Source organism: Mitsuokella apri (genome assembly GCF_051886055.1).
In the GTDB taxonomy this organism is placed as follows: Bacteria; Bacillota; Negativicutes; order Selenomonadales; family Selenomonadaceae; genus Mitsuokella.
Genome location: NZ_JBJEXT010000070.1, coordinates 159,154 through 216,824, shown reverse-complemented (window position 1 = coordinate 216,824; position 57,671 = coordinate 159,154). Strand labels below are relative to the sequence as shown.

Sequence of the window (57,671 nt, the reverse complement as noted above, 5' to 3'; positions counted from 1 at the left end):
GCGTACAGCGAATTTCTGCTTGAATATGAACAAATCAATGCACTGAAAGGGGCCGGGCATATGCCCGGCACGCATATCCTGCGTACGATGGGGGCTGCTGTCATGCCGCTGTCGGAGACAAAGGATGACAGCATAGGCGGGCTCGCACGCCGCGTGGCGACGGCAGCTGTCTTCGGGGCGCGCGGCAGCGCCGGCATCGTGCTCGCGCAGATGTTCCGCGGCCTTGGTAAAGGGCTTTCGGGCAAGTACAATGCCACTTCGTCGGAGTTTGGCAAGGCCTTCCAGTATGGCATTCTCTATGCGCAGCGCGCTGTGCCGGAGGAGCCGGAGCAGCCAATCATCATGGTGGCCAAGGCCGTGGCAAAGGGCGCTTATCACGCTGTGCGTGCCAACCTGCCGATTTCGGAAATCCTGCAGGCAGCCATTGAAGCGGGCAAACAGGCACTGGCAAAGATGGACCATGAAGATGCGGGCGCGCGCATCATGTTCACGTTCCTTTCTGGCTGCCTCAAGGGCCTTGACGGCAACTTTGTTTCGCCGAGCGTCAGCCTCTCACTGGGACTGGAGGCAGGCCAGCCGGGCATGCCGGATCCGCGAGAAGACCTCGTGCGCCCATACTGTGTGCGCTTTACGATTCTCAACACGCGTGTCGACGTGCCGGAGTTCGAGCGCCACCTGCGCGAATACTCGAGTTTTGCACTCGTCGAGCGCCATGAAAAGGGTGTTGAGGTCCATCTGCATACCGACCATGTCGGCAAGGTCATAGAGCAGGCCATCGGCTGGGGGCCCATCAAGAATCTGCACATCACGAATATGAGCGAGAGCCATGTCCTGAATGCGCATGGCGCCCTGATGCGCGTGGCCCTGCTGGCCGTGGCCGAGAACAAGGTGCAGGCACGTGAGCTGCAGGATGCCGGCGTACATATCATTGTCAATGGCGGGGAAGATAATTGTCCTTCTGTCGGTGAGCTCGTCAATGCAGCCCACAGTGACCTCGCTTCGTCATACGTTATGATTTCGTGGAGCCGCGATTTCCGCCTGGCCTTCCGTCAGGCAAAACGCCTGCTCGGCAGCCGCGTAGAGCTCGTCCTCTGTCAGGACAAGATGCAGCAGGCCAAGGCCATCAAGGCGTTTGACCCGGAGAAAGATGCTGCCGAGAACAGCGAGGCCATGCAGCAGGCTGCCGGTCTGCTCAATGGCTGAGCAGCTCGCCTGCACGCGGGCGTAAATTTTGGCTGAGATATAGAAAAAACTCTGACACAAAATAGATGTGCCAGAGTTTTTTTATGCTGCCATCCTCACTGCCGTCAGATATGGGCGGCAAGAAAGGCTTCAAAGTCCGCTTCTTTCATCGGTTTGCCGTAGAGATAGCCCTGTCCCTGGTCGCAGCCGCAGCGGAGCAGGATTTCTTCCTGCTCCGGTGTTTCGATGCCTTCGCAGATGATGGTCATGCCGAGGTCGTGGCCCAGTTTGCAGGTATGGGCAAGAACCGTCTGCATGCGCGGGGCGTCTTCGGCTGCGAGCAGCAGCGAGCGGTCGATCTTGATGACGCGGAAAGGCATGGCATTGAGCAGGGTGAGATTCGAGTAGCCACTGCCAAAATCATCGATATCAAGACAGAAGCCCATTTCCTGCAAACGCCGGCCGACATTCAGTGCCTGCTGCTGCATTTTTGGTTCCTGAAGAGAAAACGCCGTTTCGGTGAGTTCCAATTCGATATCTTTAGCAGAATAATAGGTGACGAGGCGCTGCATATAAGTGAGATAATTCTTTTCCTGCAAATGGAGGCGCGACTGATTGACGGAGACCGGCACGACGGGCAGACCTGCCAGTCGGCGTTTTTTCTGCCAGGTCATGACCTGACCGAGCATGAAAAAATCGAGCTGTGTGATGAAGCCGTTTCGCTCGAAGAGCGGGATGAACTGTCCGGGCGGCAGAAAGCCGAGTTCCCGGCTCTGCCAGCGCACGAGAGCTTCGGCACCGACACAGCGGCGCGTTTTGAGGTCGTATTTGGGCTGATACCAGACCTTAAATTCTTTATTGGCCATGGCCTTCTGCTGCAGGCCTTCAATGCGGTTCAGTAGTTCGGTTTTCTGCTGGATTTCGGCATTGTAGAAGCAGATGGGCTGTGCCTCATGTAAGGCAAAGTCTGCCTGATTCATCGCTTTAGCCATGGAAACGTTGTGGGAAGAAAGACTGCAGATGCCAATCTTGAAGTCGACGTGGACGACCATATGGCCAACATTGATATATTCATTCTGATGCAGAAGATAACGCAGCGCCTGTTCCAGTTCTTCCTGATTTTGGAAATGCCGAAGGTCAGCGAGAAAGAATAACTTGCCGACACTGGTATGGACAGCGGGGAATTTTGCCCAGGCAGCCTGCTGCAGATTGTCCGTAAAGCGCTGCAGCAGATGAAAGATCACTTCGGCTCCATAGGTGTTGACGAGAATATCCGGCCGGCTGATGCCGAATTTGATGATGGCAAAGTCCCGATTCTCCGGCTGCGCGGCGAGATACCGGCCTGCCTTACGTTCAAACCAGCCGCGGTTATGAAGCCCTGTATAATGGTCCGTATCGAGCATCTTCTGCAGCTCGTCTGTATGCTGGCGGCGCATTTTCATCTGACGCCAGAAGAGCAGCAGAAGAATGAGCAGCAGCAGCGAAAGTCCCGTGACGAAATACTGCGGATAGGCGAAGAAAAGCGACTTAAAGCTGCGCTGGGCTTCGGTTTTGGGATTGTAAAAGGAAGACTGGTCCAGCAGGGCATCGCGGCCGATGAAGCCAATCTCCTTATCGAGGATCGGCAGGAGCTCCGGCTCCATCTGATTGGAAACGCCAATGGCGATGTCGCGGGAAAAAGCGATGCTGCCGTCTGTTTTCAAGTCAGGGAAATTCCCCTGCCAGATGTTGTACTGAGCCGTTTCCAGACGCAGAAACGTCATATCAGCCTGTTTTGTCTGCACGGCCTGAAGGCAGCTCTCCACGCTGTCATGCAGGCGCAGTTGTTTTTCACTGTAGCGCTGGCGCAGAAAACGTTCCGCGATATGCGGGCAAAAGCAGGCGATGCGGGGATTATCAGGAATGCCCTCGCGGCGGGTTACGGCTGTATAGTAAGAAGTCAGATACGATGTGGTGAGATCCAGGCCATGCGCTGCGGCCCAGCTGATATCACCGTCTGTATTCAGAAGAATTTGGGCTTTGCCGGAGTTTAAGTCTTCGTAAGCCTTTTCGTAATTGGTCTCGATGATAAGGCTGAGCTTGATGCCGAGGTCCTGTTCGATACGGTCTGTGAGCCTGCGCATCGTGCCCTGCAGCTCTCCGTGTTCATCGACATAGGCAAAAGGCCGTTCGTCCGCAATGACTGCTGCCGAAATGACGGGATGCATTTTTAAAAAGGAGGCTTCCTGCGGTGCAAGCTGCAGTTTGTGGGAACTTTGCTGGCCGTAATACAGGCGGTAAAGGTAACTGACAAAATACGGCCGGTTGCCAATGAGCTGTTCATTGGCCAGTTCCAGTTCATTCATCAGCGCGGTGTTATCCCTGCGTACAGCGAAATAGAGCGGTTCGACCCAAAAAGGAGAAGAACTGATACGGGAATCCTGTTCCTGTTTGATGCGCCCCATCATCAGATGGGAAAACAGCATTGTCTGCTGACGTTCCGGCGTCTTGATGATGCCGGCCACAACATCAATTTCACCGGAAGCCAGCCGTGCCTGATTTTCCTGCCAGCTGCCGGGAATAAAAATGACCTGACGGCCGGCATAGCTGCCCAGTGCCTGCATGAAGTCCGTGTCCATGCCGTAGAAATTCCCGTACTCATCTTCGGTGATGTCCGTGCCGAGTTCGTGGACGCCGACGCGCAGCAGCGGCCTGGCTGCTGCCTGTGAGCAAAGAAGCAGGCTGCAGACTAGAAAGAGCAGCAGGATGAGCCGCCCGTATAACTTCCCCAAAATATTTTTGACCCCTTTCTGACGAAATAATTTGTCAGATTATCGCTTGTGCTAAAACATACTGATATTATAGCATAGGGGCTTTTCAAAAGACAATGCAGGCATGCATGAATATAAGCATAAAATGCATAAATGAATTTTAAAGGACGCCGGGCTTGATATGGATGGTTTCACCGGCTTTGACCGTGACCATCTGCACAAGGCAGCTGCGCGGCCCGACGTTGAAGAGCTCGAAGGAATCCCAGTCGGGGAGTTTTTTCATGAGCTGCTGCTTGTCGTCGAGCTCCGTGAGGTTTTGGGCGGAATCGCGGCCGTAACTGTCGAGGATGACGAGGAAATACGTGCCTTCGGGGATATTCTGAAAAGCATATTCCCCCGTTTTTTTGTCTGTCTCCGTATGGTACACGGGGGCATCCTTTGGTACCGTATTATGGCGGTACCAGTCTTTTATTTCCTGTTCACTCAGTTTATCATAGGTGAAATCCCTGCCAATCAGCCAGACGTCGGCCTCTTTATCGTGAAATTTCCGCTTGGGGGCGGCGAGGTCCCAGCTGATGCCGCCGGCAGAGGCATCGGGATTTGAGGCAATCTTCATGCCGCGCTCGGAGCCATGCGTGTAGACTGCTCCCGTGATGCTGCCTTCTGCTGCAGCGGCACTGACAGATGGTGCAGGAGTGATGCCTGTAAGGCTCAGGCAAAGAGCTGCCGTTAAAGAGAGTAAGATTTTTTTCATGATGATTCTCCTCGTAAGGTTTTCATTTTCCTTTATTTTACAGCAGGCAGGGGCGATATGCCAATCTTTTCCTTGTTGCCGGATGCTGTTTGAAGTATGATAAAAGCAAAGGCAGATTTTTGTGTTCTGGAAAAGGGATGTTTTTATGCAGGAAGATTTGATGAGCTGCCTGACGCGTTTATTTGGCAGCGAGGCAGATATCGTGGCAGAAGAGCCGGTCTCGGGCGGAGATATTAATGAAGCCTATCATCTGGTATTACGTAGCGGACAGGACCTTTTCATGAAATGCCATAAAAATGTGGCCGATGATTTTTTTGCCGTGGAAGCAGATGGTCTCAAAGCGATGAAAGAAGCCGGGGCAAGGACGCCGGAGGTCCTCGCCTATGGCAAAAATCCCGACGGCAAATCCTTTTTGCTGCTGACCTATGTGCGTCCGTCGCGCCCACGGCGTGATTACTGGGAAAATCTCGGCCATATGCTCGCGGCCATGCATCAGGCCGATACGACGTCTTTGACAAAGGGCAGGCGCTTTGGCTTTTACGAGAACAATTACAGCGGTTCCATCCGCCAGAAGAATCAGGTCAATGACAGCTGGGTGGATTTTTTCCGCACGCAGCGCCTTTTGCCGCGGCTGCAGCTGACAAAATCCTACTTTACGCCTGACGACCGCCGGCGGGCAAGACACCTTCTCGACCATCTTGAGGATTATTTTGTGGAGCCGGAGTACCCGTCTCTTCTTCATGGCGACCTTTGGTGCGGCAATGTCATGCTGGGCAGCGACGGCGAGGCTGTGCTCATCGACCCCGCCGTCTGCGTCGGCAACCGTGAGTTCGACATCGCGCTCACGCGGCTTTTTGGCGGCTTCGAGCCGGAATTCTACGATGCCTACAACGAAGCGGCACCTCTTGAAGCCGGCTTTGGTGAGCGCCTGGACCTTTACAATCTGTATCATCTCCTAAATCATCTTCATCTTTTCGGCCGCGCCTATCTCGGTGCCGTTACGCGCATCATCCGTCATTATGCGGGATGACCCTGAGTTTTGAAAAGTGTTTGACGGGCAGTCTGCCGCTTTTGGCGGCAGATTTTTTTCGGGAATCTTTTGCAGGCGGACGCATATCATAGAAAGTCTGCGCGCGGCTATGATATAATGGTCATAACGAAATTGTATTCATTTTACCTGTAATAAAGAAAAATATTATAAATATTTATATATGATATAAGGAGACTATATGACAAATCCTGTCCTGCGTCCGCGCGACATCAGCGGCATCAAAGAAAAACGCGACCCTGTTTACCAGATTTCAACCCTGCAGTCCCTGATTCTCGGCAATTATTATGGCTGCCTTTACATCGAAGACTTCTTGAAACACGGGGATACGGGCATCGGGACCTTTCATGCCGTAGCCGGTGAGCTCATCGTCATTGACGGCCACTGCTACCGCATTCTGGCAGACGGTTCGGTCATTGAGGCACAGCCCCTTGACACGACGTCGTTTGCCAGCATTGCGTATCTTGAGGAGGGCCATACGATAAAATTTGGCGAGATGGCGTCAATTGCGGATTTGCGCGCAGCACTTGATGACAGCATTGACCTTTTAGGACCGAACAGTATGTACGTTGTGCGCATTGATGGGCGTTTCAACCGCGTGGCAGCGCGCACAGAACTTTATCAGCATGAACCGTACAAGCCGTTTGCCAAGGTGCTTGAGACGGATGAACGGCGCTTTGCCTTTGAAAATGTCGATGGTTCGCTCGTTTGTTTCTATTTCCCAAAATTCATGGATGGTGTCAATACGCCGGGCTGGCATTTCCATTTTATCAACGATGCGCGCACATTTGGCGGCCATGTCTTTGACGTCGATATGGTACACGGCACGGCTACGCTCAATAAGACGGACCGCTTTATCCTCGATTTGCCGAGCAATCAGGCTTTTCAGCACGCGGACCTTGAGAATGCTTCCAAAGAAGAGATTCGTCAGGTCGAGCAGGGGGGAGCAGATTAATTTCGTATGGAAAATTAATTTTGCCTGTATATGTTTTTTGAGCATGAGTGTGATAAAATAAAGATATGAAATAAAGCGAAATGTTCTAGACGAAAAACGTCTTATGAGGAAACAATTGCATGCAAAAAAATTATCAGCCGGTTAATTTGCCAAATGAATTTCCGGGGGGCTTCTACGTCTGCACGCTCAGCAGGCCGCGCAGGCTTCTTTTTGCCAATGCAGAAGTCCTGCGTCTTTTTGACTGCCATGATTTTGGTGAACTGACTGTCCACATCCAGAATAATGTGGAAAACATGCTGATGCCGGAAGACATCAAACAGGTTCATAGTCAGATCGAGCGGCAGCTCTCTGCGAAGGGCACACGTTTTGAGCATATCTGTGCCCGCATTGTCACGCATACGGGCAGGCCCCGCTATGTGGATATTTCCGGCTGCGTGGTTCATTCCCTTGAGGAAGGGGACCTTCTCTACTGCCTGATGCTCGAAACGGGCAACAGGGCGTCGGACTATCAGATCGATAAGGATATCCGCGAGTACGTTATTGAAAATATCGATACGGCTTTAAGCCGCGGCTGGATTCATCTTTACTATCAACCGGTCGTCCGCACACTGACGGGGGACCTTTGCGGCTTTGAGGTGCTGTCACGCTGGATCGACCCGAAAATCGGCTTTCTGTCACCCGGCATGTTTATTCCGGCACTGGAACAGACACGTCAGATTCACAAGCTCGATACTTATATATTGAAGGAAACCTGCCGGACGATACGGTCGCGTATGGATAAAGGACTGCCTACGGTGCCGGTCTCGTTCAATCTTTCGCGCGTTGACTTCATGCTGCTCGATGTCTTTGACATGATTGAGAGCACGATGACGGAATTCCGCCTGCCGCGCGATCTCTTACATATCGAAGTTACGGAAAGCGTCGTGGCAGAGGATCCCGGCCATATCCGTGCGACGATGGACCGTCTGCGCGATGAGGGCTATGAAGTCTGGATTGATGATTTTGGCAGCGGGTATTCTTCGCTGAATCTCCTGAAGGATGTCAACTGCGACCTCATCAAGCTCGATATGGGCTTTTTGCGCACGTTTACCGAAAAATCGCGCCAAATCATCGCTTCGACCATCAGCATGGCGAAGAAACTCGGCATTAAGACGCTCATGGAAGGTGTGGAGACCTCCGAGCAGGCCGATTTTCTGGCCTCGATTGGCTGCGGCAGACTGCAGGGCTATTTCTTTGGCAAGCCGCAGCCGCTTGAGGGAGCTTTTTCTCATATGAAAGCGGCTGGAGCAGGGATCGAGACAAGACTCTGGCATCATTATTACGATATGGCGGCCAGCGCGATTCACGAGACGGATGAGCCACTGACTCTGCTGGAATTTGCAGGAGGCAAGTTCCATTTCCTTTACACGAATGCAGGTTACCGGGAACAGGTAAAAAGCATCCATTATACTGTTCGGGATATCGAAGCAAGCTTCAATGACAATGTAAATGCTCCGCTGTACCGGGATATCCGCAGTCTCGTTCATGCCACAGAAGAAAGCGGCAGGCGCGAGACGTACTTCTGTACGATTGCCAACAATTATATCCGCACTGTCATGCATGTTGTTGCACATACGGACGGCCATACTCTGTTCTGTATGAGTTCCTGGAATATCACGCAGGACAGCAGTCATATGGAAAATCAGAAGTTCGATGACAATCTGCGTTATCTTTATATGATGTTTGACAGCATTTACATCGTCGACTTTGACGCGGATACGGTGAATCAGATTCGCGAGAAGTCTGCATTTAATCTGCTGGAACAGGGATGCGAAAATGGTATTCGGAAGATGACAGAAGCATACGGCAGGGCCCTCGTTTATGAAGATGACCTTGAGGCATACCAGCGTTATGTCGCGCCGGAAACCATTCTTCAGCGCCTGCATGACAGCCCCGATGGCATCCTGAACTGCTGCCTGCGCCTGAAAGACCGGCACGGCAGCTACAATTGGATGGGGTGTTCGATTCTGCTGATTCCGGAGGCGGGGAGCAGGAAGGTGGCCTATACTGCGCGCTCGTTTGATGACCGGGCAGATAATATCGCCTTTATGGTACAGTCCATGGTTAAAAGCGATGCAGCGCAGAAGGGGACGCATCTGTCTCTCGCACCGGGACAGTTAAACGATGCCTATAAGGCCATGCTTTGGGACAGTCAGCAGCGAAATTCGGAGTTCTGTTATTTCTGGAAGGATACAAAGCGCCGTTTCCTCGGCGTCTCGCATTCGTTCCTGCGGTATTATGGCTTTGATTCTGCGCAGGACGTACTCGGCAGGACGGATGAAGATATGGGCTGGCACGTTGACGATGGGCCTTACCGCGATGCCGAGCTCGAGGTCCTGCAGAAGGGCAGAGTGATTCAAAATCAGCCGGGGCAGTGCATCATTCGAGGTGTCCTGCATCACATTACCTGCTATAAATGGCCGCTTTACAATCAGGGCAGGATTGTCGGGCTCATGGGCGTGTTCTTCGATGCCGATAAGATGAGAAAACGCATTCGGGATATTTCGGAAACGTCTTATGACGACCCCGTGACGGGCCTTATGAATGCGCGCGGCTGGGCCGATGCGATGTTCAGCTATGATGAGCAGCGGACCCTGCAGAAACGCCAGTACAGCGTGCTGCTCATTGAAAATGCCTCCTATGATTCGGTGGTCAGTGCCTATGGCATGGATATCGCGCGGCAGCTCCTGCAGCGCGAAGCCGATGAAATCCGGAAGGTGGCTGGCCGCAGGGCGACAATTGCGCGCACGGGCCAGGCAACATTTGCCCTGCTGGCCTACGATAAGGATGAAGATGAAGCGAGAAAACGTGCTTCTGATGTTCTGCGGGCACTCAATGCCATTCATGAGATTGCCGGCAATCCAGTGACACTGGTCTTCCGGTATGCGATTGCGCATTCAAGGGAAAAGGGTGTCTCGACCGAAAACATCTATCATATTGCACAGGACCGCCTGCATCAGCAGCAAAAGACGGAACGCCGTCAAAAGCGCCGCCGGAGGAATTGAGCTTCTGCGTACACACATGACTTGCACATTCCGCGCCTGTCTGCTACAATAAACTTGTTGTGCGGTTGTAGCTCAGTTGGATAGAGCGTCCGCCTCCTAAGCGGCAGGTCGTGAGTTCGACTCTCACCAATCGCACCATTCTTAGGAATTGAAAGGCTTTGTCAGACTTCGTAGTTTTTGGCAAAGCTTTTTTGTTTGGAAATTCTGCTGTAACAGTCGGTTTGTAACAATCGTTACAGAATGACGGCCTATATCCTGCTATGATATAGACAATGAATCAAGAAAAACTTATGTGTTCTATGTTATATAAAAGGAGAGCTTACGATGGAAAATAAGATGTTTTGCTTCCAGTGCCAGGAAACAGCAGGCTGCAAGGGCTGCACGCAGGTCGGTGTCTGCGGCAAGAAGCCGGAAGTCGCTGCCATGCAGGACCTTCTGATCTATGTGACGAAAGGTCTTGCCGCTGTCACGACGCGCCTGCGCGCTGAGGGCAAGAAAGTATCGGCAGATGTCAACCATCTCGTAACGAAGAACCTCTTCATCACGATTACGAATGCGAACTTTGACCGCGAGGCCATCATCGAAGCCATCGAGAAGACGCTGCAGGTCAAGTCGGAAATGCTCGCAGGTCTCACGAGCCGCGAAAATCTGCCGGAAGCAGCTCTCTACAACGACGGCCGCGATGGTTTTGACGAGAAGGCCAAGAAAGTCGGCGTCCTCGCTACGGAGAATGAAGACATCCGCAGCCTGCGCGAGCTCATCACGTACGGCCTCAAGGGCCTCGCTGCTTATGTCAAGCACGCCAATGTCCTGAAGCAGGAAAACGAAGCCATCGATGCGTTCCTGCAGTCGGCGCTTGCACGCCTGCTCGATGACAGCCAGACGGGCGAGCAGCTCACGGCCCTTGCTCTGGAGACGGGCAAGTTCGGCGTTGACGGCATGGCTCTGCTCGACAAGGCCAACACGACGGCCTATGGCAATCCGGAAGTCACGACGGTTGACCTCGGTGTCCGCAAGAACCCGGGCATCCTGATTTCCGGTCATGACCTCCGCGACCTCGAGATGCTTCTCGAGCAGACGGAAGGCACGGGCGTCGATGTTTACACGCACGGCGAGATGCTGCCAGCTCATTACTATCCGAAGTTCAAGCATTACAAGAACTTCGCTGGCAACTACGGCAATGCATGGTGGAAGCAGAAGGAAGAGTTCGAGGCTTTCAACGGTCCGGTCATCCTGACGACGAACTGCCTCGTACCGCCGAAAGATTCTTATAAGAGCCGCGTCTTCACGACGGGTGCCGTTGGTTTCCCGGGCTGCCCGCATATCGAAGCAAAGGCAGACGGCACGAAGGATTTCAGTGCTGTCATCGAGATGGCTAAGAAATGCGCTGCTCCGACGGAACTCGAAAAAGGCCAGATTGTCGGTGGTTTCGCTCATGCACAGGTCATGGCTGTAGCCGATAAGGTCATTGAGGCTGTCAAGGCCGGTGCCATCAAGAAGTTTGTCGTCATGGCAGGCTGCGACGGCCGCATGAAGAGCCGTGAATACTACACGGAATTTGCCAAGGCTCTGCCGAAGGACACGATCATCCTGACGGCTGGCTGCGCAAAATACAAATACATCAAACTCCAGCAGGAACTCGGCGATATCGGCGGCATTCCGCGCGTCCTCGATGCCGGCCAGTGCAACGACTCCTACAGCCTTGCCCTGATTGCCCTCGCACTCAAGGATGCCTTCGGCCTTGACGATGTCAACAAACTGCCGATTGTCTACAACATTGCCTGGTACGAGCAGAAGGCTGTCATCGTCCTCCTGGCTCTGCTGCACCTCGGTGTCAAGAACATCCATCTTGGACCGACGCTGCCGGCTTTCCTTTCCCCGAATGTCGCGAAAGTTCTCGTCGAGAATTTCGGCATCGGCGGCATCACGACGGTGGAAAGCGACATCAAGACGATGATCGGCTGATTGACGTTTGTTCCTTACTTCTCTCAAATCCATACATATCTCATAACACCATACACCTGCAAAAAGCTGCTGCGTTTATCGCAGCGGCTTTTTCTGTTGCCTGTTTCACAGAACCGGGGATAATTTTCATGAATGATAAAATACATCATAATGTTGCTTCTGCAACGTCATAGCAGCTCCTTTATTGCTATAATACAGATAAATGAAATGATTTCTACAATTCGGAGGAAGATTATGGGAATCTACGATCTGGATTTACAGGAATTGCCGCTTTTTGACGGGCTCAAGGCGGAAGAGGTCGACCAGTTCATCCAGGCCACAGACGCTAAAGTCAAGCGTTATGGCAGGGAGACACGGATCCTCAAGACGTATGAAAAAAATGATAAAATCGGCATCATTGCAGAAGGCACGGCGCTGGTCATCGCGGAAGACCGTTTGGGCAATGAGAGCGTCGGACACCGTTTGGAGCGCGGCGCCATTTTTGGCAGCACGACGGCCATCCTGCCCGGATACAGCAATCCGACAGCCGTCGATACGGTCACGGATGTCCTCGTGCTCTGGGTCCCCTATATGAATCTGATTGTCGCAGGACCAAAGCTCGGCCGCATTCATGGCATTGTCATGCGTAACCTGCTCATTGCCTTCTGCCGCAAAAATGTCCTGATGATGCAGAAGCTCGAACTGCTCTCGCAGAAAACCCTGCGGGAGCGCTTGATTCTTTATCTGCTGCAGAAACGCGGCTGCCAGCAGTCGGACTGCGTAAAAGTGCCGGGCCGCGTGCAGCTTGCCAAGGAACTCGAGTGCAACCGCAGCGCCCTGACGCGCGAAATCGGCCTGATGAAAGATGAGGGCCTTTTGAGCTGCGGTCCCGACTGGATGCGGCTTGATGAAGAAAAACTTCGGGAAGCGAGGTGAGCTTATGCTGAAACTGGTCTTCTCACATGTGACAAAGCAGTTTGCCGGCAAAAAAGTCATCGCGCAATTGGATGCTGAGGTGCAGGGCGGCTGTATTACCGCTGTCACAGGCACAAATGGCAGCGGCAAATCGACGCTCCTCAAAATGGCGGCCAAACTTCTTTTGCCCGATGCCGGCAAAGTCATTGCCAAGGATGGGGAACAGGAACTTTGCAAAGAGGTCTACCGCCGCCGCCTTGCCCTGGTCACGCCGGATTTTCACGTTTATCCCAAGCTCACGGCCCGAGAAAATCTTGACTTTTTTCTGGGGCTTCGGCGCAAAAAGCCGCTGTCGGATGAGGAATACCGCAGCCTGCTGGCAAGAGTGGGTCTGTCTGAGACCGTCATCGCGGAGAAATACGCGGAGCATTTCTCCACCGGCATGAAAAAAAGGCTTCATCTGGCCATCCTGCTTGGCTCAGGGGCCGATATCTGGCTGCTCGATGAACCGGGGGCCAATCTCGACGCTGAGGGAAGGACAATGGTGCGCAGGGAAGCGCGCCTGGCGGCTGACGCAGGCAAACTGGTGCTCTGGGCAACAAACGATCCGGAAGAGGAGGCACAGGCCGATGCATGCATCGCTTTATCAGGAAATTAAAACGGTTTTTCGGAAGGAATTCCGTCTCTGCCTGCGTTCGAGGTCATCATGGCTCGTCGTCATGATGTTTGCTTTGACGACGCTGGCCTGTGTCAGCCTGCTTCTGCAGGGCGACAGGCTTTCGCCGCGTCTTCTGGCTGCGCTGCTCTGGGTCATCCTGTTCTTTTCGCTGCTTGCCGGTGCCGGCCGCGGCTTTGCCGATGAAGAGCAGTCGGGGACGCTTTTGGCCCTGCAGATTTACGGCAGCTCACAGGCCGTGCTCTTTGGCAAGGGCATATTCATGGCACTTTTGCTGTTCGTTTTGGGACTGCTCATTCTGCCTGCTTACCTCATCCTCATGGACTGCGATGTCTATTCGCCGTTTCTTCTCATCCTGACACTGCTGGCCGGTACTTATGGCATGGCCATAGCCGGTACGCTGCTCTCGGCCCTGATGACCGGAGCTAAGGTGCAGAATGGCCTTTTATCCATCCTGATGCTGCCCATTATGCTGCCGGTTCTTCTGCCGGCCATCGTGCTGACGTCAGGATGTTTTTCAGGGAGTTTGACAAGTCTTTCATATCTTTGGGGCATGCTTCTGTACGATGCCATCTTGACGGTGGCTGCATCGCTGCTGTTTGATTTCCTCTGGTATGAAGACTGAATCCGGAGAATGAATCCATCGAGATGGAACGAATAGGATATATATAAGAAGGGAGTTGAGAGGATGAAGGGATATGAGAAGGGGCTCTGGCTGTTTATTTTGCTGCTGACAGCGGGAACAGTCTATGCTGTATTTTTCGTCGTACCGCCGGCCATGGGGCTTGGCAAACTCGTACGCATCGCCTTTTTCCACATTCCTGTGGCCTGGATTTCGGTGCTGGCCTTTTTCGTCAGTGCGGTCTACGCAATCGGGTATTTGAGGCAGCCAAGCCCGCACCGCGATCTCGTCAGTGCGGCATCGGCAAAACTCGGACTCATCTTTGTCATACTGGCAACGGTCAGCGGCGCTTTTTTCTCGAAACTGACTTGGGGGGCATATTGGAACTGGGATCCGAGGCAGACGACGATTTTCGTGCTGCTGCTCATCTACGCAGCGTATCTGACGCTGCGCGCAGCTGTTCCCGAAGAAAAAAGGCGGGCGCGCGTTTCGGCAATTTATGCTCTGTTTTCCTTTTTGACCGTGCCTTTTCTCGTATTCATCATTCCCAGATTTTATTTTTCCCTGCATCCATCGCCTGTCATCAATGGCAGCGGTTCTCTTGATATGGATCCCATCATGTTCAAGGTCCTGATGGTTTCCCTTCTCGATATGACGCTTATCTACATCGCTGCGCTGCGTCAATGCGTGAAAGCCAAAGAGGTGCATCATGAAACGTAAAATTTTTCTCATCGTACTGCTGCTGGCCTTTGTCGGCTACGCCGGCTGGAGCTTTGCCGATTCGGTCACGCCGTACGTCGGCATCAAAGAAGCTAAGGCCGCGACTTCGTCAAATGTGCAGGTCAAGGGGCTGCTCGACAAAAATGCCCCGGCACCGCATATGGAGGGCAATGATTTTGTCTTTACCCTGCAGGATGAGGAGACGGGGGAGACTTTGCCTGTTCGTTATCACGGCACGAAGCCGGACCAGTTTGACGAAGCTTATCACATTGTGGCCATCGGCAAAATGCAGGACGGTATTTTCACGTCGGATAAACTGCTCATCAAATGTCCATCGAAGTATGAACAGCAGAAATAGGAACAATATGGGATGTATATGAGGTCAAGACTATGATTGGAACAATTTCACTGGCAACATCGTTATTCTTTTCCCTATTGGCGGCGCTGGCCTATGGCTATGCCATGAAGGACACGGAAGATAAGACAGCGGTACGTTATGGCCGCATCTGTTTTTCCCTGTCTTTTCTGGCTGCGGCCATTGCCTCCATCTTTCTCTGGGTGCTGATTCTCGGCGATCACTTTGAGTTTTCCTATGTCGCGAGCTACTCTTCCAAGGAACTGCCGCTGATGTATAAGATTTCGGCGTTCTGGGCCGGGCAGCAGGGTTCCCTGCTCTTGTGGCTGCTGATTCATGCCATGGCTTCCCTTTATCTCTGTTTCAGAGGCCGGATGCAGAAAGCAGGACTCATGGTTTATGCCATTTTGGAGTCTCTTTTGGCCATCCTCGTTTTGGCCAAGAGCCCCTTTGTACACGCGGCAACACTGGCGCAGGATGGCGTGGGACTCAATCCTCTGCTGCAGGACCCGTGGATGGCCGTACATCCGCCGATCATCTTTATCGGCTATGCGCTTTTGGCTGTGCCTTTTGCTTACTGCATGGGATCGCTTTTAGAAAAGTCCGGCCTGCATGTCTGGCTCGAGTCGGCCCGCAGATGGGCGCTTCTTGCCTGGGGCTTTCTCGGTGCCGGTGTCTTTGTCGGCGGCTACTGGGCGTATAAGGTGCTCGGCTGGGGCGGCTATTGGGGCTGGGACCCTGTTGAGAATTCTTCGCTTGTGCCGTGGCTGCTCGCCGGTGTCTTTGTCCATGTGCTGCATGTCGCAAAGAAGCGTCCGGCAGCGCTTTCCGTCCTGCATCTCTCTGTGATTTTCACGTTCTCGCTGGTCATCTACGGTACATTTTTGACGCGCAGCGGCATCCTTGGAGATTTTTCCGTGCATTCCTTCAGCGGTGCGAGCATCGGCATGACCTTAGCCGTGGTCAATGCCATCGTGCTCATTGGCGGTCTCTTGCTGCTCGTCTTGAAAGTCGGCAGCCTGCCGCAGGGACAGATGTATACGAGTTATAAGAGCCGCGAATTTCTGCTGCTCTTAGGCGCCCTCATTTTGACGTTTATCGCCGCAATCATCTTTATCGGCATGTCGATGCCGCTCTTAACGCAGCTTGTCGGCAGTCCGGCAGCGGTCGATACGAATTTTTACGTGCGCACGACGCTGCCGCTCGCAATTGTCATGTGCCTTGTTATGGGCGTGGCGGGGCTTTGGCGCTACGGAGGGCAGGAAACCTGCGCCAAATCGATTCCGGCCCTCATTTTGCTGGTACTCGGCCTGGCTGCGGCGTTTCTCGCCGGCGTGCGCAGCATCGGCCTGCTGCTCCTCTCTGCCTTTGCGGCGTTCCTGTTCGGGGCCTCGTTTGCCAGCTGGAAGAGAGGGATGCTGCGCGGCGGCGCTCTGATCGCGCATGCAGGCGTCGGACTGGCTCTTTTTGCCATGGTGCTCTCGGGCGGCGCCAGTCAGTCGCTTTCGCAGGAATTCAAGCCTGGTGATTCTGTAAACATCGCCGGCTACACCGTGCAGTATGAAGGACAGTCCTTTGCGGATGACGGCACGGCCAAGTATTACCGCTACCTCGTCGATGGCAGCGAAGTGCAGGCCCTGACGAAACTTCATAAAAACGGCGAGGACGCCGCGCGCGAGCCGGCCATTGCCCATACCATCACGGGCGATATTTACATCGCGCCGACGCCGCCTAAAAATACGGGGCGCATGGAGCTCATTCTCAAGAAAGGGCGCATGGAAATGGGCGATATCTTCGCTTATCGCTATGACGATGTCACGATGGAGAATCAGCCCGATGGCAAACTTTTGGTGACGGCGTCGATTGCCGTCACGGATGGCGAAAAAGTCGAGCATGTCCAGCCGACTATTCTGGCCACGGCGGATGGCGGCACTTCTGAGCCGATTCCGATTTTTGACGGGAAAAAGCGCATCCGCCTGACGGGCATATCGGGCAACGACTCGCAGGCACGTCTCGAGATCCTGCCGTCTGTTGAGGAAGAATCCCAGACTGCCGTGACGGCAGCGGTCAGCACGAAGCCGTTCATCTATCTGCTCTGGATTGGCGCTGTAGCGGCAGCGCTTGGCTGCTTTGCGGCGATACCATCTGCCAATATTCACAGAAATTTATGAAACGATAAATAATATTTACAAAGGCGTTGCTGAGGCAACGCCTTCTTTGTTTTAATGATGATATAATAATAGCAAATAAGGCGTAGTAAGAGAGAGGAGGGGGACCAGAGTGGAGTTCAAGGAATTATTTCAGAAACATACCTTGGCCTGCCTGGCCGGCGGTTTCGTCATTGGCGTCGCCGTCTGCGGCATAGGCTCAGCTGCCATGGCATTTTCGGGCTCGCCGGCTTTCTGCGGTGCATGCCACGCGATGAAGAGCGAGCAGGCGACCTTTGCGATGTCTTCGCACCGTTCACTGGAATGCACGGACTGCCACCTGCCGCACGACAACGCCGTACATTACATGTTTGAGAAGGGGCGCACGGGCATGATCGATACGTATCATGAAGTGCTGCGTGACTATCCTGCCCACATCAAGATTTCGGCTCAGGGCAGACAGACCGTCAATGACAACTGCCTGCGCTGCCATTCGACGACGATGGGCAATGTCCATGCCGATGTCGGGGTAAATCTCGACACGGGCGGTGACTGTCTCAAGTGCCACAGCAGTATCGCACATGGTTCGAATCATCTCGAAGGGGGGATAAAAGTTGAGTAAGCTACAGAAGATATTGACGGGAATCATAGCTGTCTGCGTTGTATTCTTTGGCTTTGTCGTCGTCCGCATCGTCGCGGCGCCGAACGACAACAGTGTCAAGCTCGCTAAGATTCCCCAGGAAAAACAGCTCGGCAAGGAAGCGTACAAGGATGCCTATCCGCTTGAGTACAATTCGTTCATGAAGAACAATGATACCTCGCCGTCGCCGACCGGATACGGCGGTGCACAGGAAGGCAATTCTCACCTGACCGAGCAGCCGGAGATGCTTGAGAACTTCAAGGGCTACAAATTCGCCCTGCAGTACGATGATGACCGCGGCCATACGTATGCCGGCGAGGATTTCAAGAACACGAAACGCCTGCCGGGCCAGAAGGGCAACTGCATCACCTGCAAGAGCTCGTACATGTATGATGTCTACTACAAACAGAGCGGCTGGGATTACGCTTCGAAGCCTGTCGAAGAAGTCATGGCTCCGATTGAAGATGACCAGTGGTTCGGCTGCTCGACCTGCCATGACCCTGAGACCATGGAACTGCGCGTCTATCAGCAGGGCTTCATCGACTCGATGGCCCGCCGCGGCATTGATGTGAACAACGCTTCGCACAATGACAAGCGCGCTTATGTCTGCGCACAGTGCCATAACGAATATTACTTCACGAAAGAAGACGGCCGCGTCAACCATCCGTTTGACAATGGCCTTGATGCCGAATCCGAGTATCAGTTCTATCAGTCCGGTCAGGCCGGCGGCTTCACGCAGGACTGGATCCATGCAGACTCCAAGGCCCCGATGCTCAAAGCACAGCATCCGGACTTCGAGACCTGGGCAACGAGCGTTCATGCTGATGCCGGTGTCACCTGCGTCGACTGCCATATGCCGTACATGAGAGAAAACGGCCAGAAGTACACGTCGCATTGGATGACGAACCCGCTGAAGACGACGGAAGAGTCCTGCCTCAAGTGCCATGACGAAAGCGCCGAGACCCTCAAGGCCCGCGTCCAGACGATTGGCGATAACACCTTTAAGCTCCAGCGCATTGCTGGCCAGACGGTTGCACAGGCCCATAAGACCATCAAGGCTGCTATGGATGCCGGTGCTACGGATGAACAACTCGCCGAATCCCGCCAGCTCGTCCGCGAAGCACAGTGGTACTGGGATTGGGTCGCTGCCGAGAACAGCATGGGCTTCCATAACCCGGATAAGATCATGCGCACGCTCGGTCTCTCGATTGACAAAGCACATCAGTGCATCGAAAAGACAAACGCCGTCATGAAGGGCAGTCTCTAAAATCTGGTTTTCCCAATTAAGTCAACCCATAGATACCATAAAAAGTCAGCTCATTTATGTGAGCTGACTTTTTAGTTCATAGATATGCAAAGCTCTCAACAAAGGTAGTTCCTGTTGAGGGTTTTCTTTGCATATTTATGTTCTGTTGCGGTGTATATATACTATGGCGTTTTGCAGGAGGTTTTCTGTTATGGTAGAATTAAATCTATATATAGAATCGTTATGAATTATGTTTTTAGAGATGAAGTGTATGGAAAAAGTCAAATTTATGGATGTGCCGGATGAAGAGGCCAGCCGGCTTTATCTGACGACTATTGGCGAATTGGAAACGGAGCCTGGACAAACTTATGGACCCGGCGTGCGGTCGTATTATCTTTTGCATTACATCCTCAAAGGCAGGGGAACATTTCAGGTCAATGGCATGACGTACGAGCTGCATGCAGGGCAGGGCTTTTTGATTGCACCGGACTATGAGACAACTTACTGCAGTGATGAAGAGGAGCCCTGGAGCTATATCTGGGTCGGCGCAGCCGGAGAGGAGATGGAGTATCTTCTCAGCGAACTCGGGCTTTCGCAGAAGAATCCGATTTTTGAATGCAGCCGGCCGGAGCTGCTCGTGGACTGTGTTCACGAAATGCTGAATCACCGCCAGCAGACCTCGTCGGATCATTATTACCGTTTGAGCAGCCTTTACCGCTTTATTGCCATATTGAGTGAGGAAGGGCAGGCCCATCAGCTGCCTGTAAGCGGCAATTCGTATGTTGTCCACGTCATGGAATATGTGCGTCATCATCTGCATGAGCATATGAATACGGCTGATATCGCCGCAACGATGAACCTAAACCGCAGTTATTTAAGCAGCCTGTTCCGCAGCAAGACGGGCATGACGCTGCAGAATTATATCCAGACCTGCCGCATGACGCGGGCCAAATACCTGCTTGAGAGCACAAAACTTTCGATTGCAAGCATCGCGGCTTCGTGCGGCTACGAAAAAAGCGACTCGCTGAACCGCATTTTTCGCAAGGCATATGGCATGGGCCCTGCCGATTACCGCAAGCATTTCCTTGAGAGCCAGCGCCAGAAACGTCAGCAGCCGAAAAATGGGTAAAAAAAGAGAGCCTGCACATCGCATGCCGACTCGAATGAGGGAAAAATATAAGGGGAGATGGATGAGGGGGGAGTTGACGTGTCAACTCAATCAATCCATCTGTCTTTAATCATATAGCGTTTTGAACGAAAGGGCAATCCAATCTTGTTGGAAGAATCACTCCATTTGTTGGGTTGTTCTTTTATTTTTTCGCTGCTTCTTCCGGGCGAATGTAGGTGCCGCTTTTGCCGCCGGATTTCTTTTCGAGATGGATGTACTCGATTTCCATGCCTTTGTCAAGGGCTTTGCACATGTCGTAAACGGTCAGCAAAGCTACGCTGACGGCATGGAGCGCTTCCATCTCAACACCTGTCTGCCCCGTGACTTTGACCGTCGCACGTGCTTCAACGGCGGATTCTTCCGGCAGCATGGTGAAATCGACGCTGCATTTTGCAATCGGCAGGGGGTGGCAGAGCGGAATGACCGAGCTTGTATTTTTAGCGGCCATGATGCCGGCGATGCGTGCCGTGCCGAGTACATCGCCCTTCTTGGCCGTGCCTTCTTCGATGGCCTTATAAACGGCTTCATTGACGCGGATGCGCCCAGAAGCGACAGCCGTGCGGCTTGTCTCTTTCTTTTCGCTGACATCGACCATGATGGCCTGTCCGTGCTGGTCAAAATGCGTGAGTCCGTTTGTATATGTCATAAAATCATCCTTTTCGTTTGTATCATCATTATGAAAAAGTCAGGCCAAGCGGCCTGACTTTATTTTATCATATTTTAGGGGATAAATATGTGGCAATCAGCACTTGATGCCCGAGCCTTTGCGGTCGTAGAAGTACCACGTGATGACAATCGTGCTGACCATGAAGGCAATCAGGATGTAGAACGCCATGTAAACATTGCCGTAAGCAGCATACGACCAGCCGAAGAGTTTCGGAATCAGGAAAGCGCCGTAAGCGGCAATGGCAGCCGTGAAGCCCGTGACGAGCGAAGACTTGCCGCCATCCTTGAAGATGTACGGAATCATGCGGAACGAGGCGCCGTTGACAAAGCCCGTCGTCAGGAACAGCAGCAGGAACGAAGCAAAGAACATGACGAAATTGTGGGCCTGCAGGCCGAGCAGGCTGACGACAGCCGCGATGACCATGATAACGAGGGAAATAAGCGTGACGCGGGAGCCGCAGTTGATTTTATCGGAGAGCCAGCCGCCGACCGGACGGATGCCGGCGCCGATGAACGGTCCGAGGAAGGCAGCCATCGAGAACGAGACTTCCGGGAATTCTTTGGAAACGAGCAGGCCAAGGGCTGCCGAGAAGCCGATGAAGGAACCGAAGCCGCAGGTGTAAATCCAGCACATGAGCCACGTGTGCTTATTGCCGAAAATCGAGAACATGGCTTTCGGGTTCGGCTTTGGCATCGGCAGGTTATCCATGAATTTCCAGATGAGTACGAGCGTCAAAGCCGTTGGGATGATCCAGAAGTAGCAGACGTTCTGCACGTAAAGGCCGTTGACGCCGGGGCCGAAGAGACCGGAAAGGTTCCAGCCGAGCAGCAGCGGAGCCGTGAGGTAAATCAGCGAAACACCGAGGTTGCCGACGCCGGCATTGATGCCGAGGGCCAGGCCTTTTTCACGCATCGGGAAGAAAAAGCCGATGTTGGCCATCGAAGCGGAGAAGTTGGCGCCGGCGATGCCGATGAACGAGACGAGGATGACGAACGTATCATAGGACGTCGTCGGGTCCTGCAGGGCACGGCCGAGACCGAAGAGCGGGAAGAGCAGCAGGGCCGTCGTGATGAAAGCCGAGTTGCGGCCGCCGATGAGGCCCGGCAGATACGTGTAGAAAAGGCGGCCCGTTGCACCGACAAGGCCCGGCAGGGCTGCAAGCGTGAAGAGCTGGTCAGCCGAGAAATTGAAGCCGACGGCGTTGAGCTTCGCGGCAATCGTGGCCCAGAGCGTCCAGACTACGAAGGAAAGGACGAGTGCCCAGGTCGAGGTATAGAGGTTTTCCTTGGCAATCTTCTTGCCAAACTTTTCCCAGAAGGCCGTGTCCTCCGGCTGCCAGTTCGCCAGAATTTCTTTGCGCGTGGGATTGGGACCCAGTTTCTTGAGTACGGATGTTTCTGCCATGTTAACTCTCCTTTAGTATCGAATCATAAACATCACAAATAAGCAATAAAAAACGATAAGCTCTTTGTCACATTATAGAGGAGATACCTCAAATAATCTGTAAAAAAAATCACGCCGTTTGTAACAAATATCACGGCATGGATTAAAACTTTACCGTATGCTAAGCAGGAACGTTGTATTTTAACAAGAATATATATAACTAGTGTTGTATGAAAGATATACAACAGATGGATTACAGCATCAGAAAGTGCAGATTGTAGCGTTGATTTATATCATTTGAAGAAAAGGGGCTGTCGTTGGTATGGAAGAAAGCAAGACAAAAAATCAGGAAAAGATGGAGTCATTGGTGCGCCATTTTTATGAGATTCCGGGCAAGGTCATCATGCTGCACGATGGCGAGTACCTCTTTCATGAGGGCGATACGGCGCGTTATTTCTATATTGTGCGGTCAGGACAGATTTTCATCACGAAATACGCGATGTCGGGCCGCGTGCTGTCGCTGCGCCTTGCGTCGCGCGGCAGTCTCATTGGCGAACTGCCGCTTTACGAGAAAAAGCCGGTGTACATCTTCAATGCCGTGGCGCAGAGTGCCGCCGAGGTCTATGCCATTGAATTCCCTGTGCTGCAGAGCTATCTCGAGAAGAAACCGGCTTTGGCGATCAATCTTCTGAAGGTCATGGGGGCGCATATGCGCAAGCAGCATTCGAAATTCCGTGACCTGCTGCTCTACGGCAAGAAAGGAGCTCTCTACTCCACGCTCATCCGCCTGGCAAACAGCTATGGCAAGGAGACGGACGGCGGCATCCTCATTTCCGTGCCGCTGACGAATCAGGAACTTGCCAATTACTCCGCCACGGCCCGCGAAAGCCTCAACCGCATGCTCAGCGAGCTGCGGCGAGCCGATATCATTGAATACCGTGGTCATCTGATCTTCATCAAGGACATCGATTATCTCAAACAGGCCATTCAGTGTGAGAATTGCGGCAGGGAAATCTGCAACATCGAGTAAAATAAACTGAAACACGAAGAAATATCTGCTGAAAATCACCTCAGCAGATATTTTTTTGCTGAAAAGTAGATACAGTGATGTTTATCACATGAGTGGGAGAAAGAATAAGATAAAATGAGATACAACAGGAGGGTGATGACGTGAGCAATATCTTTAAAAAATGGAAGCATCTCATCCCGGTGGAAAAATCGGCGACGGGACATCAGGAATTTTTTGAAGGCGGCCGCGAATGGGAAGATACCTACCGCAACCGCTGGTCTTTTGACAAATGCGTGCATTCGACGCATGGCGTCAACTGCACGGGTTCGTGCTGCTGGAATATTTATGTCAAGAACGGTCTCGTAGCTTGGGAAAATCAGGAACACAATTACCCGGAGACGGGTCCTGACATGCCGGACTTTGAGCCGCGCGGCTGCCCCCGCGGTTCGACGTTCTCGTGGTATCTCTACAGCCCGCACCGCATCAAGTATCCGTATCTGCGCGGCGAGCTGGCAAATCTCTGGCGCAAGGCCCGCAAGGAGCACAAGACGGCTCTTGAAGCCTGGCAGAGCATCGCCAATGACCCCGCCAAGACGAAGCAGTATAAGGAAGCACGCGGCAAGGGCGGCTTTGTGCGCTCGAGCTGGGATGAAGTATCGGAACTCGTCGCTTCTTCGCTGCTGCACACGGCTACGAAATACGGCCCGGACCGCAACTTCGCGTTTGCCGTCATTCCGGCCAAGTCGATGATGTCGTATGCGGCCGGTGCGCGCTTCATGCAGCTCATGGGCGGCGCAGCTCTGTCTTTCTACGACTGGTATGCCGACCTGCCGCCGGCAAGCCCGCAGATTTGGGGCGACCAGACGGATGTGCCGGAATCCTCGGACTGGTTCAATGCCGGCTACATCATCACGTGGGGTTCGAACGTGCCGCTGACGCGTACGCCGGACGCCCATTTCCTTACGGAAGCACGCTATAAGGGCACGAAGGTCGTCTCGATTGCACCGGACTATGCCGAATCGACGACCGTGGCGGATACGTGGATTTCTTTGAAAGTCGGCAGCGATGCAGCGTTTGCCATGGCTATGGGCCATGTCATCCTCAACGAGTATTATTGGGGCGAGCCTGCCGAGTTCTTCACGGAATACACGCGCCATTACACGGATTTCCCGTTCCTCGTACGCCTTGACGCGCGCAAGGACGGCAGCTATGAGTCGGGCCGTTTCCTTAACGGCAAAGACATGGGCCGCGATGACAAACACGCGGAATTCAAGCACTATGTCATCGATGAGCTCACGGGCAAACTCGTCGTTCCGAACGGCACGATGGGCGACCGCTGGGACAACAACAAGAAATGGAATCTGCGCGAGGAAGACCGCGATACGGGCGAGAAAATCGTGCCGCAGCTTTCGGTATTCGGCAAATTCGATGAAATCGTCGAAGTCGAGTTCCCGTATTTCGGCAATGAGCGCGAGGAGCGCATCATCCACCGCAGTGTGCCGGCAAAACGCATCAAGACGAAGGATGGCGAAGTCCTCGTCACGACGGTTTACGATCTGACGCTTGCCAATTACGCCATTGACCGCGGCCTCGGCGGCGAATGCGCATCCTCTTATGAAGACGATGTGCCGTATACGCCGAAATGGCAGGAAAAATACACGGGTGTGCCGGCTGAGACCTGCATCCATACGGCCCGTGAATTTGCCGACAATGCCATCAAGACAAAGGGCAAAACGATGGTCATCATGGGCGGCGGCATTAACCACTGGTTCCATGCCGATATCGTCTACCGCACCATTTTGAACCTGCTGCTCTTTACGGGTTCTGAGGGCCGCAACGGCGGCGGCTGGGCTCATTATGTCGGCCAGGAAAAACTGCGTCCGGCAGAGGGCTGGGCCCGCGTCATGACGGCTACGGACTGGCAGGCTCCGCCGCGTCTGCAGAATTCGACTTCCTTCTATTATTTTGCGACGGACCAGTGGCGCAGCGACGAGATCGATATGCAGGATCTCGTTTCGCCGATGGAAAAACCGCGCTACCGCCATGCGGCTGACTACAACGTCATGGCTGCCCGCCTCGGCTGGCTGCCATCGTACCCGACCTTCCATAAGGGCGGCCAGCAGCTGACGGATGAGGCAAAGAAACAGGGGATGGACGTTAAGAAGTACGTCGTACAGTCCCTCAAGGACAAGAGCCTGCACTTTGCGGCGGAGGACCCGGATGCACCGGAGAATTTCCCGCGCAATCTCTTTGTTTGGACGGCCAATCTCTTAGGCTCTTCCGCGAAGGGCAACGATTTCTTCAATAAATATCTGCTCGGTACAGAGCATACGGTGTTTGCCGAAGAGGAAGGCCCGACGCGTCCGACGGAAATCAAATGGCGTGAACAGGAAGAACTCAAAAAGCCGGGCGGCGCTGCTGAGGGCAAGCTTGACCTGCTCATCGACATCGACTTCCGCATGGCTGGTACGGCTCTTTACTCCGACGTTGTGCTGCCAACGGCTACATGGTACGAGAAAGATGATATCTCCTCGACGGATATGCATCCGTTTGTGCATCCGTTCCAAGCGGCAGTCAATCCGCTCTGGGAAGCCAAGAGCGACTGGGATGTGTTCCGCACGCTCGCGGGAGCTGTCTCAAAAGTAGCAAAAGAGGCCAATCTCAAGCCGTATGAAGATATCGTCGCCGTGCCAATCGGCCACGACAGCGAGGGCGAGACGGCACAGCCTGAGGGCATCATTCGCGACTGGAGCAAGGGCGAATGTGAGCCAATTCCGGGCAAGACGATGCCGGGCCTCGTACCCGTAACGCGCGACTACACGAAGACGTATGAGAAGTGGATTGCCCTCGGACCGAATGTCTCGAAGAAGATGGGCTCGCTTGCGATGACCTGGGATTCTTCGGCTGAATACGAGGAAATTCGCCGCCGCAACGGTGTCATCGAGAACAAGGACTACATTTCCTACGGCATGCCGTCGATTTACGACGCACGTCAGGCCGTTGAGGCCGTTATGGGTCTTTCGACGACAACGAACGGCAAGGTCGCAGTCAAGGCTTTCAAGAGTCTTGATGAAAAAACAGGCCTTACCAATCTCGAGCATCTTGCCAAGGACCGCGAGAGCGAGCGTTTTACGTTCGACGAGATTGCCGCACAGCCGAAGGAGACAATCACGTCGCCGACGTTCACGGGCAGCAATCAGGGCCGCCGCTATACGCCGTTTACGACGAATATCGAAGAACTCGTACCGTTCCGCACGGTCACGGGCCGTCAGTCCTTCTATCTCGACCATCAGATGATTCGCGAATACGGCGAGACCATGGCGACGTTTAAGCCGATCCTCGACTACCGTCCGATTAAGAATCTTTTGGGCGGCGCGAAGGAAATCACGCTGAAGTATTTGACGCCGCATAACAAATGGTCGACGCATTCCATGTACTTTGACAGCCAGCAGCTTTTGACGCTGTTCCGCGGCGGCCAGACGGTCTGGATGAGCGAGAAGGATGCACAGGAAATCGGCGTGCGCGACAATGACTGGATTGAACTTTACAACCATAACGGCGTTGTCACGTCGCGTGTCGCTGTTTCGCCGCGCATCCCGCAGGGCACGGTCTTCATGCACCATGCCCAGGACCGCCACATCAATGTGCCGGCCTCGAAGATCACGGGCACGCGCAGCGGCACGCACAATACGCCGACGCGCATCCACATGAAACCGACACATATGATCGGCGGCTATGGCCAGCTCAGCTATGGCTTCAATTATTACGGACCAACGGGCAACCAGCGCGATATGTACGTTGTCGTGCGCAAGATGCAGGGGGAGGTTGACTGGCTTGAAGATTAAAGCACAAGTTTCCATGGTCTTAAATCTTGATAAGTGTCTTGGCTGCCATACGTGCTCCATCACTTGCAAGAATGTCTGGACCAACCGCGAAGGCGCGGAATACATGTATTTCAATAATGTAGAGACGAAGCCGGGCATCGGCTATCCGAAAAACTGGGAAGACCAGGAAAAATGGAAGGGCGGCTGGAAACTCGGCAAGGACGGCAAGCTTTCGCTGCGCACGGGCTCGAAGCCGGAACGTCTCCTGAAGCTCTTCTATCATCCGGATCAGCCGGAGATGGACGATTACTATGAGCCCTGGACGTATGATTACGAGACGCTGATTCATTCGAAGCGCCGCAACCATCAGCCGATTGCGCGCCCGCGTTCGCTGATTACGAACAAGCGCATGGAAATCAAATGGGGCCCGAACTGGGAAGACGACCTTGCCAATGGCGAATCGGCCCGCAAGGACGTCAACCTCAAGAATATGGCCGGCGATGTCATGCTGGAGTTCCACGACCTCTTCATGAAATATCTGCCGCGTCTCTGCAACCACTGCCTGAATCCGGCCTGCGTCGCTGCCTGCCCATCCGGCGCCATCTACAAGCGCGAAGAAGACGGTGTCGTGCTCGTCTCGCAGGACGGCTGCCGCGGCTGGCGTCACTGTGTACCGGCCTGCCCGTACAAGAAGGTTTATTTCAATTGGAAGACGAATAAGGCCGAGAAATGCATTTTCTGCTTCCCGCGCCTTGAGAACGGCCTGCCGACGATTTGCTCGGATACCTGTGTCGGCCGTATGCGCTACATGGGCGTGCTGCTCTACGATATGGATAAGGTCGTGGCTGCGGCTTCGACGCGCGACAAGGGCGAGATTTATCATCAGGTGCTCGATGTCATCGCGGACCCGAATGACCCCGATGTCATTGCCTCGGCCCGCAAAGAGGGCATTTCGGAGCAGTGGCTGCAGGCTGCGCAGAATTCGCCGGTTTATAAGATTGTCAAAGAATGGCAGCTTGGCCTGCCTCTGCATCCGGAATTCCGCACGCTGCCGATGGTCTGGTACGTACCGCCCCTTTCGCCGATTACGCGGCGCGTCGAGGCAGACTGCTACCTGCCGGAGGCCGATGAGATGCGCATTCCGATTGCCTATCTCGCCGAGATTTTCGCAGCCGGCAATACGGCTGTCATGACGCGCACGCTGCAGCGCCTGCTCGATATGCGTTATGTCATGCGTGCCAAGACGACGGATGACGATCTGCCGTCACATCTCGAGTTCACCCCGGAGGTCTACGAAAAGATGTTCCGCCTGCTCGGTATTGCCAAGTACAAGGACCGCTTCAACATCCCTGCAGGCATTCAGGGCAAGAGCCATGGCGAAATGCGCAAAGATCAGGGCGGCGGCTGCTACACCTGCCCGGGCGGGGGGTGCTGATATGGCCGATGCAAAGGAAAAAAAGATGGAAGACTATCAGAAAGTCCTGATGCTCACATCCCATCTCTTTGAGTATCCCGATGCTGCGTGGTGGCAGGAACTCCCTGACTGCCATAAGGCTTTGCGGGAAATCGAAGCCAAACAGCCCGTTTCCGTATTTTCGGACTTCCTCGACTTCGTGGAAAAGGACGGAGCCAAGGAATACGAAGACCTTTATGTGCGTTCCTTTGATTTCTCGCAGAATACGAATCTCTATCTGACGACGCAGGAACGCACGGACTTTGGCAAGCAGTCGGAAGAAATGCATCATTATAAAGAATTGTTCCTGATGAACGGTCTCGATGTCGAAAAGCAGCTGCCGGATTATCTGCCGGCCCTTTTGGAGCTCGCAGCTTCACTGCCGGCAGAAAAGGCTTCCCACGTGCTTGAAAAAATCAAGCCGCGCGTCGAGCTTCTGCGCTCGCGTTTCATCGAGGCAAAGCTGCCGCATGCTTTTCTTCTGGACCTCGTGTTGACGGAAACGGCAGGATTGGAGGCATATCATGCATGAATTTTTCTACGGCGTCCTGCCGTATATCGCCCTGACGATTCTGATTGGCGGCACGATTGTCCGCTATACGGTATCGGAGCGCAATTGGACGACAAAATCAAGTGAATTTCTCGATAAAAAGAGCCTGAAGTGGGCGAACCCGATTTTTCATCTGGGCCTCTTGATGGCGTTTGGCGGCCATTTCATCGGTATTCTCGTACCGAAATTTGTCACGGAAGCAGCTGGTACGGACGAAGCGACGTATCACATGATTTCACTGGCCGGCGGTATTCCTGCGGCCATTCTGTTCCTCGGCGGCTTCCTCTGGCTCATGAAGCGCCGCTTCTTTGGCAGTGCCCGTATGCAGGTCAATACGAGCGCGACAGACAAGCTGCTTTATCTTTTGCTGCTGCTTGCCATCGTTTCGGGCACGACGGCTACGGTCATGAACATTTCAGCGGGCTTTGACTACCGCGAGAGTATCTCGCCGTGGTTCCGCTCCGTGCTCATGCTGTCTCCTGATGTGAGCCTGATGAAGGACGTGCCGGCTATCTTCCAGTTCCACATGTTCACGTGGATGATGGTGGCCATTGTCTTCCCGTTCTCGCGTCTTGTTCACTGTTTGAGCCTGCCGTTTGAATACCTCATGCGCAGCAATATCGTCTATCGCCGCAAATGAGAACATCGTAACGACATAAGTTCATATACGTAATGCAAATAAGCGAAGTCTACACAGGGCTTCGCTTATTTTTTGTAAACCTGTCAATCCAGTACAGATGATGGTATAATGAGAACATATTTGTTTTTCTGGGAGATGATAAAAATGGAAAATACAAAGATGAAGCGCGGCCTCAAGAACCGTCATCTGCAGATGATTGCCTTGGGCGGCGCCATCGGTACGGGGCTCTTTTACGGCTCGGCTTCGACGATTGCTCTCGCGGGTCCTGCCGTCATGCTCGCGTATCTGATTGGCGGCATCGTGATTTTTCTCATTATGCGCATGCTCGGAGAGATGGCCGTCGATGAGCCGGTATCGGGCTCGTTCAGTCATTATGCGACAAAGTACTGGGGGCGTTTCCCGGGATTTCTCTCGGGCTGGAATTATTGGTTCAATTACGTGCTCGTCTCTATGGCAGAGCTTACGGCCGTCGGCATTTATATGAATTTCTGGTTTCCTGACCTGCCGCAGTGGATTTCGTCGCTCGTCTGCCTCGTGGCCATCACGGCGCTCAATCTCGTCAATGTCAAGGCATACGGCGAAGCGGAATTTTGGATGGCTCTCATCAAGATTGCCGCGATTGTCAGCATGATTCTCTTAGGCCTCGGCCTGCTCTTCACGAACGGGCAGCCGTTTCCGGAGAATTTCAGCAACATCTGGTCCAATGGCGGCTTTATGCCGAATGGCCTCTGGGGCCTCGCGCTTTCGATTGCCGTTGTCATGTTCTCGTTTGGCGGCATTGAGCTCATCGGCATCACGGCCGGTGAGGCGGAAGACCCTGACCGCACGATTCCGCGCGCCATCAATCAGGTCATTTGGCGCATTCTGATTTTCTACGTCGGCACGATGGTCGTGCTCATGGCCCTCTGGCCGTGGAACAAGGTCGGCATGGAGGCAAGCCCCTTCGTGCAGATCTTCAATAACGTCGGCATTCCGGCGGCTGCGCATATCCTCAATTTTGTCGTGCTGACGGCAGCCGTATCGGTCTACAATTCCGCGATTTACAGCAACAGCCGCATGCTCTACGGCCTTGCGGGCACGGGCGAGGCCCCGGCCTTTTTCCGCAAGCTCTCGAAGCACGGCGTGCCGGTGCGCGGCATCCTCGTTTCCTCGGGCATTACACTCATCGTCGTCGCACTCAATTATTTCCTGCAGGGCCATGTCTTCATGTACCTCATGATGATTGCGACGTGTGCCGCTGTCATCAGCTGGGTCGTCATCTGCGTGACGCATTTGAAGTTCCGCGCTTACTGCCGCCTGCATCACAAAGATACGAAGTTCAAGGCCATCCTCTATCCATGGGCGAATTATCTGTCTCTCGTGTTCCTGGCCGGCGTCATCTTTTTCATGACGCAGATTCCTGACATGCAGCTCGCCGTGCTGTTCCTGCCCATCTGGCTTTTGGTGCTTTGGTTCGGCTATTGCCAGTACCGCAGACACAGAATGTAAGTTTCCTTCTAAAATAAAATATAAGTGGGATATAAGCAAAAAATTCCAGCCTTTTCAGGCTGGAATTTTTTTGCACATATGGGGATTCGCTGGAACAGTGAAGTGATAGGAATATAGGAATAAAGGTAAGGTTTTATTTTTTGAGCAGTTCGTTTTCGATGCGCTCGCGGGCCTGCGGTGCCCATTCATTCATCTTCTCCGGGAAACCGAAGATGGAGACGCAGGCGATGTTGTCGCCGCCGACTTTCGGAGCGTCCGGTTTGAGCTGCTTGTTGGCAAAATCCATCTCGCGCAGGGTCTCGAAGATGCCGTCAAAGTCGACATCGCCCATGCCGAGGTTCAGATGCTGATGGACGGAGACATCCTCGCGGCCGCGCTGATTCAGGGACGGTGGGTTCAGGATGTAGCGGCAGTCGAGCGTCTGGTTGTACGTATCGGCAAAGAGTACGTGCGTGAGTTCGTCGCCGGCGTATTTGAGCATGTGGCGGACATCGCCCTTGCCCTGGTCGTAGAAGAAGCCGTGCGGGGAGGCGTAAACGTAGCCGAGGTTCTTGGAGCGGAAGGACTTGACCATGTCGCAGGTCTCGTCATTGAGCTCGCAGAAGTCATATGGATGCGACTGAATCTCAACGCGCAGGCCTTCGCGCTCGATGATCGGCAGCAGCTCTTCCATGGAGCGGAACCACATGCCGTTGCAGATTTCCTGCTGATTCGGGTCGCCCGAGAGCTCCGTGTTGATGACCGGCACGCCCATGTTGACGGCAATCTGAATCATCTTTTTCCAGTTGGCGACGGCCATCTTGCGCTGTTCTTCGGTCGGACCGGACCAGCGGTAAACGCAGATGAACGAGGAAATCTCGACGCCCGTCTCCTTGAGGGCTTTGCGGTATTCTTCCTCGCATTCCTTGGAGAACAGCGGGTGTTTATAGAACGGATTGATGCGCGGATGCGGGGACTGCTCGATGTATTTATAGCCCCAGTCGGCAACCTGATGAACGAGATCGTTGATGCTCATCTGTTTCGACAGTACGTCGACATCAAATGCAATTTTCATGATAAACCCTCCAGATTGTAAACGATAAGAAACAATATGTACGGACAGCATGATTATTTTTTGTTCAGCGCTGTTTTCTTGCTGTGCTTATAAAATACCATGATAAAAAGGCGTTGTCAAGAATGTTCAGACTATGCTGTGACCCTAGAAATGGCGCGGTTTTAGCAGGATTGTACAAGTATTTTTCAGCAGTGGCTGACAAAAGAAGCGGAAACAGCAGGATTGTGCAAGTTTGCTCTGAAAAAAATTTTTAAAAATTTTTTTGACGAGAAATAATAAAAAAGAATAATAAGGAAGCTGGACAAGATTGTACCATTTCTTCATGTGGACAGGCCTGTTTTGCCAGAAAGAAAGACAACATGGTGGAATTAATCAGGCATATTTCGACGTATAATGACAGCGTAAGGTCAAGCAAGACGAACAAACAAGGTCAAGCAAAACTTGGGAAGCAAATAAAAAGATCAGGGGAGGAATTTTTCATGGCAATCCATATTACAGGTGCTCCGTGCTGCTGGGGCGTCGATGACGTCAAGAATCCTTATCTGCCGCCCTGGCAGAAGGTCCTCTACGAAGCAGGACAGGCCGGCTATAAGGCCATTGAGCTTGGGCCGTATGGCTATCTGCCGCTCGATATCGATGTCGTGAGCAAAGAGCTCGAGAAGAATCACATCGGCATTGTGGCTGGCACGATCTTCGATAATCTGCTGGACGAAAACAATTATGAGAATGTCCTGCATCAGGTCGATGATATCTGCGGCATCATCACGAAGCTGCCAAAGCTGCCAACGGAACCCGGCCAGCGTTATCCGGCACCGTATCTCACTGTCATGGACTGGGGCCACGATGAGCGCGACTACAATGCCGGTCACAGCGACAGGGCACCGCGCCTCAGCGATGAAGACTGGGCGCGCATGATGAACCACATCAAGGGCATTGCCGAAAAGGCCGCTTCGTGGGGCGTCCGCGCTGTCGTTCATCCGCATGCCGGCGGCTACATTGAATTTGCCGACGAGATCGACAAATTAATGCGCGATATCCCGAAGGAAACGGCGGGGCTTTGCCTTGACACAGGCCATCTGCGCTATTCGGGCATGGACCCTGTAGAATGGCTGCGCAAGTACGCAGACCGTCTCGATTACGTTCATTTCAAGGATATCAACGAGAAGGTTTATAAAGAGGTCCTCTCCGAGCACATCCGTTTCTTCGAGGGCTGCGGCAAAGGTTCGATGTGTCCAATCGGCACGGGCATACTCGATTATCCGGCCATTTACAAGGTACTGACCGAAGAGATTCATTACAACGGTTATATCACGGTCGAGCAGGAGCGCGACCCGCGCAACGTGGCGACGAGCCTGCGTGATGTCAAGGCCAGCTGCGACTACCTGCACAGTCTCGGCTTTGAATAAAGAAGTTCAGAAATATCCATAAAATATACAAATCATTTGGGATGGGTTTTAGAAAAGACAAAGATAAAAGAAAAAGGAGCGTTTATCATGATTAACGGTGAAAAAGTACTCGATCATCCGATTCGTTGGGCTATGGTTGGCGGCGGCCGCGGCAGCCAGATCGGCTATATCCACAGAAGTGCCGCCCTGCGTGACCGTTCGTTTGAGCTCGTTGCCGGTGCTTTCGATATCAATCCGGAACGCGGCAAAGATTTCGGCATTCAGCTTGGTGTGGCTCCGGAACGCTGCTATCCGGATTACAAGACGATGCTGGCAGAAGAAGCAAAACGCAGCGCCGATGACCGCATTGAAGCTGTGACGATTGCCGTACCGAACGGCCTGCATTATGAAGTCTGCAAGGCTGTACTCGAAGCCGGCTTCCATGCTGTTTGTGAAAAACCGCTGTGCTTCACGACGGAGCAGGCTGAAGAGCTCGTTCACCTCGCTGACAGCAAAGGCCTCGTTGTCGGCGTAACGTATGGCTATTCCGGCCATCAGCTTATCGAGCAGGCCCGCCAGATGGTCATTCACGGCGACCTCGGTGAAATCCGCCTCATCAAGATGCAGTTCCCGTTTGGCGCTTACAACACGCCGGTCGAGGAGACGAACTCCGCAGCCCGCTGGCGCATGGACCCTGCTAAGGCCGGCCCATCCTTTGTCCTCGGTGACGTTGGCACGCATCCGCTGTTCCTTGCTGAGACGATGGTACCGGATTTTGAAATCGAGAACCTCATGTGCACGACGAAATCCTTTATCCCGACGCGCAAACTCGAGGACAATGCCTTTGTTATCATGAACCTCAAGGGCGGCGCACAGGCCACCTGCTGGGCTTCTGCCATCAACTGCGGCGCGCTGCACGGCCAGAAAGTCCGCATCGTCGGCTCGAAGGCTTCTGTCGAATGGTACGATGAACGCCCGAATCAGCTGACGTATGAGATTGAGGGCGAGCCTGTCCGCATTCTCGAGCGCGGCGGTGCTTACCTCTATCCGTCGGCACGAGCAGAAGACCGCATCAGCGGCGGCCACACGGAAGGTCTGTTCGATGCATGGTCGAATCTCTACCGCCGCTTTGCCATCGCCATGGAAAAGGCCAATAAGGGAGAGAAAGTCGACTTCTGGTATCCGGATGTCCATGCCGGTGCCGAAGGCGTCAAGTGGGTTGAAAAGTGCGTAGAATCCGCAAAGAAAGGCTCCGTCTGGGTCAAGTACTAAGTTATACCCTGCAAACCCAAAAATATCCTGACTGCTGTACAGAAAATGCCGCTCTTTTTAGAACGGCATTTTTTTGATTAGTTGACTGAAAATCAGATTTTGCGATAGGCCTTGCGGTAATCGCGCGGTGACATGTTCGTGATTTTATGGAAGGCTTTGTTGAAATAACTGGAGCTGTTATAGCCCGTGCGGATGGCGATTTCCGTAATTGGCAGCGAGGTATCGATGAGGAGAGTCTGGGCTTCGCCGATGCGTCGGCGCGTGATGTACTGCAGCGGCGCGTAGCCGCTGGATGCCTTGAAGGCATGGGCAAGATGATAGGTGCTGATGTGAAACTTGCGGGCGAGCTCGTCGAGTGAGATGTTTTCATCGTAATGTGCATCGAGATGACTGCGCACAGCGTCCATGAGATTATGTTCCTCGGGCGGCAGTACAACGCTTTGCTTCGTGAGCTCCATAATAAGCAGCAGGAACGAACAGAGCAGGTGATTGATGCTTTCTTCCGGATGAAAACCTTTTCCCAAAGCACAGCGCTGCATGAGCTCGAGCAGCTGGCAGAAATAAGGAAAGAGGCAATCTGTTTTTTGTACAGGCAGCATGCCTTTTTTTAGGAACTGTCCTGCAGGCAGGGGCGGGAGCTGCAGGCCGCGGACAGCACCGGAATAAATCGAAAGATTGCGGTTGGCCGGTGAAGATTCATCGTGCATGACATTTTCGCCAATCAGCAGCAGGTCGCCTTTTTCTGTGAAGTAGCGCTGTCCATCGATGATGTGAATGCCGCTGCCTTCCGTAATCAGGATGAATTCGGCTACATCCTGATGGCGGTGCATGGTGCGCGGCATGGAAGTATACGGTGTTTTGGCATGGTAAAATGTCACAAGCCGCGGCATGTTTTCTTTTGTGAATACAGAAGTATATTTTTCTGGAATGAAGGCCATGAAACCCCTTCCTTTCTAATTATCGGTGGTTCATTGGCGGCAGACCCCGCCTGCAGGCCAGGCCTGCTGAATTTGTCAGCATATTGCCGCAATGGGCGGATTTTCTGCGTGTTGTGAATTTCTTACTTCTATTTTAACAAATCTGCTGATTTTGGGCTAGAAGGCAGTGGAATTTTTGGAAACAGTGTAGTATATTGTAAGTATGAAATAAGGAAATCAGGGAAATTTTGATAGTATATTCATTGTGTATATGGAGGAACGCTATATGGAAAAACATACGTTGATTGCAATTTCGCGTCAGTTCGGCAGCGGCGGCCGTGAGGTCTCCAAAATCGTCGCAGAGAAACTCGGTGTACGCCGTTATGACAAGAAGGTTGTCGAGATGGCTGCTGACAACATCGATGGCGGCATGGACCCAGAGGAAGCCGTAGAGCTTTCTTACAACACGCCGTCCAACTGCATGGGCAATCTCGGTGATTACGGCTACGAGCGTGTTTCGCGCCACAACCGCATGTACATCGAGCAGGCAAAGGTCATCCTCGGTGTTGCCAAAAAAGAAAGCGCCGTTTTCCTCGGCCGCTGCGCAGACTATATCCTCAGAGACAATCCGGACTGCTATTCGTTCTTCATCTATGCAGACGATGAATTCCGCAAAGAGCGTGCTAAGACGGATTACAACGGCGCATCGCTTGAAGACCTCAACAAGGAAGAGAAACGCCGCAAACAGTATTATGAGTTCTACACGGGCCAGACCTGGGGTGCTCCGCAGCACTATGATCTCATGATCAATACGTCGCATCTGTCCCTCGAAGATGCTGCGGATCTCATCATCGACTATATTAAGAAGAATCCAAGAGGCTGAGAGGCCGCTTGCTGAGAAGAACTGCTGCTTTGCGGCAGTTCTTTTTTCTTTCGAATTCGTACAGATGACAGACAGGAAAGAGCCAACTCTGATTAATAAATTGTGATTATGACGATGACTTTTCAGAATAAATTTATTTTAGGAGAATTTGGTGGAAATGGTTTTACTTATCCGCCTAAACAGTGTAGAATAAAACTGTACAGAGGAATTTTCCTCGTTTTGTTCAGGCCGGGACAGGATGCCGCTGCGAATCGGTGCGCGGCTGTATCCGTCTAAATATAGTAGGGTAATGTAAAAAGAATAGGTGGGGATTAACACATGTTAAAGAAGACGAAAATTATCTGCACGCAGGGTCCTGCTACGGAGAGACCGGGCGTAGTTGATGCCTTGATCGCAAATGGTATGAACTGTGCACGTTTCAACTTCTCCCATGGTGACCATGCAGAGCATCTGAACCGCATCAACATGGTACGTGAAGCGGCTAAGAAAGCTGGCAAAGTCATTTCCCTGATCCTCGACACGAAGGGACCAGAGATGCGTCTTGGCGAGTTCAAAGATGGCAAGGTTATGCTCGAAAAGGGCAACAAGTTCACGCTGACGTATGAGGATATCCCGGGCGATGAGACGCATGTATCGGTCAACCATAAGGGCCTTTACACGGAAGTAAAGCCGGGCGATACGCTGCTCCTCTCCGACGGCCTCGTCGCACTGAAGGTTGACGAGATCCGTGGCAAGGACATCATCACGACGATTCAGAACAGCGGCAAGATGAGCACGAAGAAACGCGTTGCTGCTCCGGGCGTCTCCCTCGGCCTGCCGCCAATCTCCGAGCAGGATGCGAAGGATATCGTCTTTGGCTGCGAGCAGGACATGGACTTTGTCGCTGCTTCCTTCATCCAGCGTCCTGAGGACGTTCTCGCTATCCGCAAACTTATCGAAGAGCACGGCGGCCACATGGAGATTCTGCCGAAGATCGAGAACCTCGAAGGCGTTAAGAACTTCGATGCCATCCTCGAGGTTTCGGACGGCATCATGGTTGCTCGCGGCGACCTTGGCGTAGAGGTTCCGGCAGAGGACGTTCCTCTGATTCAGAAATCCATCATCCGCAAGTGCAACAAGGCCGGCAAGCCGGTTATCGTCGCTACGCAGATGCTCGATTCCATGGAGCGCAACCCGCGTCCGACGCGTGCAGAAGTTTCTGATGTCGGCAATGCCATCCTCGATGGTACGGATGCTATCATGCTTTCCGGTGAGACGGCTTCCGGTGACTATCCGATTGAGGCTGTTTCGACGATGAACCGCATCGCTCTGCGCATGGAAGAATCCCTGGAATACAAGAACCTCTTTGTTGAGCGCGGCTTCGAGCACAGCCAGAGCCGTACGCGTGCCGTTGCTCATGCTACGGTACAGATGGCTTATGAACTGGAAGTTCCGGCTATCATCACGCCGACCGACAGCGGCTACACGACGAAAATCGTTTCCCGCTACCGTCCGAAAGCAGCTATCGTTGCTTATACGCCGCATGAGAAGGTCGTCCGTCAGCTCAACCTGCGCTGGGGCGTATATCCGATTCTCGGCACGCAGTGGCATGATGTCGATGAGATGATCACGAATGCTGTTTCCGCAGCCGTCAAAGACGGTTTCGTTAAACGCGGCGATACGACGATCATCACGTCCGGCATCAAGCTCCAGAGCAAGACGAGTGTCGGCAATAACACGAACATGATTCGCGTTTACAAGATCTGACAGGATTCTGTCTTGGCAGAACGTTTGTCTTGACTTTTGGCAAAGCCATCGGAGATTTTCTCCGGTGGCTTTTCTTTTATAAATGGACAAATGTATTTTTTGAACATATATAAATGTTATAAGTATATAAATCGAAATTTTTTTCTAAAAATTATTGAGAAATATGTTACGATGTGATATGATGTAAATAGAGTTGGAATAAATAAAAGGAGGAGTATCTATGGGTTGGCTGGATACGATGACGCCGAAGCCGGACCGCAGCCGTCACAGCAGTGATGATTATATGTACATGGTGCATGGCTCATATACCGTAGCTAAGGCAGAGAACAATACCGTTTATTTTTCCGCAAAATATTCTAGTAAATGCTATAATGGCATTCCTCTTTCGAGACAGAAGACTGAAAATGATTCAGCAGCAATGCGGGAGAATTGATGGCAACCGAAAGATGAACAAAGCAGACAATGCAGCACACGACGTACAACGATTTGCATGGAATGGCTGGAACCTTTCAAGGAAAAGGTTTCAGCCATTTTTATTGCGGAAAGAATGGGTTGTATGGTATGATTAGAAGAGTAATTTGTATGTAATTTTAAGGGGGCCAATCTTTTGCTTACCATTTTGATGATATTGGATGCCATCGTCTGCATCATCCTGATTGCGTCGATTCTCGGTCAGGAGGCAAAATCCGCTGGTATGGGCGGCATGGGCGGCGGTGCCGATACCGTATTCTCGAGCAAGGCTCGCGGTATGGACGCACTTTTAGCACGCGTGACCGTAATCTTTGCCATCCTGTTTGCTGTCATCACGATTGTGATTGCACGTATGACGAATTGATTGAGGAAAATCCCCTGCTTTTGAGCAGGGGAAATTTTCTTGCAGAGGGGGTGTAAGAGATGATCACGGAGGGAGCAGAGCCTTTTTTCCTGCCCGGAGGCAGGACGGGCGTTCTGCTCATTCATGGCTTTACCGGTGTTCCGGCTGAACTTTTGCTGATGGGCAGATACCTGCAGGCAAAAGGATTCAGTGTACTTGGTGTAAGGCTGGCCGGCCACGGTACAACGGTCAAGGATATGAGCCATATGACAGGCGAGGACTGGCTGGATTCTGCGCGTGACGGCTATGCGCTTCTGCGCGGCTGCTGTGACCACATCATCGCAGCAGGTCATTCGATGGGCGGTATTTTGGCGCTGCTGCTGGCGGCTGAAAAAGAAACGGCTGGGGTCATCTCGATGTCAGCTCCTATCTATATCGCGGAAGAGCGCGGCATCTCCATGCTGCCGCCGCGTGAAGCCTGCTTGAACCGGTTTGTCCCCAAGGCAAGGCGCAGACTCCGCGATGTGCCGCCAGCTGTGAATCAGACCTATCGCTGTATGCCGCTCATGGGGGTCTATGAGATGCTCGACCTCATTGAACGCGCCAAAAAACTTTTGCCATCGATTAAAGTGCCGGCCCTTATCCTGCACAGTCTCAATGACAGGACGGCCGATGCGGAAAGCGCACTGTATATCCGCGAAAATCTGGGCAGCAGTGAAAAATCGCTTGTCTGGCTTAAAATATCGGGCCATCTGATTCCGGTTGGGGAAGAACGGGACATTGTTTTCCGGGAGTCAGCAGGCTTTATCGAGCGGGTGACAGCTTCCGGCAATTTTCATCAGAGATGAATTTTGTCGTAAAAATAATCAGGATGAAAAAGAGAAACGGATTATAACGAATATATTGGAGAAAAAATATGGATTTAAAAGAACGTATTTTAGCGTATATGCATGAGGAGGCATATCGTCCGCTTTTGGCAGAGGATCTGGCTGAAGGCATGCACCTGACGACAGAAGAGCTCGTGGAGTTTGACCGGGCTTTGGAGGAACTGGAAAAAGAAGGAGCTGTCATCAAGAACCGCAGTGACCTTTATGGCATCCCGAGCCGCATGCACCTCGTCGTAGGCCGCTTGTCGATGACGGCCAAGGGCTTCGGCTTTATCATTCCGGATGTGCGCGATTCGGAAGAGGAGACAGACGTCTTTGTTCCCGGTACAGACCTCAATACGGCTATGCATGGCGACCGCGTTGTGGCCCGCGTGACGCCGGCTGCAGAAGAAGGGCGTTCGCGTGAGGGCGAGATCATCCGCATCCTTGAACGTGCCAATGAAAAAATTGTCGGCACATTTGAGAGCAGCAAGACCTTTGGCTTTGTGACACCGGACAATACGAAGCTCAGTCAGGATATCTTTGTGCCGAAGAAGGCCTTTCACGGTGCGAAGACGGGCAGCAAGGTCGTCGTCGAGATCACGAAGTGGCCGGACCGCCGCCGCAATGCGGAGGGCAAGGTCATCGAGGTGCTCGGCAAAGTCGGTGATCCGGGTGTCGATGTTCTGTCCGTCATGCGTCAGTATGACCTCTCGGAGACATTCCCGGAGGATGTTCAGGAAGCTGCCGACCATATGGAGCAGGAGCCATCGCCTGAGGAATACCGCGGCCGCCGCGACCGCCGCGACCTGCCCATTGTCACGGTCGACGGTGAGGACTCAAAGGACCTCGATGATGGTGTCTTTGCACGCCGCAACCCGGATGGTTCCTTCTTTCTCGGTGTGTACATCGCGGATGTCAGCTGGTATGTGCGCGAAAATCAGCCGCTTGACCGCGAGGCACGTGAGCGCGGCACGAGTGTTTACCTCGTCGACCGCGTCATTCCGATGCTGCCCAAGGAGCTCAGCAACGGCATCTGCAGTCTCAATGCCGGCGTTGACCGCCTGTCAATGGCCTGTGAGATGCAGATTTCACCGGAGGGCGAGGTCACGAGCTATGAAATCATCCCGACTGTCATCCATGTCTATCGCCGTCTGACGTACAATATTGTCAACAAAGTGCTCGTCACGAAGGAAGAGCCGTTCTATTCGGATAATCAGGATATCCGGGAAATGCTCATGACGCTCGAGGATCTGCGCAATGTCTTGAAGGCCAAGCGCCATCGCCGCGGCTCGATTGATTTCGACGTCCCGGAAGTCAAAGTCAAGCTCGATGAGCAGGGTCATCCGGTCGCGCTCATCAAGCGTGAGGGGTCTCTTGCTGAATCCATCATCGAGGAATGCATGCTGATTGCCAATGAGACAGTAGCGCGTCATATGGATACGAAACACCAGCCCTTCATGTACCGCGTGCATGAGCAGCCCTCGGATGAGAAAATTGAACGCCTCAATAACCTGTTGGGAGCTTTTGGCCTGTTCATCCATCCGTCGGAAACGGGTGACATTAAGCCCATGGACGTCCAGCAGGTGCTCGAGAAAGTCAAGGGCAGACCGGAGGAACGCATCATCAGCACGGTAGCCCTGCGTTCGATGCAGCAGGCCCGTTACAGCGACATGAGTCTCGGTCATTTTGGCCTGGCTGCACGCTATTATACGCATTTCACCTCGCCAATCCGCCGTTATCCGGACCTCATCGTGCACCGTTTGCTGCGTGAGACGTTTGCGACGGGGACAATTCCGGCTGAACGTCAGGCCAAGCTCCGCACGATGCTGCCGGAAATCGCCGATCATGCCTCAGAGCGTGAGCGCGTGGCCATTGAAGCCGAGCGTGAGACGACGGATATGAAGAAAATCGAGTACATGGCTCAGTTTGTCGGCGAGGAATTCTCCGGCATCATCAGCGGTGTTACGGCCTTCGGCATCTTTGTTGAGCTCGATAATGGCGTCGAGGGGCTCGTACATGTCTCGACGATGGTCAACGATTATTACGAATACCGCGAGGAGCAGTTTGCGATGGTCGGTGAGCGCACGAACAAGACGTATCGCCTTGGCGATGAAGTCGAAGTCCTGCTGGTCCGCGCCAATGTCGAAGAGCGCAATCTTGACTTCGTGCTCAAGGATAATGGCGCTTATGACCCGCTGGCCATGAAAAATGCCGTGCGCGGCGGACGCAGCAAAGGCTCAAAGCCTGCGCGCGATGATAAAAAGCAGTCTGGAACAAAGACGGTGGGAAGAGCAAATGGGCCGCAGACGGGCAAAAAACGTCCGCCGCGCCGTCCTGTCGACGACATCATTGCAGAACTGCCCTCGGATGGTTCCGATGAGAAAAAGTCGAAGAAAAAACGCGGTCATGGCAAAAAGAACCGCGGTGCTTCCGGCGAAAAGCTCTCTTTGCATGAAAGCCAGCACTGCAGTCAGTCAGAACACAGGCATAAGGATGACCGCAATGGCCGTCAAAAACGTGATGAACACGGCAGCCGTGCCCTGAATCGTCAGGAGCGGCGCGACCGTGAAAATGGCCGTGACCGCGATTATCACCGCGTGACTGTCACGGGGCTCAACAATGCCGTCTGGCCGGATCCGCCGGGCTATCACGAACAGAAACTGCGTGAAGAGACGAAAGCCGAAAAAGCAAAAAATGCGCCGAAGCATCGCCCGCGTCCGCATCGCAAGACAGAGGGCGGTACGGCTGCAAATAAATAAAAAGTGTCACTCAGGTGAGATAAATGGGAAGAAAGAATGCAGGTATCAAGACGGTCTGTGAAAATCGCAAGGCCCGTCATGATTATTTCATACATGAAACGTACGAGGCCGGCATTGCCCTGCAGGGAACGGAAGTCAAATCCCTGCGGGCTGGCCGTGCGAATCTCAAGGACAGCTATGCGAGCATCCAGAACAACGAGATTTTTGTAGAAAATATGCATATCAGTCCGTATGATCAGGGCAATATCTTCAATCATGATCCTTTGCGCCGCAGAAAACTCCTGATGCACAAAGCAGAGATCATCAAGCTTTTTGCCAAGACGCGCGAAAAGGGATTTACGCTCGTGCCGCTCAAGATTTACTTCAAGCATGGCCGCGCGAAAATGGAAATTGCGCTTGCATCGGGCAAGCACAATTACGACAAGCGTCAGGACCTTCATGAGAAGGCCGCCAAACGCGAAATTGAACGGGCTCTCAAGGACCGTCAGCGTTACTGATCAGCGTTATGAAAATGTGAATGCTTGTTTCAGGCATAAAAAAACCAGCCGTATGGCTGGTTTTTTTGATATGCTGTTTGTATCGGTGCGCTGTATCAGGCTTCGACTGGTTCCTGACGGGAATCTTCAATCTTGCCCTTCAGGTCGTGATCCGTCATAGCGCAGACGGCGGAGTCGGACCAGACGTTTTCTGCTGTTTCAATCATATCAATGATCGTGTAGATCGGCAGGATGACACCCATGAGGCCAAGCGGTGCGCCCAGAGAGCTCATGAGGGAAAGCGTCAGGAAGTAGCAGCCCATCGGGACGCCGGCATTGCCGATGGCAGCGAGCACGGCGACGAAGAGCCAAGTGATCATGGTGCCGAGAGAAAGGTCAAAACCGGCATTCTGCATGACAAACAAAGAGGTGACGAGAATGAAGGCCGCGCAGCCGTTCATGTTGATGGTCGTGCAGATTGGCAGGACGAAACGCGAGACGCGCGGATTGACCTTGAGGCGTGCTTCAGCAGAAGCCAGCGTGACAGGCAGCGTGCCGGCCGAGCTCTTCGTGAAGAGGGCAACGGCAATGGCCGGAGCCATTTTGCGGAAAACGTAGAGCGGATTGAGACCGCGGGCCAGCAGGAAAAGCGGAATGACAAGGAAGAACTGGATGAAATTGCCGCCGAGCACGACGAGCGTGTATTTGCCGAGTGCGCCGACGATGACGCCAGCTTCAATCTGCGAGGAGAGCTGTGCGGCAAAGGCGAGGATGCCGGCCGGCAGAGCCCAGAGCAGGGCACGGATCAGCGTGAACAGGAGTTCCTGCAGGCCATAAAGACCCTTTAAAAGGATTTCGCGGTTTTCCGTCTTCGGCATGAAGGCGAGGGCAAGGCCAACGGAAGCTGCAATCAGCATGACCGAAAGGACATTGCCGGCGAGGAACGGCTGCAAAATGTTATTCGGGATGACCGAGAGGAAGTGGTCGTAATAGGAGAGAGAGCCAAGTTTCTGCATCGGCACATCCGACGCACCGGCACCGATGATATCGGCCGGCAGATTGCCAGGAGCAATCCAGAGATAGAGAATCAGCCCGATGGAAGCAGCAGCAATGGTCGTCAGCAGCGTGTACGTCACGGCATGGGCGAAGATGCGGCCCGTATCCTTCTTGGCACCGAGTGCGGAGAGCGTCGTAATGACGGCCAGCGCGATCGTCGGTACGGCGATGAACTGGAACAGGCGGGTAAATACCGTAGCCACGAAGTTGAAGAGGTCGTTGAGCGCAGGAATCTGCAGCCAGCCGAGGATGGCACCGAGAATCAGGGCACCGAACCACAGAATCATCTGTTTGGCCTGGCCGCCTTTGCGTTTGCGCAGAACTTCATCTTTGATGGAGTCGACCGATTTATTGTTCTGGTCAGACATAATATACCTTCTTTCTACATGATGAAATAAATTATGAAAAGCATATATGATTAATATGTCATTCATTATAAGATGCTTCTCAGTATCTGTCAAGAGATAAATATCACATTTATTTTTTTGACAGCGATGAAAAAGCGTTGCTATACTGGAAAGCGGCGTGCAGTATATATTTCTTATTGTACTATTTATATAGAAGAAAGGCGAATCGCATGATGACAGAAGAAACGAAATCAGGTCAGGAGCAGCCTGTCCATAAACGCAGAATTCATTACAGCGGCAAATATCCGCGCCATTTTGCGGAGAAATACAAGGAGCTCAATCCGGAAAAATATCAGGATGAAATCCGGCACGTGCTGGCAAAGGGGAATACACCGGCGGGCACGCATATCCCCATCATGGTAAAGGAAATCCTCGACATTCTGGCCATCAAGCCGGGGGAACGGGGCTTTGACGCGACACTGGGGTATGGCGGCCATACCCTTGCGATGCTTGCGAAGCTGCAGGGCAAAGGGCATCTCTATGGCGGCGATGTCGACCCCATTGAGTCAAAAAAAACAGAAGCGCGCATTCGCGCCAAGGGATATGGTCCGGATATCTGGGAAAGGCGGCAAATGAATTTCTGCGAGATCGATAAGCTCGCGGAAGAAGTCGGGCCGTTTGATTTTGTTCTGGCTGACCTGGGCGTTTCTTCCATGCAGATTGACAATCCGGAGCGTGGTTTTACATACAAGTCGGATGGTCCGCTTGATTTGCGCCTGAACCCGCAGGCGGGCATTTCCGCGGCGGAGAGGCTGCAGCAAGTGAGCTTGGATGAACTCATCGGCATGCTGCAGGAGAATGCCGATGAACCGTATGCTGAAGAAATTGCCAGACAGATCATTCGCACGGAGCGCCATCGTGCAATCCGGACGACACGGGAATTATATGAAGTCATTGAAAAAGCACTGCAGAAAGTCAGGCTGCAGCGCGACGAAAAGGACAGACTGCCGGAGCGGCGCGACCTCATCCGCAAGAGCAGTGCGCGCGTTTTCCAGGCTCTGCGCATTGACATCAACCATGAATACGAAGTCCTTTATGAATTCATGGAAAAGCTGCCGGCAGCTCTCGCTCCGGGCGGCCGTGCAGCCATTCTGACATTCCATTCCGGTGAAGACCGCATCGTCAAGAAGGCCTTCAAGACCTTTTATAAACAGGGAATTTATGAAGATATCGCGCGTGACGTCATCCGGCCGAGCCGTGAAGAGTGTTATGAGAACAGCCGTGCACATTCGACAAAGCTGCGCTGGGCAGTCAGGGCGAAATAAAAACGGGAAACGGCAGGGCGGATTCCTATGTGATTAGCTCACGGACGCATGCAAAATTCCTCATTATAATAAAAGTCATGATGTTATCGTGATGTTTGGGAGGGATTCCTATGAAGACAGATGTTTTGATTATCGGTGCAGGGCCGGCCGGCGTGTCGGCTGCTCTTTATACGCGCCGTGGAGGCCTTGATGTGACCATCGTGACAAAGGGCATTGAGACCGGTGGGCTTGCAAAGACGGATAAAATCGAGAATTATTATGGCTTTGCCGAGCCAATCGCGGGCAAAGAGCTCCTGCGGAGAGGTGCTGCCGGTGCCAAACGTCTTGGCGTACATATCGTAGAAGATGAGCTTTTGGGACTTGCCTTTAATGATACTTTTGATGGGTTTAAGGCGGAAGCCAGAGAGCATACTTTTTCTGCGCCGGCTGTCATACTGGCGGCCGGCGCGGCCCGCGCGACTTTGCCGCTTCCGGGCATCCGTGAATTTGAGGGCAGAGGCGTGAGCTACTGTGCCATCTGCGATGCGTTCTTTTTCCGCGGGAAGACCGTTGCCGTCATCGGTTCCGGAGAATATGCCCTGCATGAGGCGCAGGTCCTGCTGCCTCATGCGAAAAAGGTCCTGCTGCTGACCAACGGGGAAAAGCCGGCTGTCCGGCTTCCGGAGACTATCGAGCTGCACACCGAAAAACTGGCAGCCGTTGAAGGCCAAGACCGTGTTGAGCGCGTACGTCTGGCAGACGGCAGTGAGCTTCCTGTGGACGGTGTTTTTCTGGCCATTGGCACGGCTGGCAGCACGGAGCTCGCCCGCAAAATCGGAGCTTTGCTTGAAGGTTCGAATATCAAGACCGATGCCAAACAGGCGACAAATGTGCCCGGCCTTTTTGCGGCCGGCGACTGCACGGGAGGACTCATGCAGGTGTCAAAGGCAGTCTATGAAGGCTCTGTCGCGGGACTTTCCGCTCTGCGCTATGTGCGGGAAAAGCAGAAAAAGGCGCAGAAGCAGTCTTGACGTACTTTTTAGCCGGTGTGTGGTATAATAAGAGTTCATTCGAGAAATTTTAGGAATAAGAAAGAAGGATGATCTCTTGACTACAAAGCGATGGCTCGGTGTACTGGGCTTTACGGTTTTCGGCACAGTGCTCTTTGCGAGCTGGCTGATTCCGGGACAAAATGGTTTTTGGTTCACGATTGATGCCAATGTATTTTTCTTTTTCAATCATCTGCTCGGCGAGAGCAAGGCATTCCTCTATCTCGTGGCTTTCACGAATCTGCGTCCTTTTGATGCCGTGGCTTTTCTCTTCATGCTCGGGATATTTTATCATTATTACCGGCAGCAGGATGCGAAGGGCAGGCGCTGGATGGTCTGCATTGGCCTGACGATGCTGGTCACTGCGGTGATTGCCAAGCAGTTCGACATGCTGCTGGGCTTTGAACGTCCGAGTGCCACGAAATTCTTTACGCTGCAGGGCATCCCCGTGCTGCGTGTCTCGGAGCTTACGGGCTGGCCGGCTAAGGATTGGTCCAGCACGAGTTTCCCCGGAGACCATGGCATGATGCTGCTCATCTTCACGTTTTACATGCTGCGCTATTTCGGGAAAAAGGCCTTTGCAGCAAGTCTGCTGGTCGTCGTGATTTTCTCGCTGCCGCGCATCATGTCGGGCGCTCATTGGCTGACGGATGTCGTGGTCGGCGCGGGTTCCATCTGCAGCATTGTCCTCGCATGGATGCTGCTGACGCCGGCTTCTGACCGCGTCATCGGTTTCTTTGACCAGCATTTGCCTCATAGAAAAACAAAATAAACCATAAGTGCAGCGCGCAGAAAAAGCGGCCAGTTGCACTTATTTTTATCTCTGGAATATTTTTGCCTGCGGAGCTCTGTGTTATAATGAAAAGAAGGTGTTTTGAAAAAGGGTGAAGATACTTTGGAACAAAAGTCACTTGAACTACTGCAGACGAGTATCGCTCAGGGAGCTGACGGACTCGGAAATGATTTAAAGAAAATTCTAAAAAAACCATTTCTGCTGGTTACGGGGGATGGCAGGGAATACTATCCGGAAAAAATACCGGTGTCCGAGACCATTCGCAAGATTTTACAGCATTTGCCATCTTTTACAGATGACCAGTACTACTATATGGAAGAAAGACGGCTGCTTGTCCTGCAGGTGAGCCTTGAAGACAGTGAGCTGCGCCTTTTCCTGTTCGTCAGCCGTGTTGCGGAAAAGGACATTGACGGACTACTGCAGACTGCTCTCACGGCACGTCTGGCCCTGATGTATTTTCTGCGCAGCAAGGTCGAAGTCGGACAGGAAATCAGCCGCGTGACAGATGAAATCCTGACCAGCGCCTTTGCTGGCGTGAAGTCAAGGCTGGAGAATCTTCTGCAGCAGAGCGGCATTGAATTGGATGAGAAGCAGTCTTACCGCGTCATGCTGGTGGAATCGGAAGAACAGCCGTTTGAATCCATTGAAGTGGATTTCAAGGCCAGTATTTTGCAGCTCATGCATCAGTACAATGATGCCATGGTCTGTCCTCTGGTATGGCATGGCCGTGGCGTTGTCATCATGCCGGAGATTGAGACCGTTCCAGAGCATCCGGTCCATGAACATGAACAATGCATGCACCGTATCCTGCAGCAGTGGCAGCGCGATTTTTCCAAGCGCCATCAACTGCTGCTCTCCTGCGGCATCGGGAATATGCATGCACTCTCTGACCTGCAGAAGAGCTACCGGGAGGCGCGTTTGGCACTTTCTTACGGCAGGACGAAGCATGAGCAGGGCTTTTTCCGCTATTATCATGACTGCGGCATCGTCAGCAATATTTTCGCCGGCGGAGTAGAGTCTGCTTTTGAGTTCTGCCGTACGGCTCTCGGCCGTCTGCTCGATTATGACGGTGAGAACGATGCAGACCTTTTGGCCACGCTGAAGCTCCTGCTGGAAACGAATTTCAATTATACGACGACGGCGGCAGAACTGTTCGTCCACGTCAATACGGTGCGTTACCGCAGCGATAAGATTGAACAGCTTTTGGCGCGCGACCTCAATGACCCGGATGTGCGGTTTAATCTTTACGCAGCGGTGCGCGTGCGTGAGATCCTCGTCGATATGCATATTCTGCCGAGCGGCTATGTCGGCAACGCAGGCAGTGTCCATGAGAAAATACACGGCGGGGAAGAGGCAGTAAGCCATTGACGCACAAACAGGGGCAACGATATAATATTTCTATGGCTTTTTCGTTGGGAAGCTCCTGCTGCCGGACGGATGGGGCAGGCAGGATGGAGTGAAAGAAAAAGAAATAGAGAGAAAGGAAGCACGAGATCTGTATGGAGCTGCAATGGGATGAAATAGCAGGGCATGAGGAGCAGAAAAAAGCTCTGCGTACGATGCTGCGCGAAGGCAGAATGCCGCATGCCCTGCTTTTTGCCGGTCCGGATGGCATTGGCAAGAAGATGCTCGCGCATGTCCTTGCGGCTGCGGTCCTTTGTGAAGGAGAAGAGGCCCCCTGTGGAAACTGTGCTTCATGTCAGGCTATGAGCCTTGGTTCGCATCCCGATTATCTTGAGGTCGTACCCGAGAAGAACGGCAAGTCCGCAGCACAGATCCGTATCGAGGCCATTCGTGCCATGCAGGTACAGGTCTCGCGTTATCCGGTCCTGTCAAAACGGCGTGTCGTGCTCATCGATGATGCAGACCGTATGAACGAGGCGGCAGAAAACAGCCTGCTGAAAACCCTGGAGGAGCCGGAAGGCCCCGTCACGTTTATTCTCGTCACGAGCGCCCGCAGCGCTTTGCTCGATACCATTCTTTCACGCTGTATGCCTGTGAATTTTGGCATGCTGGCTGCAGAGGATATTGAAAAAGTTCTTTTACAGCGTGATGTGCCAGCAGATGAGGCCGGGGTGCTGGCTGCGCTCGCAGACGGCAGCCCCGGGCGGGCTCTCACGCTGTTTGAGCATGAGGGCCTGCAGCTCCGGCAGGAAGTGCTGGCTTTTCTCAAGGCCCTGCCTCATCTCAATATGGAACAAATCTGGACGAAGTCAGCCGGGATGGGCGAACAGGACCGCGAGGTTCTGCGGGAATGGTTCCTGTATCTCAATATGATGCTGCGTGACCTGCTCATACTCATGGAAGATGGTGCAAGTCCCATGCTCTATCACCGGGACATCCGGCAGGATTTGCTGGCCATGCTGCCGGATTATCCGGAAGACAGGATTTTTTGCCTGTTGGAGGAGGTCCGCGAGGCACAGAAACGGCTGCTTTCAAACGCGAGTCCGCGCCTCTTAATGGAAGGTTTTTTTATTCGCACACGCGATATCATGATGCGTGTCAGTTGATATAGATTCAGGAGGAAAATTTTGGAGACATATATCGGAGTCCGCTTCAAGAAGGCGGGAAGGATTTATCATTTCAGTCCCGGCCAGCTGCACATTGAAAAAGGGCAGCACGTTATTGTGGAAACGGCCCGCGGCATGGAATGCGGACTGGTGGTCATCGGCCCGCGCGAAGGGGAGCCGGCAGCAGATGCCCAGCCCTTGAAGGTCGTGCAGCGCATTGCCAATGAACATGACCTTGCGCGTGTAGCGGATAACAAAAAGCATGAAAAAGAAGCGTATGCGATCTGCGCGAAAAAAATCCGGGAACACGGCCTGCCCATGAAGCTCGTTGATGTGGAATATACATTTGACCTCAATAAAATCATTTTTTATTTTACGGCAGACGGCCGCATTGATTTTCGCGACCTCGTCAAAGATTTGGCATCGGTCTTTCGCACGCGCATTGAACTGCGCCAGATTGGTGTGCGCGATGAAGCAAAAATCATGGGCGGCATTGGCTGCTGCGGGCGTCCGCTTTGCTGTGCCACGTTCCTCGGTGATTTTGAACCCGTCTCCATCCGCATGGCCAAGGAGCAGAATCTGTCGCTGAATCCAACGAAGATTTCAGGTATCTGCGGCCGCCTTATGTGCTGTCTGAAATATGAGAGTGAATGTTACTGCAATGAATGTCCGCAGAAGCAGAAAAAGGTTCAGCCGCCGCAGCAGGGCGGACGCGTGGTTACGATGGACGGCGAGGGCAAGGTTATATCGCTCAATCAGCAGCGCCGTACCGCGACAATCCTGCTCGACAACAGCCGCACGGTGGTGGCTGCCTGGGAAGATGTCATCGAAGAAGAAGTGGAGACAGAAGAGGGCAATGCACAGGCGAAAGAGCGTGTGACAGAGAACAGGGACGATACGCGCAGACGCTCCAATCAGGGCGGTGAGCGCCGTTCTGCCCGCCGTGAGCGCAGTGAGCATACAGAACGCCCGCGCCGTCCGCGTGAAAATCGTGAAAATAACAACCGCGGCCGCCGCAGCCGCCGCCCACGTGATGCCCGCGGTGAACGCAGCAGCCGTCCTCATAATGGTCCGCGCCGTCCGAAGGCTCCGCGTGAAAAAAGGGAGAACGGCCAGCAGCGGCCGTCTCAGCCAACACAGCAGGAACCTAAGGCATGAGAGACGTAGAGCTGAAAGAGCATGAAAGGCTTGATGATCTCATGAAAAGCGGCCGTAAAATCATCCAGAATACACAGGAGTTCTGTTTTTCTCTGGATGCAGTGCTTTTGGCGCATTTTCCCCGCCTGCATCCAAGGCAAAAGGTCTTGGAGCTCGGTACGGGGACGGGGGTGATTCCCCTGCTCATTGCCGATGAAGCCGCGCATATCGAAGCCATCGAGCTCAGTCCTGTCATGGCTGAACTCGCTTCCCGCAATGTCTATATGAATGAACTCGAAGCGAAGATATCGGTTCGCGAGGGGGACTACCGCGCGATTCGCGCGTTCTACCCTGCCGAATCCTTTGATGTCGTACTGGCCAATCCGCCGTATCGTCCCGTTGCCCACGGGCAGGTCAATAAAATGAGCGGTGTAGCGCGCGCACGCCATGAATTCACGGCCACACTAGAGGATGTGGTGAAGGCCGCCCGTTACGCCCTGCGTTTTGGCGGACACTTTGCCATGGTGCATCTGCCCGAACGTCTCGGCGAAATCCTCGTTACAATGCACGAGCATCAAATGGAGGCGAAAAGGCTGCGCATGGTACAGCCAAAGGCAGGCAAGGCTCCGAATATGATGCTTGTGGAAGCTGTCGTGGGCGCAGCTCCGGGCGGCCTTAAAGTCATGCCGCCGCTTATTGTACACGATGAGGATGGCTCTTATACGAGGGAAATCCTTGCCATTTACGGCATGACAGGAGCCGGCACAAAGGACACAGAAGAATGATAAAGAGGAATGATATGGAGCAGGAACAGCAGGAAAAAATGGAACAGAAGGCTCGGCAGCAGGGTGCAGGAACCTTGTATCTCTGTGCTACGCCAATCGGCAATCTCGAAGATATGACGTATCGTGCCGTGCGCATGCTCGGGGAAGTTCCCCTGATTGCAGCGGAAGATACGCGCCATACACGCCAGCTGCTCACGCATTTTGATATTCATACAAAGCTCACGAGCTACCATGAGCACAATAAATTCACGAAGGGCCCTGAACTCATCGAGTGGCTGCTCTCCGGTCAGGACCTCATCTGTGTAAGCGATGCGGGCCTGCCGGGCATCTGCGATCCCGGAAGCCACCTCGCTGAGCTGGCCATCAAAGCAGGGATCCGCGTCTCACCTCTGCCCGGCTGCAATGCAGGGCTTTCAGCTCTGATTTGTTCGGGCCTTGATACGACTCGTTTTACATTTGTCGGTTTTTTACCCAAGACTGCGAAGAAACAGCAGGAAGTCCTGTCCGAGGTAAAGAATCACCGTGAGACTTTGATTTTTTACGAGGCCCCGCATCATTTGAAAGCAACACTGCGCCAGCTTGCCGCGATGCTCGGGGGAACGCGCCGTGCTGCCTTTGGGCGGGAACTCACGAAAAAGTTTGAGGAGTTCCGCAGGGGAACCTTGCAGGATTTGCTGAACTTTTATGAAGAAAACGAACCCCGCGGCGAGTATGTGCTGATCGTGGAGGGCTTCAAGGGCGAGACGGAGCCGTCACAGGAGTTTCCGGCAGATCCTGTGGAACTGTGCAAAATGCTTATGGAAGATGGCCTGAGCAAAAAAGAAGCAATGCGGGAGGCCGCGAAAAAGCTGGGCATCTCACGGCGCGATGTCTATGCGGCCCTGCTGACTGCAGAAAAATAAAATCATGCGAAAAAGTCAGGTCTTGCCTGACTTTTTTTTATGTCATAGAAACAATTCCAGAAAACGTTTACAATAATACTTGACAATACAAGAGAGAAGCGGTAAACTAGAGACAACAAGAAAAAAGAAGGTGCAAATCAGAAGACAGAAGGGGTTTGCACCATCTTTTAGGGGCTGTAAGAAAACGTTTACCGATAAAGGCTCGGCAGGCGCGAAGCAAATGTTTACTTGTTTAGTTATTGTAAGTTTTAAGCGATGGAGGGTTACTCGATGGAAATCTTAGCAACGATGAAGGAAGAATTCAAAAAGCAGTTCGGCTCTGACGCAGAGCGCAGCTATTTTTCCCCGGGCCGTGTCAATCTGATTGGTGAGCATACCGATTACAACGGCGGCCATGTTTTCCCGTGCGCAATCTCGCTTGGTACTTATGCCGTTGTTGCTGACCGCAAGGACATGACGACGCGCATGTACTCGATGAATCTCGCTGACAAGGGCATCATTGAATTCCCGATGACGGGCCTTGAGTACGATGCTGCCAAGGATTGGGCCAACTACCCGATGGGCGTTATTGATGTTTTTGAAAAAGCTGGCCACAAGGCTTCGCATGGCTTTGATATCCTGATTTACGGCACGCTGCCAGCTGGTGCAGGCCTGTCCTCCTCAGCTTCTCTTGAAGTCCTGACGTCCGTTATCCTCAATGAAGCATTTGACTTTGGTCTTGACATGATCGAGATGGTCAAGCTCTCTCAGAAAGCGGAGAATCAGTTCGTCGGCGTCAACTGCGGCATCATGGACCAGTTCGCTGTTGGCATGGGCAAGAAGGACTGCGCAATCCTGCTTGACTGCAACACGCTTTCCTATCGCTACAGCAAGATTGCACTTGAGGATGCCAGCATTGTCATCACGAATACGAACAAACCGCACAGCCTTGCTTCTTCGGCTTACAACGTACGCCGTGCCCAGTGCGAGCATGCCTTAAACGAGCTCAAGGAAGTCAAGCCGGACCTCAAGGCCCTCGGTGAGCTCAGCAACGATGAATTCAACAAGCTCGCCGGCCACATTGAAGAAGTCCTGGAGCGTCACCGTGCACGCCATGCCGTTTACGAGAACAACCGCACGCTCGATGCCGTCAAAGCTCTTGAGAACAATGACGTCAAGGAATTTGGCCGTCTTATGAACGAGTCGCACTTCTCGCTGCGCGATGATTACGAAGTTACGGGTAAGGAACTCGATACGCTGGCAGAGATTGCCTGGCAGCAGGACGGCGTCATCGGTTCGCGCATGACGGGCGCAGGCTTTGGCGGTTCGACGGTCAGCCTCGTCAAAAATGATGCGATTGAAGCCTTCAAGAAGAATGTCGGCGAAGCGTACACGAAGAAAATCGGCTATGCACCGAGTTTCGTCGTTGCCAGCATCTCGGATGGCACGCATCGCATTGATGGCTGAACTTCATTACTTCATTGGTAACAAAATCTTAACACGATAGAACATATTGTGGAATCGTATCTGTTGTATAATGAAAGAAAAAAAGGAGAAGATTACTTATGTCTATTCTGGTTTGTGGCGGTGCCGGTTATATCGGTTCTCATGCAGTTCATCAGCTCGTAGAAAAGGGTGAGGATGTTGTTATTGTTGATAACCTGCAGACGGGTCATCGCGACGCGCTGAATCCGAAGGCTAAATTCTATGAAGGTGATATCCGCGATGCCGCTATCCTCGATAAAATCTTCACGGAGAATGACATCGAAGCAGTCATCCACTTTGCAGCCAATTCTCTCGTTGGTGAGAGCGTCCAGAAGCCTTTGAAGTATTTCAACAACAATGTCTATGGCATGCAGGTTCTGCTGGAATCCATGGTACGCAACCATGTTGACAAGATTGTTTTCTCGTCGACGGCTGCTGTCTATGGTGAGCCGAAACGTGTACCAATCATGGAAGATGACCCGACGAATCCGACGAATCCGTACGGTGAATCGAAACGCACGATGGAAAAAATGATGAAGTGGGTTAGCCGTGCCGATGGCATCCGCTATGTATCGCTGCGTTACTTCAATGCAGCAGGTGCTCTTGACGATGGTTCCATCGGTGAGGATCATAACCCTGAAACGCACCTTATCCCGCTGATTCTGCAGGTTCCGCTTGGCAAGCGCGATCATATCACGATTTTCGGCGATGATTACCCGACGCCGGATGGCACGTGCCTGCGCGACTACATCCACGTCATCGACCTTGCTGATGCTCATGTGCTGGCACTTGAATACCTGCGCAAGGGCGGCGAGAGCAATATCTTTAACCTCGGCAATGGCAAGGGCTTCTCGGTCAAGGAAATGATTGAGGCTGCTAAGAAGGCTACGGGCAAGGAAATCAAAGTCGAAATGGGTGCACGCCGCGCTGGCGATCCGGCACAGCTCATCGCTTCTTCGGAGAAAGCGAAGAAGGTCCTCGGCTGGAAGCCGCGTTACACAAACGTTGAACAGGTCATCGGTACGGCCTGGACCTGGCATCAGAAACATCCAAACGGCTACGAGAAATAAGGATCGGGCATCAGCAAGAAGCGAAAGAAGCAGAAAGCCGGAATCCGAAAGGAAGGAAAAATATGTCTATCAATACGGAAGTTAACCGTTTACTGAACTTTGCTAAGCAGAATCAGCTCATCAACGAAGACGACTATTATTATGCAGCCAACCGACTGATTGATGTACTCAAGGTGGATGCTTTTGAACCTGAGTTCATCGATGAAGAGCTGCCGACGGCTATGCCAATCCTTGAGAATATGCTCGATTATGCTGCAGAAAAAGGCATCATCGAGAATACGACGGAAAACCGCGATCTCTTTGATACGCGCATTATGGACTGTGTCATGCCGCGTCCTTCGGAAGTAGTACGCCGCTTCCGCAATGATTATGCACGCAGTCCGAAAGCCGCGACGGACGAGTTCTATAAGATGAGCATTGCGTCGAATTACATCCGCAAGGACCGCATCGACAAGAATATCATCTGGAAGACAGCCACGGAATATGGCGATCTCGATATCACCATCAATCTGTCCAAGCCGGAAAAAGACCCGCGCGATATCGCCAAGGCCAAATCGGCACCGTCTTCCGGCTATCCGAAATGCCTGCTTTGCCGCGAGAATGAAGGTTATGCCGGTCATCCGGGGCATCCGGCCCGCGAGACGCATCGCCTGATTCCGCTGCGCTTGTCCGCCCATCGCTGGTTCTTGCAGTATTCTCCATATACGTATTATAATGAACATTGTATAGTCCTGAATCGCAAGCATGTGCCGATGAAAGTATCGCGCAAGAGCTTCGAGAACCTCATGGACTTTGTCACGATATTCCCGCATTACTTCCTCGGTTCCAATGCAGATCTGCCGATTGTCGGCGGTTCCATTCTTTCTCATGACCATTATCAGGGCGGCCGTTACACGTTCGCCATGGCCAAGGCTCCCATCGAGAAGACGTATACGTTTCCAGGTTTTGAAAACATCAAAGTCGGCCGCGTCAAATGGCCGATGTCGACGATTCGCCTGCAGGGTGAAGACCGTGAGGAACTTGCGGATCTCGCGGAGAAAATCCTCGATAAATGGCGCAAATACAGTGACCCGAGTGTAGAGATTCTCGCTGAGACGGATGGCACGCCGCACAACACGATTACGCCGATTGCCCGCCGCCGCGGCAATCTCTACGAACTCGACCTCGTCCTGCGCAACAACCGCACGACAAAAGAGCATCCGCTTGGCCTCTTCCATCCGCATGCTGAAGTCCATCACATCAAGAAGGAAAATATCGGCCTGATTGAAGTCATGGGCCTCGCTGTACTGCCGGCCCGCCTCAAGAAAGAAATGGCACTTGTCGGTCAGGAACTCGTCAAGGGTACGGAAGATATTTCGGGCATGCCGGAGATTGCCAGCCATGCAGACTGGTACAAGATGCTTCGCCAGAAGTACCAGACGGTTACCGAAGAGAATGTTGAGGATATCCTCAAGGAAGAAATCGGCAAAGTATTTGAGATAGTTCTCACGCATGCTGGCGTTTACAAACGCGATGCCAAGGGCATGGAAGCGTTCGACCGCTTTATCGCAGCTGCTGCTAAGGATTGAGGACTGCTCCAAAATCCAATGAAAGCAGGGAATACGTAATGGAAATTAAGAAAAAGGCTACGATTGTAGATGTGGCAAAAGAAGCTGGCGTTTCGGTCGCAACGGTATCGCGTGTCGTCAATGGGAATTATCCCGTCAAGACTGAAACACGTGAAAAAGTACAGGCGGCGATCAATGCGCTGCAGTATGTGCCAAATGTACAGGCGCGCGAGCTCAATACACGCCATTCGTCAACCATTGGCGTTGTGGTGCCCAGCCTTTATAATATGTTCTTTGCAGAAGTCATTGACGGCATCGAGAAATCGATGCGCCGTCAGGGCTATTCCCTGCT

At 52.9% G+C, this 57,671-nt stretch carries 48 protein-coding genes and 1 tRNA gene (2 of these 49 only partly in view); 42 read left to right on the top strand and 7 right to left on the bottom strand.

The genetic code is table 11. The features are described 5' to 3' along the window. Window positions 1-1,203 carry the 3' portion of a DAK2 domain-containing protein gene (locus ACI4OH_RS11075; protein WP_435720944.1) on the top strand. Its footprint begins 57 nt before the window's first position, so the window shows 1,203 of its 1,260 coding nt (coding positions 58-1,260); its start codon lies off the left edge, out of view; the stop codon is at window positions 1,201-1,203. 104 nt (window positions 1,204-1,307) lie between these two features. Here the strand turns inward: ACI4OH_RS11075 and ACI4OH_RS11070 are convergent, their stop codons facing one another. Both ACI4OH_RS11070 and ACI4OH_RS11065 read right to left on the bottom strand, forming a co-directional pair. Further along, window positions 1,308-3,953 (bottom strand): EAL domain-containing protein, encoded by a 2,646-nt coding sequence (locus ACI4OH_RS11070; RefSeq protein WP_435720943.1) that lies wholly within the window; start codon window positions 3,951-3,953, stop codon window positions 1,308-1,310. A 139-nt stretch (window positions 3,954-4,092) separates the two neighbouring features. Then, window positions 4,093-4,686, bottom strand: coding sequence for a hypothetical protein (locus ACI4OH_RS11065; RefSeq protein ID WP_435720942.1), 594 nt, complete (start codon window positions 4,684-4,686; stop codon window positions 4,093-4,095). 145 nt (window positions 4,687-4,831) lie between these two features. Here ACI4OH_RS11065 and ACI4OH_RS11060 point away from each other — a divergent pair, with 145 nt between their 5' ends. The 14 genes from ACI4OH_RS11060 to ACI4OH_RS10995 all read left to right on the top strand — a co-directional run bounded on the left by ACI4OH_RS11060 (window position 4,832) and on the right by ACI4OH_RS10995 (window position 20,127). Continuing rightward, complete coding sequence (locus tag ACI4OH_RS11060) at window positions 4,832-5,716, top strand: fructosamine kinase family protein (RefSeq protein ID WP_435720941.1); 885 nt, start codon at window positions 4,832-4,834, stop codon at window positions 5,714-5,716. A 199-nt stretch (window positions 5,717-5,915) separates the two neighbouring features. Next, window positions 5,916-6,689, top strand: coding sequence for an acetolactate decarboxylase (gene budA, locus ACI4OH_RS11055; protein ID WP_435720940.1), 774 nt, complete (start codon window positions 5,916-5,918; stop codon window positions 6,687-6,689). A 119-nt stretch (window positions 6,690-6,808) separates the two neighbouring features. Beyond that, the gene (locus ACI4OH_RS11050) at window positions 6,809-9,733 is read left to right on the top strand and encodes an EAL domain-containing protein (protein WP_435720939.1); all 2,925 of its coding nucleotides are present in this window, start codon (window positions 6,809-6,811) and stop codon (window positions 9,731-9,733) included. A gap of 61 nt (window positions 9,734-9,794) precedes the next feature. Then, a tRNA-Arg gene (locus ACI4OH_RS11045) sits at window positions 9,795-9,871 on the top strand. A 186-nt stretch (window positions 9,872-10,057) separates the two neighbouring features. Continuing rightward, window positions 10,058-11,698 carry a hydroxylamine reductase gene (gene hcp / locus ACI4OH_RS11040; RefSeq protein ID WP_432646266.1) on the top strand — a complete coding sequence of 547 codons (1,641 nt, stop codon included), beginning with the start codon at window positions 10,058-10,060 and terminating at the stop codon, window positions 11,696-11,698. A gap of 234 nt (window positions 11,699-11,932) precedes the next feature. Next, window positions 11,933-12,613: a Crp/Fnr family transcriptional regulator gene (locus ACI4OH_RS11035; RefSeq protein WP_435720937.1), complete on the top strand. Its 681-nt coding sequence runs from the start codon at window positions 11,933-11,935 to the stop codon at window positions 12,611-12,613. A 4-nt stretch (window positions 12,614-12,617) separates the two neighbouring features. Continuing rightward, on the top strand, window positions 12,618-13,250 hold the full coding sequence (locus ACI4OH_RS11030) for an ABC transporter ATP-binding protein (RefSeq protein ID WP_439784741.1): 633 nt from the start codon (window positions 12,618-12,620) through the stop codon (window positions 13,248-13,250). Then, entirely contained in the window at window positions 13,222-13,893 is a 672-nt protein-coding gene (locus ACI4OH_RS11025; RefSeq protein ID WP_432646263.1) for a heme exporter protein CcmB, read from the top strand. Before ACI4OH_RS11030 ends, ACI4OH_RS11025 begins: the two co-directional genes overlap by 29 nt. A 63-nt stretch (window positions 13,894-13,956) precedes the next feature. Continuing rightward, entirely contained in the window at window positions 13,957-14,610 is a 654-nt protein-coding gene (locus ACI4OH_RS11020) for a cytochrome c biogenesis protein (RefSeq protein ID WP_439784740.1), read from the top strand. Beyond that, window positions 14,600-14,968, top strand: a complete 369-nt coding sequence (locus ACI4OH_RS11015) for a cytochrome c maturation protein CcmE domain-containing protein (RefSeq protein WP_432646261.1) — start codon at window positions 14,600-14,602, stop codon at window positions 14,966-14,968. Before ACI4OH_RS11020 ends, ACI4OH_RS11015 begins: the two co-directional genes overlap by 11 nt. Before the next feature lie 32 nt (window positions 14,969-15,000). Further along, window positions 15,001-17,136, top strand: coding sequence for a cytochrome c biogenesis protein CcsA (gene ccsA / locus ACI4OH_RS11010; protein ID WP_432646260.1), 2,136 nt, complete (start codon window positions 15,001-15,003; stop codon window positions 17,134-17,136). A gap of 109 nt (window positions 17,137-17,245) precedes the next feature. Continuing rightward, entirely contained in the window at window positions 17,246-17,734 is a 489-nt protein-coding gene (locus tag ACI4OH_RS11005; RefSeq protein WP_432646259.1) for a cytochrome c3 family protein, read from the top strand. Further along, complete coding sequence (locus ACI4OH_RS11000) at window positions 17,727-19,019, top strand: ammonia-forming cytochrome c nitrite reductase subunit c552 (protein ID WP_439784739.1); 1,293 nt, start codon at window positions 17,727-17,729, stop codon at window positions 19,017-19,019. The genes ACI4OH_RS11005 and ACI4OH_RS11000 overlap by 8 nt, the downstream gene beginning before the upstream one ends. 250 nt (window positions 19,020-19,269) lie before the next feature. Then, complete coding sequence (locus ACI4OH_RS10995; protein ID WP_435720935.1) at window positions 19,270-20,127, top strand: AraC family transcriptional regulator; 858 nt, start codon at window positions 19,270-19,272, stop codon at window positions 20,125-20,127. A 181-nt stretch (window positions 20,128-20,308) separates the two neighbouring features. On the opposite strand, the gene moaC is transcribed toward ACI4OH_RS10995, so the two are convergent. Continuing rightward, window positions 20,309-20,812: a cyclic pyranopterin monophosphate synthase MoaC gene (moaC, locus tag ACI4OH_RS10990; RefSeq protein WP_432646256.1), complete on the bottom strand. Its 504-nt coding sequence runs from the start codon at window positions 20,810-20,812 to the stop codon at window positions 20,309-20,311. Window positions 20,813-20,908: 96 nt separating this feature from the next. Then, the gene (locus ACI4OH_RS10985; protein ID WP_432646255.1) at window positions 20,909-22,237 is read right to left on the bottom strand and encodes an MFS transporter; all 1,329 of its coding nucleotides are present in this window, start codon (window positions 22,235-22,237) and stop codon (window positions 20,909-20,911) included. A gap of 301 nt (window positions 22,238-22,538) precedes the next feature. On the opposite strand from ACI4OH_RS10985, the gene ACI4OH_RS10980 reads away from it, so the two are divergent. From ACI4OH_RS10980 to ACI4OH_RS10955, 6 genes are all read left to right on the top strand, one after another. Beyond that, on the top strand, window positions 22,539-23,246 hold the full coding sequence (locus ACI4OH_RS10980) for a Crp/Fnr family transcriptional regulator (RefSeq protein ID WP_432646254.1): 708 nt from the start codon (window positions 22,539-22,541) through the stop codon (window positions 23,244-23,246). A 140-nt stretch (window positions 23,247-23,386) separates the two neighbouring features. Then, entirely contained in the window at window positions 23,387-27,070 is a 3,684-nt protein-coding gene (locus ACI4OH_RS10975) for a nitrate reductase subunit alpha (protein ID WP_432646253.1), read from the top strand. Then, the gene (gene narH / locus ACI4OH_RS10970; protein WP_435720932.1) at window positions 27,060-28,484 is read left to right on the top strand and encodes a nitrate reductase subunit beta; all 1,425 of its coding nucleotides are present in this window, start codon (window positions 27,060-27,062) and stop codon (window positions 28,482-28,484) included. The genes ACI4OH_RS10975 and narH overlap by 11 nt, the downstream gene beginning before the upstream one ends. 1 nt (window position 28,485) lies before the next feature. Then, window positions 28,486-29,034: a nitrate reductase molybdenum cofactor assembly chaperone gene (narJ, locus tag ACI4OH_RS10965; RefSeq protein WP_439784738.1), complete on the top strand. Its 549-nt coding sequence runs from the start codon at window positions 28,486-28,488 to the stop codon at window positions 29,032-29,034. Then, window positions 29,027-29,692, top strand: a complete 666-nt coding sequence (gene narI / locus ACI4OH_RS10960; RefSeq protein WP_432646250.1) for a respiratory nitrate reductase subunit gamma — start codon at window positions 29,027-29,029, stop codon at window positions 29,690-29,692. Before narJ ends, narI begins: the two co-directional genes overlap by 8 nt. A 135-nt stretch (window positions 29,693-29,827) precedes the next feature. After that, window positions 29,828-31,180, top strand: a complete 1,353-nt coding sequence (locus tag ACI4OH_RS10955) for an amino acid permease (RefSeq protein WP_432646249.1) — start codon at window positions 29,828-29,830, stop codon at window positions 31,178-31,180. Window positions 31,181-31,313: 133 nt separating this feature from the next. On the opposite strand, the gene ACI4OH_RS10950 is transcribed toward ACI4OH_RS10955, so the two are convergent. After that, entirely contained in the window at window positions 31,314-32,234 is a 921-nt protein-coding gene (locus tag ACI4OH_RS10950) for a sugar phosphate isomerase/epimerase family protein (RefSeq protein ID WP_439784737.1), read from the bottom strand. Window positions 32,235-32,713: 479 nt separating this feature from the next. Here ACI4OH_RS10950 and ACI4OH_RS10945 point away from each other — a divergent pair, with 479 nt between their 5' ends. Then, window positions 32,714-33,640 (top strand): TIM barrel protein, encoded by a 927-nt coding sequence (locus ACI4OH_RS10945; RefSeq protein ID WP_435720931.1) that lies wholly within the window; start codon window positions 32,714-32,716, stop codon window positions 33,638-33,640. An 87-nt stretch (window positions 33,641-33,727) separates the two neighbouring features. Then, window positions 33,728-34,891 (top strand): Gfo/Idh/MocA family protein, encoded by a 1,164-nt coding sequence (locus ACI4OH_RS10940; protein ID WP_432646247.1) that lies wholly within the window; start codon window positions 33,728-33,730, stop codon window positions 34,889-34,891. 92 nt (window positions 34,892-34,983) lie between these two features. On the opposite strand, the gene ACI4OH_RS10935 is transcribed toward ACI4OH_RS10940, so the two are convergent. Then, complete coding sequence (locus ACI4OH_RS10935) at window positions 34,984-35,829, bottom strand: AraC family transcriptional regulator (protein ID WP_435720929.1); 846 nt, start codon at window positions 35,827-35,829, stop codon at window positions 34,984-34,986. Window positions 35,830-36,094: 265 nt separating this feature from the next. On the opposite strand from ACI4OH_RS10935, the gene ACI4OH_RS10930 reads away from it, so the two are divergent. The 7 genes from ACI4OH_RS10930 to smpB all read left to right on the top strand — a co-directional run bounded on the left by ACI4OH_RS10930 (window position 36,095) and on the right by smpB (window position 43,376). After that, window positions 36,095-36,691: a cytidylate kinase-like family protein gene (locus tag ACI4OH_RS10930; RefSeq protein ID WP_435720928.1), complete on the top strand. Its 597-nt coding sequence runs from the start codon at window positions 36,095-36,097 to the stop codon at window positions 36,689-36,691. A 318-nt stretch (window positions 36,692-37,009) separates the two neighbouring features. Further along, a complete protein-coding gene (gene pyk / locus ACI4OH_RS10925) occupies window positions 37,010-38,437 on the top strand; it encodes a pyruvate kinase (protein WP_432646134.1) in 1,428 nt (475 codons plus the stop codon). Window positions 38,438-38,657: 220 nt separating this feature from the next. Further along, complete coding sequence (locus tag ACI4OH_RS10920) at window positions 38,658-38,870, top strand: hypothetical protein (protein ID WP_432646135.1); 213 nt, start codon at window positions 38,658-38,660, stop codon at window positions 38,868-38,870. A gap of 189 nt (window positions 38,871-39,059) precedes the next feature. Next, the gene (gene secG, locus ACI4OH_RS10915; RefSeq protein ID WP_295631409.1) at window positions 39,060-39,272 is read left to right on the top strand and encodes a preprotein translocase subunit SecG; all 213 of its coding nucleotides are present in this window, start codon (window positions 39,060-39,062) and stop codon (window positions 39,270-39,272) included. Between the two features lie 59 nt (window positions 39,273-39,331). Continuing rightward, on the top strand, window positions 39,332-40,099 hold the full coding sequence (locus ACI4OH_RS10910; RefSeq protein ID WP_435720927.1) for an alpha/beta hydrolase: 768 nt from the start codon (window positions 39,332-39,334) through the stop codon (window positions 40,097-40,099). A 68-nt stretch (window positions 40,100-40,167) separates the two neighbouring features. After that, window positions 40,168-42,879, top strand: coding sequence for a ribonuclease R (gene rnr, locus ACI4OH_RS10905; protein ID WP_439784736.1), 2,712 nt, complete (start codon window positions 40,168-40,170; stop codon window positions 42,877-42,879). Window positions 42,880-42,902: 23 nt separating this feature from the next. Further along, window positions 42,903-43,376 carry an SsrA-binding protein SmpB gene (gene smpB, locus ACI4OH_RS10900; protein WP_432646138.1) on the top strand — a complete coding sequence of 158 codons (474 nt, stop codon included), beginning with the start codon at window positions 42,903-42,905 and terminating at the stop codon, window positions 43,374-43,376. 95 nt (window positions 43,377-43,471) lie between these two features. Here the strand turns inward: smpB and ACI4OH_RS10895 are convergent, their stop codons facing one another. Next, window positions 43,472-44,779, bottom strand: a complete 1,308-nt coding sequence (locus tag ACI4OH_RS10895) for a dicarboxylate/amino acid:cation symporter (RefSeq protein WP_432646139.1) — start codon at window positions 44,777-44,779, stop codon at window positions 43,472-43,474. A gap of 209 nt (window positions 44,780-44,988) precedes the next feature. On the opposite strand from ACI4OH_RS10895, the gene rsmH reads away from it, so the two are divergent. From rsmH to ACI4OH_RS10835, 12 genes are all read left to right on the top strand, one after another. Next, window positions 44,989-46,083, top strand: a complete 1,095-nt coding sequence (gene rsmH, locus ACI4OH_RS10890; RefSeq protein WP_432646140.1) for a 16S rRNA (cytosine(1402)-N(4))-methyltransferase RsmH — start codon at window positions 44,989-44,991, stop codon at window positions 46,081-46,083. A 110-nt stretch (window positions 46,084-46,193) separates the two neighbouring features. Next, window positions 46,194-47,093, top strand: coding sequence for an NAD(P)/FAD-dependent oxidoreductase (locus ACI4OH_RS10885; RefSeq protein WP_439784735.1), 900 nt, complete (start codon window positions 46,194-46,196; stop codon window positions 47,091-47,093). Window positions 47,094-47,169: 76 nt separating this feature from the next. Then, a complete protein-coding gene (locus tag ACI4OH_RS10880; protein WP_432646142.1) occupies window positions 47,170-47,883 on the top strand; it encodes a phosphatase PAP2 family protein in 714 nt (237 codons plus the stop codon). 102 nt (window positions 47,884-47,985) lie between these two features. Next, window positions 47,986-49,272 carry a PucR family transcriptional regulator gene (locus ACI4OH_RS10875; RefSeq protein ID WP_439784734.1) on the top strand — a complete coding sequence of 429 codons (1,287 nt, stop codon included), beginning with the start codon at window positions 47,986-47,988 and terminating at the stop codon, window positions 49,270-49,272. 131 nt (window positions 49,273-49,403) lie between these two features. Then, entirely contained in the window at window positions 49,404-50,414 is a 1,011-nt protein-coding gene (gene holB / locus ACI4OH_RS10870; RefSeq protein ID WP_435720922.1) for a DNA polymerase III subunit delta', read from the top strand. Between the two features lie 21 nt (window positions 50,415-50,435). Then, window positions 50,436-51,572: a PSP1 domain-containing protein gene (locus tag ACI4OH_RS10865; protein WP_435720921.1), complete on the top strand. Its 1,137-nt coding sequence runs from the start codon at window positions 50,436-50,438 to the stop codon at window positions 51,570-51,572. After that, the gene (locus ACI4OH_RS10860) at window positions 51,569-52,336 is read left to right on the top strand and encodes a tRNA1(Val) (adenine(37)-N6)-methyltransferase (protein WP_435720920.1); all 768 of its coding nucleotides are present in this window, start codon (window positions 51,569-51,571) and stop codon (window positions 52,334-52,336) included. The genes ACI4OH_RS10865 and ACI4OH_RS10860 overlap by 4 nt, the downstream gene beginning before the upstream one ends. 14 nt (window positions 52,337-52,350) lie before the next feature. Next, entirely contained in the window at window positions 52,351-53,238 is an 888-nt protein-coding gene (gene rsmI / locus ACI4OH_RS10855) for a 16S rRNA (cytidine(1402)-2'-O)-methyltransferase (protein ID WP_435720919.1), read from the top strand. Window positions 53,239-53,508: 270 nt separating this feature from the next. After that, complete coding sequence (locus ACI4OH_RS10850) at window positions 53,509-54,684, top strand: galactokinase (protein ID WP_439784733.1); 1,176 nt, start codon at window positions 53,509-53,511, stop codon at window positions 54,682-54,684. A gap of 98 nt (window positions 54,685-54,782) precedes the next feature. Continuing rightward, a complete protein-coding gene (gene galE / locus ACI4OH_RS10845) occupies window positions 54,783-55,772 on the top strand; it encodes a UDP-glucose 4-epimerase GalE (RefSeq protein ID WP_435720917.1) in 990 nt (329 codons plus the stop codon). Window positions 55,773-55,834: 62 nt separating this feature from the next. Then, window positions 55,835-57,340 carry a UDP-glucose--hexose-1-phosphate uridylyltransferase gene (gene galT, locus ACI4OH_RS10840; protein WP_432646149.1) on the top strand — a complete coding sequence of 502 codons (1,506 nt, stop codon included), beginning with the start codon at window positions 55,835-55,837 and terminating at the stop codon, window positions 57,338-57,340. 38 nt (window positions 57,341-57,378) lie between these two features. Then, on the top strand, window positions 57,379-57,671 hold the start of the coding sequence (locus ACI4OH_RS10835; protein WP_435720916.1) for a LacI family DNA-binding transcriptional regulator. Its footprint extends 739 nt past the window's final position; 293 of the gene's 1,032 nt are visible here — the first part of the coding sequence; it begins with the start codon at window positions 57,379-57,381; its stop codon lies off the right edge, out of view.

Bases quoted from the DNA above. Each gene is read 5' to 3' on its own strand.
- ACI4OH_RS11020 (WP_439784740.1), top strand. From the start codon at position 13,957: ATGAAGGGATATGAGAAGGGGCTCTGGCTGTTTATTTTGCTGCTGACA.
- ACI4OH_RS10950 (WP_439784737.1), bottom strand. From the start codon at position 32,234: ATGAAAATTGCATTTGATGTCGACGTACTGTCGAAACAGATGAGCATC.
- ACI4OH_RS10980 (WP_432646254.1), top strand. From the start codon at position 22,539: ATGGAAGAAAGCAAGACAAAAAATCAGGAAAAGATGGAGTCATTGGTG.
- galT (WP_432646149.1), top strand. From the start codon at position 55,835: ATGTCTATCAATACGGAAGTTAACCGTTTACTGAACTTTGCTAAGCAG.
- narJ (WP_439784738.1), top strand. From the start codon at position 28,486: ATGGCCGATGCAAAGGAAAAAAAGATGGAAGACTATCAGAAAGTCCTG.
- galE (WP_435720917.1), top strand. From the start codon at position 54,783: ATGTCTATTCTGGTTTGTGGCGGTGCCGGTTATATCGGTTCTCATGCA.
- secG (WP_295631409.1), top strand. From the start codon at position 39,060: ATGATATTGGATGCCATCGTCTGCATCATCCTGATTGCGTCGATTCTC.
- ACI4OH_RS10885 (WP_439784735.1), top strand. From the start codon at position 46,194: ATGAAGACAGATGTTTTGATTATCGGTGCAGGGCCGGCCGGCGTGTCG.
- ACI4OH_RS11060 (WP_435720941.1), top strand. From the start codon at position 4,832: ATGCAGGAAGATTTGATGAGCTGCCTGACGCGTTTATTTGGCAGCGAG.
- ACI4OH_RS10935 (WP_435720929.1), bottom strand. From the start codon at position 35,829: ATGGCCTTCATTCCAGAAAAATATACTTCTGTATTCACAAAAGAAAAC.
- ACI4OH_RS11065 (WP_435720942.1), bottom strand. From the start codon at position 4,686: ATGAAAAAAATCTTACTCTCTTTAACGGCAGCTCTTTGCCTGAGCCTT.
- ACI4OH_RS11035 (WP_435720937.1), top strand. From the start codon at position 11,933: ATGGGAATCTACGATCTGGATTTACAGGAATTGCCGCTTTTTGACGGG.
- narI (WP_432646250.1), top strand. From the start codon at position 29,027: ATGCATGAATTTTTCTACGGCGTCCTGCCGTATATCGCCCTGACGATT.
- ACI4OH_RS10945 (WP_435720931.1), top strand. From the start codon at position 32,714: ATGGCAATCCATATTACAGGTGCTCCGTGCTGCTGGGGCGTCGATGAC.
- hcp (WP_432646266.1), top strand. From the start codon at position 10,058: ATGGAAAATAAGATGTTTTGCTTCCAGTGCCAGGAAACAGCAGGCTGC.
- budA (WP_435720940.1), top strand. From the start codon at position 5,916: ATGACAAATCCTGTCCTGCGTCCGCGCGACATCAGCGGCATCAAAGAA.
- ACI4OH_RS10920 (WP_432646135.1), top strand. From the start codon at position 38,658: ATGGGTTGGCTGGATACGATGACGCCGAAGCCGGACCGCAGCCGTCAC.
- rnr (WP_439784736.1), top strand. From the start codon at position 40,168: ATGGATTTAAAAGAACGTATTTTAGCGTATATGCATGAGGAGGCATAT.
- ACI4OH_RS10955 (WP_432646249.1), top strand. From the start codon at position 29,828: ATGATAAAAATGGAAAATACAAAGATGAAGCGCGGCCTCAAGAACCGT.
- moaC (WP_432646256.1), bottom strand. From the start codon at position 20,812: ATGACATATACAAACGGACTCACGCATTTTGACCAGCACGGACAGGCC.
- ccsA (WP_432646260.1), top strand. From the start codon at position 15,001: ATGATTGGAACAATTTCACTGGCAACATCGTTATTCTTTTCCCTATTG.
- ACI4OH_RS10910 (WP_435720927.1), top strand. From the start codon at position 39,332: ATGATCACGGAGGGAGCAGAGCCTTTTTTCCTGCCCGGAGGCAGGACG.
- ACI4OH_RS10995 (WP_435720935.1), top strand. From the start codon at position 19,270: ATGGAAAAAGTCAAATTTATGGATGTGCCGGATGAAGAGGCCAGCCGG.
- pyk (WP_432646134.1), top strand. From the start codon at position 37,010: ATGTTAAAGAAGACGAAAATTATCTGCACGCAGGGTCCTGCTACGGAG.
- ACI4OH_RS11015 (WP_432646261.1), top strand. From the start codon at position 14,600: ATGAAACGTAAAATTTTTCTCATCGTACTGCTGCTGGCCTTTGTCGGC.
- ACI4OH_RS10930 (WP_435720928.1), top strand. From the start codon at position 36,095: ATGGAAAAACATACGTTGATTGCAATTTCGCGTCAGTTCGGCAGCGGC.
- ACI4OH_RS11050 (WP_435720939.1), top strand. From the start codon at position 6,809: ATGCAAAAAAATTATCAGCCGGTTAATTTGCCAAATGAATTTCCGGGG.
- smpB (WP_432646138.1), top strand. From the start codon at position 42,903: ATGGGAAGAAAGAATGCAGGTATCAAGACGGTCTGTGAAAATCGCAAG.
- ACI4OH_RS10940 (WP_432646247.1), top strand. From the start codon at position 33,728: ATGATTAACGGTGAAAAAGTACTCGATCATCCGATTCGTTGGGCTATG.
- ACI4OH_RS11030 (WP_439784741.1), top strand. From the start codon at position 12,618: ATGCTGAAACTGGTCTTCTCACATGTGACAAAGCAGTTTGCCGGCAAA.
- holB (WP_435720922.1), top strand. From the start codon at position 49,404: ATGGAGCTGCAATGGGATGAAATAGCAGGGCATGAGGAGCAGAAAAAA.
- ACI4OH_RS11025 (WP_432646263.1), top strand. From the start codon at position 13,222: ATGCATGCATCGCTTTATCAGGAAATTAAAACGGTTTTTCGGAAGGAA.
- ACI4OH_RS10895 (WP_432646139.1), bottom strand. From the start codon at position 44,779: ATGTCTGACCAGAACAATAAATCGGTCGACTCCATCAAAGATGAAGTT.
- ACI4OH_RS10985 (WP_432646255.1), bottom strand. From the start codon at position 22,237: ATGGCAGAAACATCCGTACTCAAGAAACTGGGTCCCAATCCCACGCGC.
- rsmH (WP_432646140.1), top strand. From the start codon at position 44,989: ATGATGACAGAAGAAACGAAATCAGGTCAGGAGCAGCCTGTCCATAAA.
- rsmI (WP_435720919.1), top strand. From the start codon at position 52,351: ATGGAGCAGGAACAGCAGGAAAAAATGGAACAGAAGGCTCGGCAGCAG.
- ACI4OH_RS10860 (WP_435720920.1), top strand. From the start codon at position 51,569: ATGAGAGACGTAGAGCTGAAAGAGCATGAAAGGCTTGATGATCTCATG.
- ACI4OH_RS10850 (WP_439784733.1), top strand. From the start codon at position 53,509: ATGGAAATCTTAGCAACGATGAAGGAAGAATTCAAAAAGCAGTTCGGC.